59 protein-coding genes and 3 tRNA genes (2 of these 62 cut by a window edge) are annotated in these 57,671 nt (G+C 36.0%); 27 read left to right on the top strand and 35 right to left on the bottom strand.

The window, feature by feature from the left end; all coding sequences use genetic code 11:
- Together CRS_RS04155 and CRS_RS04150 are read right to left on the bottom strand one after the other, a co-directional pair.
- Window positions 1–286, bottom strand: the 5' portion of a protein-coding gene (locus CRS_RS04155) for a cupin domain-containing protein (protein WP_142722832.1). It extends 101 nt beyond the left edge of the window; the window shows 286 of its 387 coding nt (coding positions 1–286); it begins with the start codon at window positions 284–286; its stop codon lies beyond the left edge, outside the window.
- A gap of 38 nt (window positions 287–324) precedes the next feature.
- Entirely contained in the window at window positions 325–669 is a 345-nt protein-coding gene (locus CRS_RS04150) for a hypothetical protein (protein WP_142722831.1), read from the bottom strand.
- A gap of 169 nt (window positions 670–838) precedes the next feature.
- Here CRS_RS04150 and CRS_RS04145 point away from each other — a divergent pair, with 169 nt between their 5' ends.
- On the top strand, window positions 839–1,093 hold the full coding sequence (locus tag CRS_RS04145; protein WP_172617000.1) for a hypothetical protein: 255 nt from the start codon (window positions 839–841) through the stop codon (window positions 1,091–1,093).
- On the opposite strand, the gene CRS_RS04140 is transcribed toward CRS_RS04145, so the two are convergent.
- Window positions 1,090–2,109 (bottom strand): serine hydrolase, encoded by a 1,020-nt coding sequence (locus CRS_RS04140; RefSeq protein WP_142722829.1) that lies wholly within the window; start codon window positions 2,107–2,109, stop codon window positions 1,090–1,092. The two genes, CRS_RS04145 and CRS_RS04140, sit on opposite strands and share 4 nt — an antisense overlap.
- A gap of 193 nt (window positions 2,110–2,302) precedes the next feature.
- Between CRS_RS04140 and CRS_RS04135 the strand changes: the two genes are divergently transcribed.
- A complete protein-coding gene (locus tag CRS_RS04135) occupies window positions 2,303–2,968 on the top strand; it encodes a hypothetical protein (protein WP_228451172.1) in 666 nt (221 codons plus the stop codon).
- A 90-nt stretch (window positions 2,969–3,058) separates the two neighbouring features.
- Here the strand turns inward: CRS_RS04135 and CRS_RS04130 are convergent, their stop codons facing one another.
- The 4 genes from CRS_RS04130 to recQ all read right to left on the bottom strand — a co-directional run bounded on the left by CRS_RS04130 (window position 3,059) and on the right by recQ (window position 8,511).
- On the bottom strand, window positions 3,059–3,706 hold the full coding sequence (locus CRS_RS04130) for a hypothetical protein (protein ID WP_142722828.1): 648 nt from the start codon (window positions 3,704–3,706) through the stop codon (window positions 3,059–3,061).
- 63 nt (window positions 3,707–3,769) lie between these two features.
- The gene (locus CRS_RS04125) at window positions 3,770–4,897 is read right to left on the bottom strand and encodes an AraC family transcriptional regulator (RefSeq protein ID WP_142722827.1); all 1,128 of its coding nucleotides are present in this window, start codon (window positions 4,895–4,897) and stop codon (window positions 3,770–3,772) included.
- Between the two features lie 135 nt (window positions 4,898–5,032).
- Entirely contained in the window at window positions 5,033–6,112 is a 1,080-nt protein-coding gene (locus tag CRS_RS04120; protein ID WP_142722826.1) for a glycosyltransferase, read from the bottom strand.
- A 194-nt stretch (window positions 6,113–6,306) separates the two neighbouring features.
- Window positions 6,307–8,511 carry a DNA helicase RecQ gene (gene recQ, locus CRS_RS04115; protein ID WP_142722825.1) on the bottom strand — a complete coding sequence of 735 codons (2,205 nt, stop codon included), beginning with the start codon at window positions 8,509–8,511 and terminating at the stop codon, window positions 6,307–6,309.
- 158 nt (window positions 8,512–8,669) lie between these two features.
- On the opposite strand from recQ, the gene CRS_RS04110 reads away from it, so the two are divergent.
- From CRS_RS04110 to CRS_RS04090, 5 genes are all read left to right on the top strand, one after another.
- Window positions 8,670–9,629 (top strand): SIS domain-containing protein, encoded by a 960-nt coding sequence (locus CRS_RS04110; RefSeq protein WP_142722824.1) that lies wholly within the window; start codon window positions 8,670–8,672, stop codon window positions 9,627–9,629.
- A 69-nt stretch (window positions 9,630–9,698) separates the two neighbouring features.
- Entirely contained in the window at window positions 9,699–10,226 is a 528-nt protein-coding gene (locus CRS_RS04105; RefSeq protein ID WP_142722823.1) for a hypothetical protein, read from the top strand.
- A 67-nt stretch (window positions 10,227–10,293) separates the two neighbouring features.
- On the top strand, window positions 10,294–11,121 hold the full coding sequence (tatC, locus tag CRS_RS04100) for a twin-arginine translocase subunit TatC (RefSeq protein ID WP_172616999.1): 828 nt from the start codon (window positions 10,294–10,296) through the stop codon (window positions 11,119–11,121).
- Window positions 11,122–11,271: 150 nt separating this feature from the next.
- Window positions 11,272–12,903 carry a M1 family metallopeptidase gene (locus CRS_RS04095; RefSeq protein ID WP_142722822.1) on the top strand — a complete coding sequence of 544 codons (1,632 nt, stop codon included), beginning with the start codon at window positions 11,272–11,274 and terminating at the stop codon, window positions 12,901–12,903.
- 131 nt (window positions 12,904–13,034) lie between these two features.
- Window positions 13,035–14,891, top strand: a complete 1,857-nt coding sequence (locus CRS_RS04090; RefSeq protein ID WP_142722821.1) for a PDZ domain-containing protein — start codon at window positions 13,035–13,037, stop codon at window positions 14,889–14,891.
- A gap of 134 nt (window positions 14,892–15,025) precedes the next feature.
- Here CRS_RS04090 and CRS_RS04085 read toward each other — a convergent pair whose 3' ends face one another.
- The 4 genes from CRS_RS04085 to pepE all read right to left on the bottom strand — a co-directional run bounded on the left by CRS_RS04085 (window position 15,026) and on the right by pepE (window position 19,234).
- Complete coding sequence (locus tag CRS_RS04085; protein ID WP_142722820.1) at window positions 15,026–16,195, bottom strand: HAMP domain-containing sensor histidine kinase; 1,170 nt, start codon at window positions 16,193–16,195, stop codon at window positions 15,026–15,028.
- A gap of 7 nt (window positions 16,196–16,202) precedes the next feature.
- On the bottom strand, window positions 16,203–17,576 hold the full coding sequence (gene dacB / locus CRS_RS04080) for a D-alanyl-D-alanine carboxypeptidase/D-alanyl-D-alanine-endopeptidase (protein ID WP_142722819.1): 1,374 nt from the start codon (window positions 17,574–17,576) through the stop codon (window positions 16,203–16,205).
- A gap of 108 nt (window positions 17,577–17,684) precedes the next feature.
- A complete protein-coding gene (locus CRS_RS04075; protein ID WP_142722818.1) occupies window positions 17,685–18,536 on the bottom strand; it encodes a hypothetical protein in 852 nt (283 codons plus the stop codon).
- Between the two features lie 5 nt (window positions 18,537–18,541).
- Window positions 18,542–19,234 carry a dipeptidase PepE gene (gene pepE, locus CRS_RS04070; protein WP_142722817.1) on the bottom strand — a complete coding sequence of 231 codons (693 nt, stop codon included), beginning with the start codon at window positions 19,232–19,234 and terminating at the stop codon, window positions 18,542–18,544.
- A gap of 194 nt (window positions 19,235–19,428) precedes the next feature.
- On the opposite strand from pepE, the gene CRS_RS04065 reads away from it, so the two are divergent.
- Window positions 19,429–19,959 carry a hypothetical protein gene (locus tag CRS_RS04065; RefSeq protein ID WP_228451171.1) on the top strand — a complete coding sequence of 177 codons (531 nt, stop codon included), beginning with the start codon at window positions 19,429–19,431 and terminating at the stop codon, window positions 19,957–19,959.
- 84 nt (window positions 19,960–20,043) lie between these two features.
- Here CRS_RS04065 and CRS_RS04060 read toward each other — a convergent pair whose 3' ends face one another.
- Window positions 20,044–20,532, bottom strand: coding sequence for a YdeI/OmpD-associated family protein (locus CRS_RS04060; protein ID WP_142722815.1), 489 nt, complete (start codon window positions 20,530–20,532; stop codon window positions 20,044–20,046).
- A gap of 225 nt (window positions 20,533–20,757) precedes the next feature.
- Here CRS_RS04060 and fsa point away from each other — a divergent pair, with 225 nt between their 5' ends.
- On the top strand, window positions 20,758–21,411 hold the full coding sequence (gene fsa, locus CRS_RS04055) for a fructose-6-phosphate aldolase (RefSeq protein WP_089692379.1): 654 nt from the start codon (window positions 20,758–20,760) through the stop codon (window positions 21,409–21,411).
- Window positions 21,412–21,541: 130 nt separating this feature from the next.
- Entirely contained in the window at window positions 21,542–22,534 is a 993-nt protein-coding gene (locus tag CRS_RS04050; RefSeq protein ID WP_142722814.1) for a serine hydrolase, read from the top strand.
- Window positions 22,535–22,580: 46 nt separating this feature from the next.
- Here CRS_RS04050 and CRS_RS04045 read toward each other — a convergent pair whose 3' ends face one another.
- From CRS_RS04045 to CRS_RS04025, 5 genes are all read right to left on the bottom strand, one after another.
- Window positions 22,581–23,447 (bottom strand): GLPGLI family protein, encoded by an 867-nt coding sequence (locus CRS_RS04045; RefSeq protein ID WP_142722813.1) that lies wholly within the window; start codon window positions 23,445–23,447, stop codon window positions 22,581–22,583.
- Between the two features lie 22 nt (window positions 23,448–23,469).
- Window positions 23,470–24,036 (bottom strand): sugar O-acetyltransferase, encoded by a 567-nt coding sequence (locus tag CRS_RS04040; protein ID WP_142722812.1) that lies wholly within the window; start codon window positions 24,034–24,036, stop codon window positions 23,470–23,472.
- Between the two features lie 144 nt (window positions 24,037–24,180).
- Entirely contained in the window at window positions 24,181–25,083 is a 903-nt protein-coding gene (locus tag CRS_RS04035; protein ID WP_142722811.1) for a GLPGLI family protein, read from the bottom strand.
- A 56-nt stretch (window positions 25,084–25,139) separates the two neighbouring features.
- The gene (locus CRS_RS04030; protein ID WP_142722810.1) at window positions 25,140–27,023 is read right to left on the bottom strand and encodes a M56 family metallopeptidase; all 1,884 of its coding nucleotides are present in this window, start codon (window positions 27,021–27,023) and stop codon (window positions 25,140–25,142) included.
- Window positions 27,024–27,028: 5 nt separating this feature from the next.
- On the bottom strand, window positions 27,029–27,394 hold the full coding sequence (locus tag CRS_RS04025; protein ID WP_142722809.1) for a BlaI/MecI/CopY family transcriptional regulator: 366 nt from the start codon (window positions 27,392–27,394) through the stop codon (window positions 27,029–27,031).
- Window positions 27,395–27,729: 335 nt separating this feature from the next.
- Between CRS_RS04025 and CRS_RS04020 the strand changes: the two genes are divergently transcribed.
- Window positions 27,730–28,311 (top strand): hypothetical protein, encoded by a 582-nt coding sequence (locus CRS_RS04020; RefSeq protein WP_142722808.1) that lies wholly within the window; start codon window positions 27,730–27,732, stop codon window positions 28,309–28,311.
- A gap of 278 nt (window positions 28,312–28,589) precedes the next feature.
- Here CRS_RS04020 and CRS_RS04015 read toward each other — a convergent pair whose 3' ends face one another.
- Window positions 28,590–29,045, bottom strand: coding sequence for a GNAT family N-acetyltransferase (locus CRS_RS04015; protein WP_142722807.1), 456 nt, complete (start codon window positions 29,043–29,045; stop codon window positions 28,590–28,592).
- 187 nt (window positions 29,046–29,232) lie between these two features.
- On the opposite strand from CRS_RS04015, the gene CRS_RS04010 reads away from it, so the two are divergent.
- From CRS_RS04010 to CRS_RS03995, 4 genes are all read left to right on the top strand, one after another.
- The gene (locus CRS_RS04010; protein WP_172616998.1) at window positions 29,233–29,946 is read left to right on the top strand and encodes a 2OG-Fe(II) oxygenase; all 714 of its coding nucleotides are present in this window, start codon (window positions 29,233–29,235) and stop codon (window positions 29,944–29,946) included.
- 20 nt (window positions 29,947–29,966) lie between these two features.
- Window positions 29,967–30,218, top strand: coding sequence for an Ada metal-binding domain-containing protein (locus CRS_RS04005; protein ID WP_142722806.1), 252 nt, complete (start codon window positions 29,967–29,969; stop codon window positions 30,216–30,218).
- A gap of 124 nt (window positions 30,219–30,342) precedes the next feature.
- On the top strand, window positions 30,343–31,173 hold the full coding sequence (locus CRS_RS04000) for a GLPGLI family protein (protein ID WP_142722804.1): 831 nt from the start codon (window positions 30,343–30,345) through the stop codon (window positions 31,171–31,173).
- Window positions 31,174–31,203: 30 nt separating this feature from the next.
- Complete coding sequence (locus CRS_RS03995) at window positions 31,204–31,533, top strand: hypothetical protein (protein ID WP_142722802.1); 330 nt, start codon at window positions 31,204–31,206, stop codon at window positions 31,531–31,533.
- Between the two features lie 139 nt (window positions 31,534–31,672).
- Here the strand turns inward: CRS_RS03995 and CRS_RS03990 are convergent.
- The 3 genes from CRS_RS03990 to CRS_RS03980 all read right to left on the bottom strand — a co-directional run bounded on the left by CRS_RS03990 (window position 31,673) and on the right by CRS_RS03980 (window position 31,967).
- Window positions 31,673–31,745 (bottom strand) — tRNA-Met (locus CRS_RS03990).
- Window positions 31,746–31,783: 38 nt separating this feature from the next.
- Window positions 31,784–31,856 (bottom strand) — tRNA-Met (locus tag CRS_RS03985).
- 38 nt (window positions 31,857–31,894) lie between these two features.
- Window positions 31,895–31,967: transfer RNA gene (locus CRS_RS03980), tRNA-Met, on the bottom strand.
- 101 nt (window positions 31,968–32,068) lie between these two features.
- Between CRS_RS03980 and CRS_RS03975 the strand changes: the two genes are divergently transcribed.
- The 8 genes from CRS_RS03975 to CRS_RS03940 all read left to right on the top strand — a co-directional run bounded on the left by CRS_RS03975 (window position 32,069) and on the right by CRS_RS03940 (window position 39,097).
- Entirely contained in the window at window positions 32,069–32,680 is a 612-nt protein-coding gene (locus CRS_RS03975) for an L-threonylcarbamoyladenylate synthase (protein WP_142722801.1), read from the top strand.
- Window positions 32,681–32,711: 31 nt separating this feature from the next.
- The gene (locus tag CRS_RS03970; protein ID WP_142722800.1) at window positions 32,712–33,428 is read left to right on the top strand and encodes a CPBP family intramembrane glutamic endopeptidase; all 717 of its coding nucleotides are present in this window, start codon (window positions 32,712–32,714) and stop codon (window positions 33,426–33,428) included.
- A gap of 5 nt (window positions 33,429–33,433) precedes the next feature.
- Window positions 33,434–34,192, top strand: coding sequence for a peroxide stress protein YaaA (gene yaaA, locus CRS_RS03965; protein WP_142722799.1), 759 nt, complete (start codon window positions 33,434–33,436; stop codon window positions 34,190–34,192).
- Window positions 34,193–35,041: a peptide chain release factor N(5)-glutamine methyltransferase gene (gene prmC / locus CRS_RS03960; RefSeq protein ID WP_142722798.1), complete on the top strand. Its 849-nt coding sequence runs from the start codon at window positions 34,193–34,195 to the stop codon at window positions 35,039–35,041. It begins immediately after the preceding gene.
- A 28-nt stretch (window positions 35,042–35,069) separates the two neighbouring features.
- Window positions 35,070–36,092 carry a serine hydrolase gene (locus CRS_RS03955; protein WP_142722797.1) on the top strand — a complete coding sequence of 341 codons (1,023 nt, stop codon included), beginning with the start codon at window positions 35,070–35,072 and terminating at the stop codon, window positions 36,090–36,092.
- Window position 36,093: 1 nt separating this feature from the next.
- Complete coding sequence (locus CRS_RS03950; protein ID WP_142722796.1) at window positions 36,094–36,453, top strand: DUF4180 domain-containing protein; 360 nt, start codon at window positions 36,094–36,096, stop codon at window positions 36,451–36,453.
- A 521-nt stretch (window positions 36,454–36,974) separates the two neighbouring features.
- A complete protein-coding gene (locus CRS_RS03945) occupies window positions 36,975–37,547 on the top strand; it encodes a hypothetical protein (RefSeq protein WP_142722795.1) in 573 nt (190 codons plus the stop codon).
- A gap of 8 nt (window positions 37,548–37,555) precedes the next feature.
- On the top strand, window positions 37,556–39,097 hold the full coding sequence (locus tag CRS_RS03940; RefSeq protein ID WP_142722794.1) for a hypothetical protein: 1,542 nt from the start codon (window positions 37,556–37,558) through the stop codon (window positions 39,095–39,097).
- Between the two features lie 53 nt (window positions 39,098–39,150).
- Here the strand turns inward: CRS_RS03940 and CRS_RS03935 are convergent, their stop codons facing one another.
- The 8 genes from CRS_RS03935 to CRS_RS03900 all read right to left on the bottom strand — a co-directional run bounded on the left by CRS_RS03935 (window position 39,151) and on the right by CRS_RS03900 (window position 48,961).
- Window positions 39,151–40,119 (bottom strand): NAD-dependent epimerase/dehydratase family protein, encoded by a 969-nt coding sequence (locus CRS_RS03935; RefSeq protein ID WP_142722793.1) that lies wholly within the window; start codon window positions 40,117–40,119, stop codon window positions 39,151–39,153.
- Window positions 40,116–40,901: an SDR family oxidoreductase gene (locus CRS_RS03930; protein ID WP_142722792.1), complete on the bottom strand. Its 786-nt coding sequence runs from the start codon at window positions 40,899–40,901 to the stop codon at window positions 40,116–40,118. Before CRS_RS03930 ends, CRS_RS03935 begins: the two co-directional genes overlap by 4 nt.
- A gap of 158 nt (window positions 40,902–41,059) precedes the next feature.
- Window positions 41,060–42,148, bottom strand: a complete 1,089-nt coding sequence (locus tag CRS_RS03925; RefSeq protein WP_142722791.1) for an AraC family transcriptional regulator — start codon at window positions 42,146–42,148, stop codon at window positions 41,060–41,062.
- Between the two features lie 31 nt (window positions 42,149–42,179).
- Window positions 42,180–42,821 carry a rhomboid family intramembrane serine protease gene (locus CRS_RS03920; RefSeq protein WP_142722790.1) on the bottom strand — a complete coding sequence of 214 codons (642 nt, stop codon included), beginning with the start codon at window positions 42,819–42,821 and terminating at the stop codon, window positions 42,180–42,182.
- Between the two features lie 43 nt (window positions 42,822–42,864).
- Window positions 42,865–45,456: a DNA gyrase/topoisomerase IV subunit A gene (locus tag CRS_RS03915; RefSeq protein WP_142722789.1), complete on the bottom strand. Its 2,592-nt coding sequence runs from the start codon at window positions 45,454–45,456 to the stop codon at window positions 42,865–42,867.
- A gap of 6 nt (window positions 45,457–45,462) precedes the next feature.
- A complete protein-coding gene (locus CRS_RS03910; RefSeq protein WP_142722788.1) occupies window positions 45,463–45,939 on the bottom strand; it encodes a hypothetical protein in 477 nt (158 codons plus the stop codon).
- A 127-nt stretch (window positions 45,940–46,066) separates the two neighbouring features.
- Entirely contained in the window at window positions 46,067–47,953 is a 1,887-nt protein-coding gene (locus CRS_RS03905; RefSeq protein WP_142722787.1) for a DNA topoisomerase IV subunit B, read from the bottom strand.
- Window positions 47,954–48,421: 468 nt separating this feature from the next.
- Window positions 48,422–48,961, bottom strand: a complete 540-nt coding sequence (locus tag CRS_RS03900) for a DUF2867 domain-containing protein (protein ID WP_142722786.1) — start codon at window positions 48,959–48,961, stop codon at window positions 48,422–48,424.
- A gap of 225 nt (window positions 48,962–49,186) precedes the next feature.
- Here CRS_RS03900 and CRS_RS03895 point away from each other — a divergent pair, with 225 nt between their 5' ends.
- Together CRS_RS03895 and CRS_RS24335 are read left to right on the top strand one after the other, a co-directional pair.
- Window positions 49,187–50,335, top strand: coding sequence for a methionine aminotransferase (locus CRS_RS03895; RefSeq protein ID WP_142722784.1), 1,149 nt, complete (start codon window positions 49,187–49,189; stop codon window positions 50,333–50,335).
- A 161-nt stretch (window positions 50,336–50,496) separates the two neighbouring features.
- The gene (locus tag CRS_RS24335) at window positions 50,497–50,673 is read left to right on the top strand and encodes a ComC/BlpC family leader-containing pheromone/bacteriocin (protein ID WP_172616997.1); all 177 of its coding nucleotides are present in this window, start codon (window positions 50,497–50,499) and stop codon (window positions 50,671–50,673) included.
- A gap of 88 nt (window positions 50,674–50,761) precedes the next feature.
- Here the strand turns inward: CRS_RS24335 and CRS_RS03890 are convergent, their stop codons facing one another.
- Complete coding sequence (locus CRS_RS03890) at window positions 50,762–51,526, bottom strand: SDR family NAD(P)-dependent oxidoreductase (RefSeq protein ID WP_142722783.1); 765 nt, start codon at window positions 51,524–51,526, stop codon at window positions 50,762–50,764.
- A gap of 89 nt (window positions 51,527–51,615) precedes the next feature.
- Window positions 51,616–52,554: an AraC family transcriptional regulator gene (locus tag CRS_RS03885; protein ID WP_142722782.1), complete on the bottom strand. Its 939-nt coding sequence runs from the start codon at window positions 52,552–52,554 to the stop codon at window positions 51,616–51,618.
- 142 nt (window positions 52,555–52,696) lie between these two features.
- Here CRS_RS03885 and CRS_RS24330 point away from each other — a divergent pair, with 142 nt between their 5' ends.
- Window positions 52,697–52,855, top strand: a complete 159-nt coding sequence (locus tag CRS_RS24330; RefSeq protein ID WP_172616996.1) for a hypothetical protein — start codon at window positions 52,697–52,699, stop codon at window positions 52,853–52,855.
- 32 nt (window positions 52,856–52,887) lie between these two features.
- A complete protein-coding gene (locus CRS_RS03880; RefSeq protein ID WP_142722781.1) occupies window positions 52,888–53,142 on the top strand; it encodes a bacteriocin in 255 nt (84 codons plus the stop codon).
- A gap of 51 nt (window positions 53,143–53,193) precedes the next feature.
- On the opposite strand, the gene CRS_RS03875 is transcribed toward CRS_RS03880, so the two are convergent.
- From CRS_RS03875 to CRS_RS03860, 4 genes are all read right to left on the bottom strand, one after another.
- Entirely contained in the window at window positions 53,194–54,273 is a 1,080-nt protein-coding gene (locus CRS_RS03875) for a hypothetical protein (protein ID WP_142722780.1), read from the bottom strand.
- Window positions 54,274–54,356: 83 nt separating this feature from the next.
- Window positions 54,357–55,448, bottom strand: a complete 1,092-nt coding sequence (ychF, locus tag CRS_RS03870; RefSeq protein WP_142722779.1) for a redox-regulated ATPase YchF — start codon at window positions 55,446–55,448, stop codon at window positions 54,357–54,359.
- 180 nt (window positions 55,449–55,628) lie between these two features.
- Window positions 55,629–56,180, bottom strand: coding sequence for a ferritin (locus tag CRS_RS03865; RefSeq protein WP_142722778.1), 552 nt, complete (start codon window positions 56,178–56,180; stop codon window positions 55,629–55,631).
- Window positions 56,181–56,424: 244 nt separating this feature from the next.
- Window positions 56,425–57,671, bottom strand: the 3' portion of a protein-coding gene (locus CRS_RS03860) for a glycoside hydrolase family 10 protein (RefSeq protein WP_142722777.1). 367 nt of this gene lie beyond the right edge of the window; only the last 1,247 of its 1,614 coding nucleotides appear in the window; the start codon falls outside the window, past its right edge; the stop codon is at window positions 56,425–56,427.

The following is a 57,671-nucleotide window of genomic DNA, read 5'->3' as shown; positions in this document are numbered from 1 at the left end:
TCACATTCTTAGGTTCATAGAAAGCATTCCCTTTATGAAGCACTCTTTTTTCTTGCCCTTCTATCTGAAAAACAGCTTCGCCGGAATTTATTATTCCTAAAACGGGACAGAGATGCAGATGCTCGGGAGCTCCCTGTCCTGCAGCCATTGTTATTTCCTGAATCTCCGTGGATTTTACATTCTGATCAATAATAGTTTTCAGTAATTGTTTTCTGGAGATTGATTTCTGCTGAGCCATTATTATAATAGAACTCAGCATTAAAACAGTCATTATAAACGGCTTCATTGATAGGGTAATTAATTCATTATTAAACATTAACAATATTACACATTCAGCTTTCCTTGTCCAATTGTTCCTGTACTTTCAAAAAACGATCCTCCATATACGTACCATTCCAGGCTTTCAAGATATTCTACTGCATTTTCCGGGGTGATCTGTGACCGGTCTTTTTTAGAAACAATTCCTTTATACCATCTTCCTGATTTGGAATAATGTTCATATTCCACAAAATAATGAACCCAAATTCTCTGACACAGCTTGCACTGCTGAATCGTTACTTCTCCATATCTTCCGTTGGTATGATCGATACCCAATTCTGAACTTCTGAACTCAGTATAATTAAAATCAGGTTTTTCACACGCACATCCTATCTTAGGAATTGTTTTCATTTTATCATTCTTTTAAAAATATAAAAATAATAAAAACACTTTAATCTGCAATTACCGTCAATTGTATATACCGAAGTCATCTTGGCTTTTGCAAAAATTATATTTTTTATTTCAAATAAAAAAAGGGATTAGGAAATTAGAGTCGCTAAACCAAAAAATATCCCATCCCTTGTACCAAGTACTAAGCAAAGATACATTAGAATCCGAAACTGTTCCTTATATCCCCTTGGGAAAAAGAGGTTTTAAATCAAAAGTTCCTATTTGTGAGATTATTAACTGTATATTGTATAAACTTAAAACCGGTACTCAGTGGTATCTTCTACCTGTATTACAATTGTTCAGCCAGGAAACGGCTTTGAGAGGCGGTGAAGCGGTAGGTTATCACGGCAGAAAAAAACGCTTTTTGGATAATCCAGACTTCTAATTGTTCAATATTGAAATAATCGCTTGAGAAATTTCAAAAATCTTACCTTGATAGTTATTACTTAAAAGTATGATACTAAAACTATTCTTCATATTTGTAATCATTAGTGCTTCATAACTTCCCCCCCTTCCATCGTGTGAGTGTTCAAGCAATATTTTATTTTTAAATTTTGCTTCACCTAAAGCAGATTGTGTGTCTTCTTTATTGAAATGTTGACCTAATTCAAATAATGAATTTTTACTAATAATTTTGTTTGAATGAAGATTGTCTAAAAACTTTAATAAATCAGTTGTTGTTAAGAAAGTACCACCAACCAAAAAATCAGATTTATCCTCAATCAATTTATTATTGAAACCTTTAGCAATATTGTGATTTTCTTGAATAGGAGTTATTTCTGCCGAATTCATCTTCAAAGGTTTAAAAATATTTTGCTGGACATAGTCTTTGTAGCTCATTCCTCCAATCTTTTCAATAATAGATAGTCTGAGAAAAAAATTATTGTTATTATAATCATATTGAGTTCCCGGATCGAAATTTAGTGTGTCAATAGCTTTTAAATCCTCAAAAATATCCTCATTACTTTTAATTTTTTTCCAGTTTACATCAGGTAAACCACTGGTGTACTGTAATAAATCTCTTATAGAAACTTTATTTGACCATTCTGGCAGTTCCGGAAAAATTTTTGAAATTTTATCATTTAATGCCAGCTCTCCTTTTTCTATTAATTGCATCAGGGCAACTGCACTAAATTCTTTTGTAATCGACCCGATGTTGAATTTGTAATCACTGGTTAATTTTGTTGTTTTATTAGCATCAGCAAATCCAAATGAACAATTATAAATAATTTTATTATTTTTTGAAACAAGAACATTTCCATTGAACATTCCGTTATTGTGAAACCGATTCATTAAGCTGTCAATTCTTGCAGAATAATAATCTTTTGTTTGGGCTGAAAAGTTGCAGGACATAAAAAGAAATGCTGTTGCAATGAAAGTTAGTTTGAAAATATGTGTCATTAAAAAATTATTGTCGTTAAATGTTTTGTGGTTGTAAGTATTGCCAACCTGATTGTATCCGCTATTGAATTGTGTTTATCCTTAAAAATTCGCAGAATATCCTTTAAAAATATAAGCAATACTTTTTTGATATTATTAAATTTAAATATATTAATACTTTTTTGTATGTTATAAATTAATAAATGAAGTCATCTTGACTTTTGCAAAAATTATATTTTTTATTTCAAATAAAAAAAGGATTAGGAAATTAGAGTCGCTAAACCAAAAAAATATCCCATCCCTTGCACCAAGTACTAATCAAAGATACATTAGAATCCGAAATTGTTCCTTATATCCCTTTGGAAAAAAAGGTTTTAAATCAAAAGTTCCTATTTGTGAGATTATTAACTATATATTGTATAAACTTAAAACCAGTACTCAGTGGTACCCTCTACCTGAAAACGGATTGCCTTTAGCTATGTCTATATCGGTTTGCGGGAATCATAACGACCTGTTTAATATTGAAGAATATTTTGAGAAACTCACGAATTTTTTACGTAGGTCAGGTATTTCACTAGATAGTCTTTTGAATTTTGATTCGGGATTTGATGCTGAGAATTTGCGCTCAAAAGATTCACAATTGGGAATAATTGTTAATATTGCCCACAATAAAAGAAATTCTGGTATAGATAATGACCATTATTTTGATGAAGAACTTTATAAGAAGCGCTATACCATAGAAATAACAAATGCTTGGCTGGATAGCTTCAGGTCTATACTTAATAGATTTGATACAATACTAACAAGCTTGATCGGATTCAATTATTTAGCTTTTATTGTTATTGCTTGTAAAAAATTCATAAAAAGAAAATCAAGATGAGTTCACCAAGTGAAAAATACTACACACAGAGTTTTTATTCTAACCTTTATGTCTGATGATTTAATATTTTATCTTTTAATTACAATCCCATTATATTTTTTGTTTTTTCAGCCGGATATAAATTTTAATATTGAAAAAGATCATCATCAGGGTCATAAACAAAGACGGAAGGATTTGACTATAAGGTTTACAGTCCGGTAAAAGAGTTCCCACAAATGCAGATAAAAGAGCACCCAGCGCACTTATCATTTTACTGGAATGCTCATACCTCCAGAGATTACCATACCTGGATTCAGGAATCAAATACCGAAAGATATCATATAAAACCACCAGCAGCAAATAGCCTACCCCTGAATAAATGACGATCGGATTCCAATAGAATCCAATGGACCTGAGATAATATATAAATACAAAAGTAATGATTAATGCTCCCAGCATCACTAACATATCTTTGATATAGAAGCGGTTTGACTTTTCCTTTAATATTCTGAAACCTGAATAGGTATTGTAACCCGCCAAAACTGTAATCAGGAGAAGAAATAAGTTTCTTTTAAAGATAATGACACCGAAAGCTCCGGTAATTACAACAATCACCATGCAACAGATAAAAACATATCCGGATTGTATATGCAGCTTTGTTCCTTTTTCTTTTAACAGGATCAAAAATCCCAGAATCAATGCTATCGTTCCACTGATAACATGCAAAACAATATTGCTTAAATGAAGAGGTGTATCCATACTTTTTTGATGGCAAAAATCCCCTAAAGAAATGGTTCCGTCGTCCTAAATGATCGGTTAGGACTATTTTTTTGCGGATTCGGACTTCTTAAATTCCGATGGAGTCATTCCTGTTTCTTCTTTAAAGATTTTATTGAAAGTGGACTTGGAATTAAAACCTGATTCAAAAGCAATTCCCAGGATTGAGTATTTTTCAAATTCAGGATCTCTTAATTTTTTCCGGACTTCTTCAATCCTGTAAGCATTGACAAATCTGTAGAAATTGGTATTAAGTCCCTGGTTGATTGTCTGTGAAAGCTGATGGGTAGAAACCTCCATTAATAAAGATAATTTCTGAAGGCTTAACTCTTCATCTAGATAAGGCCTTTCTTTCTGCATGAATTCTAAAAGCTTTTGCGCACTTTCATCAGAATGCTTCTGAGTCTGAATATTTACTTTCTCTTCTTTGTCAGTAACAATGTTGATATCAAGTGTTCCCTGCTGATTAAAAACAATACTTTGCCTTAAGCTAAAGAATACAATACACAATAAATATCCGCTCTGTACAGCGGCAACAGTTTGGAAGATCCTTCCTCTGGGAATCAGGTCTGTTTTTGTTCCCAGAGCAATCATGAAGAAAACCCCAATAAAAAGTATAATTAAAGACACCATTATATACTTCAGCCAGTTAAGATTGATTCTTTCCAGAGCTGAGTAATATTCAGGAAGCATTTTCTGATATTTCCTTAAAGCCAGAAAACACAGCACAATATATACTACAGGAACTGCGGCCATCGGAAATGTTAAGAAATCCAGTATTTCGTTCGAATGGCTGTCCATAAAATAAGGAATGCTGTTCTTAAATCCTATCCGGCTGTAAAATGTCGAAATGCCTGTAAAAATACAACTGTAAACAATAAAGAATACCGAATGTCTGATTAAATAGTTTGGATGAAATGGGATATTAAAAGTGATCGAAATAACATACAAATAAAGCATTCCTGTACTAAGCACCGGAAGTGCAAAGCCGAAAGACTGAAATTGTTCAGGAAGAAAGGCCGGAAATAAATAGTACACCAGATTGGCCGTACAAACCAAGAGCCATATGATAAGGTAGTAATCAGAAGAACTATTTTTCTTTTTGGAAAGCAGCAATGCCATACACATCAATGCAACAATGATTCCCGAAAAAGAAAAATTTTCCAATATCATAAAGGGCAAAAATATTAAGTTATTGTTTTCATATATCGGACAACCCGCACAGTCTCATTGTAATTCCAGATAACCATTTTTTCATATTTAGCTTCAATATATCTGTTCTGCTTTAGCTGATCAAATATATTTATCTTATTTTATAAGGTCCAGTAGTACCTTTTCATATTTATCAAGAATAATATTCTTTGAAAATCTCGATTTAATTGAGTTTTTTATCGCATCTCTATTATAATTATTCTGAAGAATCTTCACAATCTGCTGAGCAAAACCATCATAGTTTTCAATGTGGGCAACCTCACCATTTATATGATGCTGAATGATTTCATTGATTCCTCCGGGACAGTTGTTGGCAAGGGAATAAGTTCCGCAGGCTCCTGCCTCCAGAAGAACATTGGGAAAACCTTCGTATCTCGAAGAAAGAACAAATAAATCAGCATATTTAAGATATTGGTAAGGATTATCCTGTCTGCCATGGAAGATCACTTTCTTCAGTCCTAAAAGTTCCTTTGTCTGAAGCAGAAGGTCTTTATCTTTTCCATCTCCCAGGATATGAAGCATAATATTTTCATTTTTCAGTCTTGAAAAGACCTTCAGTAAGTTATCAAATCCTTTTCTGGAAGATAAATTACCAATCGCAACTACATTTTTATAGTTGTATTTGAAACATTCAGGCTTTAAGGACAATGCCATTTTCTCCTCTATAAAATCAAAGTCTACAGGGTTGTTAATCTTGACAATTTTTTTCTTTTTAATGTTAAAATTATCAACAAGATCCTTCATCATATCATCACTTTGTGCAATGATTTTCTGATAATTATTGTAAAAATTGTAGAAAAATTTGATTTCTTTACGGGTGACGTGCTGGGTAACAACATTGGTTTCCCTTGCGATGAATTTCGTTCTTGGAAAAAGCTTTATGAATAATGATAAGTAGGCATTTACCTCACCAAAACCAGAGAAGACAATATCCGGTTTTCTCCTGTATATTTCACCTAAAATAGGCCTTAATGAATGTCTTATTCTTTCCGTATTGATATCGATAATTTCTACATCTTTTTTCAGGAAATTCAAATATCCGCCCTGTTTGCGTAAGAGCAAAATCTTGGGTTCAAACCGATCTCTGGAAAGATGATTTGCTATGGTGGTAACAATCCTTTCTGCGCCCCCGGTTTCTAAATCCGGCAGAATAAATATGACAGATATTTTTTTCATCCTATCAAAGTTACTAAAAAGTTTAGTTATCTTTCAAATATTGGAAGCCTGAAGATTGTCGTTTTGATGGTTATTAACAGAAATTAACGAAGCTTTAAAATGATGCTATTTTGAATCTCATCATTAAAAGTACAGATTATAATAAAATAAGCCCTTCATCTGAAGAGCTTATTTTATATTTCTAATTCTAAATCTTAGTTCGCGACATCACTGATGAATTTAATTCTCAGCATTCTCACTTCTTCATCAGAAAGTTCATCCCCGAATTCATCCAGCAGCACTTTCATACTGTCACTTTCAGATTCGTTCATGAATTCCATGAATCCGTCTACAATGTCTTCATCAAAATTATCTTCAATATAGTAATCGATGTTCAGCTTTGTTCCCTGATAAACGATCCTTTCCATTTCTTTCAGAAGTTCATCCATCGAAAGATTTTTAGCTCTTGCGATATCTTCAAGATCAATTTTCTTATCAGTGCTCTGGATAATAAAAACTTTGTGGCTGGATTTATTGGCCACCTGCTTCAATACCATATCCTGGGTACGTTCGATATTGTTATCTTCTACATACGTTTTGATATAATCTGCAAATTCTTTACCGTATTTTTTAGCCTTTCCTTCTCCTACTCCATAGATTTTGGTAATTTCATCTACTGTGATCGGATACTGAACCGTCATATCCTCCAGGCTCGGATCCATGAATACTGTGTATGGTGGAATTCCATGTTTTTTGGCCACTTTTTTTCTCAATTCCTTCAACAGATTGAAAAGATTCTGATCCAGACCTCCTCCAGCCTGCTGCTGCACCTGATCACTCTCTGCTTTTGCCTGAGTAAGATCAAATTCTCTGTCTTCAGCAATTAAGAAAACATCTTTAGATTTACCATTCAGGACACTTTTCCCTTTCTCGGTAATCTTTAAAACACCATAAGTTTCAATATCTTTCTGTAAAAAATTCTGAACAGTCGCCTGTCTTAAAATTGTTTTCCAGTAATTATCTTTTTCTTCTTTTCCAAATCCAAAATGAGAGCTTTGCTCAAGCTTATAGGATTTCGTCACTGCAGTTTCTTTGCCTGCGATAACAGAAATAAGATCTTTAGCTTTGAATTTCTCACCAGTATCGTTGATAAGCTCCAGCGCTTTTTTCAGATCGGCAGTTGCATCCTTCAATTTTGGAGGGTTGGAGGAGTTATCACACATTTTTGCTCCATCTCCATTCACAGGATCAAAACTTTCTCCAAAATAATACAGAATATACTGTCTCCTGCTCATTGAAGTTTCAGCATAGCCTACCACTTCATTCAAGAGCTGTAGTCCGATTTCTCTCTCAGAAACCGGTTTCTGTGCCAGGAATTTTTCCAGTTTTTCGATATCTTTCGGATCATAAAATGCCAGGCAGTGGCCTTCACCTCCATCTCTTCCTGCTCTTCCGGTTTCCTGGTAATAGCTTTCCAGTGATTTCGGGAAGTCATAGTGAATGACAAAACGTACATCCGGTTTATCAATTCCCATTCCGAAAGCGATCGTTGCCACAATTACATCCACCTCTTCCATCAGAAACTTATCCTGATTGGCCACCCTCACCTTCTGGTCAAGACCGGCATGGTAAGGAAGTGCATTGATTCCGTTGACCTGGAGAAGCTGGGCAAATTCCTCAACTTTTCTTCGGCTAAGGCAATATACTATTCCTGATTTTCCTTTATGCTGATTGATAAATCTAACGATTTCCTTATCTACGTTGACTTTCGGACGTACTTCGTAGTATAGATTAGGACGGTTGAAACTTTCTTTAAAGACCAGTGCATTAGTCATCCCTAAAGTCTTCTGGATATCATCCTGAACCTTAGGAGTAGCAGTAGCTGTCAAAGCGATTACCGGTACATTGGCAATCTTATCTATAATCTGTTTCAGATTCCTGTACTCCGGTCTGAAATCATGTCCCCATTCCGAAATACAGTGAGCCTCGTCAATAGCAAAGAAGGAAATTTTCACTTCTTTCAGAAAATCCAGGTAATCATCCTTGATTAATGATTCAGGAGCTACATAAAGAAGTTTGGTTTTACCGCTCTTGATATCGTCAAAAACCTGTTTGGTCTGTGTTTTGTTTAATGATGAATTCAGTACATGTGCTACTCCATCATCAGATGAAAGGCCGTTGACTGCATCTACCTGATTTTTCATCAATGCTATTAGGGGCGAAACGACAATTGCCGTACCTTCCGAAATAAGTGCCGGAAGCTGGTAACATAAAGATTTTCCGCCACCTGTTGGCATTAAAACAAATATATCCTTCCCACCTAATAGGTTGTCTATAATCTGTTCCTGCTGGCCCTTAAATGTAGAAAACCCAAAATACTTTTTCAATTCGCCTGATAAATTGGCTTTTTTTGCGCTCATCTAATTTTCTATTGCTAAATTTGCATCTCACCCAAAGTTATAAAAATTCTGCTTAAAATAAAAGCGAACGAATTTATAAAAAATAAAATTTATATTAAATATTCTTTTTAAAATATAACGTTTTTTAAGAACTTTTTTGTATACCTTATCATCGTAAAATGGATAGAACCAACATTATATCAATTGCAAAAAGCACTTTAGAAATAGAGATTTCCGAACTGGAAAAATTAAAAAACAGAATAGATGACCAGTTTGCCCGTGCAGTAGAGATCATTCATTCGGCAAAAGGAAAGCTTATCGTGGTAGGAATAGGAAAATCTGCCCACGTTGGCAATAAAATCGTAGCCACTTTAAACTCTACAGGTACCCCTTCTCAATTTTTGCATGCTTCCGAAGCTATTCATGGAGATCTTGGAGTGATCCAGAAGCAGGATGTAGTTTTATGCATCTCCAATTCCGGGAATTCTCCTGAAATTACCAATCTGGTTCCTTATCTGAAGGATTATTCTTCTGCTTTGATCGGAATGACCGGCAATAAGACCAGTAAGCTGGCTGAGTTTTCCGAAATTATTCTGGATACTCACGTTGATGTCGAAGCATGTCCGAATAAACTTGCCCCTACCAGCTCTACAACTATACAAATGGCGCTGGGGGATGCTCTTGCCGTAGCCCTGATGGAACTGAACGATTTCAAGGCCAACGATTTTGCCAAATTTCATCCTGGAGGAAGCTTAGGGAAGAACCTGACCTCTAAGGTTGAGCAGTTTCTTTCATCTCAAAAGCCTCAGGTTGCAGAAGATTCTCCGATAAGAGACGTGATTATTTCTATCAGTGCTTCCAGCCACGGAATTACAGTGGTAACTCATGAAGACCAGATTATCGGTGTGATCACAGATGGAGATCTGAGAAGAATGCTGATGAAAGGAGAAGATATCAGTAAGGTATTGGCTAAAGACATCATGTCTGCCCGCCCGAGAACCATTGAAAAAGATGCTCTTGCCAAAGAAGCGATGAAAATCCTGAAGGAAAATAATATCGGCCAGCTGGTTGTCACAGAAAACGGAAAATATTTCGGCATAATAGATCTGCATAAACTGTTAGACGAAGGGATAAACTAAAGTTTAAATTACAGATTTCAGATATCATACCTTCGGTTCAACGTTTTAATTAAGTGTTTTTAAGGTATTATGATGGTTATCCTTTATTTGCTGATCTTATTCCCTGTATTTTTGAAAAAATACCTTGACTATCAGGATTCACAGAGAAATAGAGTGTATCATGCGCCTTTGGAACCTGATCATAGTCATGAATATTCTCATCATGATAGAAATCTCTATTATGATCAAAAAAGCCAGGATTATTTTGATCTTGTTGTCCGATGCCTGATCTTCTGTACTTATGATGATAAAAAATTTAATTATGTAGCAGACTGTCTATCTCTGACAGATATCGGTAGTGATTTATGTATATTTTCCGACAGGGAAGAAATAGAATCGTTATTCAGAAATAAGTTCATCAGCGAATCGCTGAGACTGAAAATAGAAGATTTTAAAAAGGTTACCGATGAAGTGGATGAAGAAGAATGGTTTTTCGAATCATTGGATCTTAGCAACGATGAAAGGTGGAAAAAAATAAATATAGCTGCAGAAGACCTTTTAACAGAAATGAATATTAAAGAAAGAGATTTTGATTTTGCATTATATGTTCCTCGATAATTTTAGAATCCAACATCGATCATTTAACTAAATATTTCATAAATTTGCTCTCTAAAAATTTTATTCTGTGAGTGATGGTAAAGACATGTCCTTTCTTGGGCATATAGGAGAATTAAGAGGGCATCTGATCCGTTCGATTATTGCTATCATAATTGCGGCCTTTATAGTTGGTTTTAATATCAACTGGATTATGGACCATATCTTTTTTGGGCCTACCAGAAATGATTTCCCTACCTTCAGGGTTGTCAATCATTTTTCAAGAATGATTTTGGGGGAAGACAGTATTCACCTTCCAAAAGATTTCCCTGTCCGTGTACAGAGACTGTATCAGCAGTTTAATGTAATGATGGCTGTTTCTGTTTTTGGGGGAATGGTGGCGGCTTTTCCCTATATTGTATGGGAACTGTGGCGTTTTATCAGTCCTGCTTTACATCCGAGAGAGAAAAAGAATTCCATTTATATCATCAATGCAGTATGGATGCTTTTTATGACCGGAGTATTATGCGGTTATTTTTTAATCCTCCCGTTTGCCGTTAATTTCGGGGTTATTTTTAAAATCTCAGATATTATTGTTCCGCTTTATGACTTAAGTGATTACACCACCTTATTTTTACAGGTAGTGTTGGGTATGGGAGTTATTTTCCTTTTCCCGATTCTGATCTATTTCCTTACCAGCATCGGAATTCTTACCCCAAAGTTTATGAAAACATACCGTCGTCATGCTATTGTTTTGATTATGGTAGTGGCAGCAATCATTACACCGGCAGACGTTTTGAGTATGCTGATGGCGGCATTCCCACTGCTTATCTTATATGAATTCAGTATCATGATGTGTACTTTTACTTACAAGAAAGTACAGAAAAGTAACGGAACCCTTCCTGCAGTACAGGAGTAATTGACCGTACTTTTAGATATCACAATATACCACCGCCCGGCAATGACCGGGCTTTTTTATGTCTTCTTAAATTATGTATTTAATTTCATTTCAGTACGGGGCTGTTAATTTAATTTTATAATTTTGAAAAGATTATTAATTAAATTTTACATGAAAAAATTATCATATACCCTTTTATTTGCATCAGGATTGGTTTTCGGACAGTTCTTTGAGAAGGGTAAAGTTTTCACCAGGCAGGATACTTTAAAGGGCTCCAATACTGAATTCAGAAATTTTTGGGATGTCAAAAAATATGATCTTTCTGTAGAACCGGATTTTGAACAGAAAAGCATCAAAGGAAATAATACAATCAGTTTTGAAATTATAAAAGATGTTATCAATCCTGTTTTCCAGATCGATCTTCAGCAGCCTATGAAAGCTGATAAGGTAGAAGGAAGCTTTCCTATTGCCAATTATAAGCAGGATGGGGATTTTATTTTCATTACAACGAATAAAAAATTCAAAAAAGGTGAAAAATACACCATCAACGTAATCTATTCCGGAAAGCCAACCATTGCTAAAAACGCACCATGGGACGGAGGATGGGTATTCACTAAAGACGAAAAAGGAAATCCATGGATGACTGCTGCTGATGAGGGAATAGGAGCTTCCATATGGCTTCCTACCAAAGATATCTGGAGCGATGAACCAGATAATGGAGTCATCATGAAAATTATAACGCCTAATGATCTGGTAGGTGTGGGTAACGGCAGACTCACTGATAAAAAAACAACGGGCAGCAAAACCACTTATACCTGGGAAGTTAAAAATCCTATCAACGCCTACTCCATTATCCCGAGTATAGGGAAATATGTCAATTTCAAAGATGTATTTGAGGGTGAAAAAGGAAAACTGGACCTGGATTATTGGGTAATTGACTATAATCTGGACAAGGCAAAAAAACAGTTTCAACAGGTAAAACCTATGCTCTCTGCATTTGAATACTGGTTTGGTCCATATCCGTTTTATGAAGATTCATACAAACTTGTAGAATCTCCTCACCTTGGCATGGAACATCAGAGTAATGTAGCTTATGGAAACAAATATCAGAACGGCTATCTGGGCAGAGATCTTTCAGGGACAGGAGTAGGGCTAAACTGGGATTTCATTATTATTCATGAAAGCGGCCACGAATGGTTCGCCAATAATATTACGGCAAAAGACCAGGCAGATATGTGGATCCATGAGAGTTTCACCAATTATTCCGAGACTCTTTTCACGGAAAAATATATGGACAAAAAATCGGCTGACATCTATGTTCAGGGAATCAGGAAATTGATAGACAATGACATTCCTATTATTGGCCGGTACGGCGTAAGAAATGAAGGCAGCGGAGATATGTACCCGAAAGGAGCCAATATGCTTCATACTATAAGACAGGTGATCAATAATGATGAAAAATTCAGACAGATTCTAAGGGGCTTGAATAAAGATTTTTATCATCAGACGGTAACTACACAGCAGATTGAAAAATATATTTCTTCAAAATCAGGAATTGATTTTTCCACGGTTTTTGATCAGTATCTGAGAACGATAAAAATACCAACCCTGGAATATACTCAAAATGGCAATACATTAAAGTTCCGCTATACAGATGTGGTAAAAAATCTGAAATTACCCATCATTATCAATGGCGGCCAGACCATTAACCCTACAGAAGAATGGCAGACCGTAAAGCTCACAAAAGATACTCCGGTTGAGTTTAATCCCAACTATTATATCAATTATTACAATACTAAATAGAGAAAAAAGGCAGATTTGCATATCAGCAGATCTGCCTTTTTCTTTTTACTTAAAAATTTAAGAAAAGTTTAATACTTTTCCCGTAACAAAATGATAAAAAAAGCAACTATTTAACTATTAATGTAAACCTAATGAGAAAAACAGTACTTAGTCTCGGTATTTTTGCTGCTTTTTTGGCAAATGCCCAGTCTATTAAAACAACCATTGATCTGGTCAATGTAAAAGATGATAAAGTAGCCGTTACCATGGAATTTCCGAAAATGAAATCCGGGGATGTCAAATTCCATTTTCCCAAAACGGTTCCCGGCACTTATTCTGTAGACGACTATGGAAGATTCATCGAAGGAATTAAATTTTATGACAATAAAGGAAAAGAACTTACTTACACTAAAGTAAATGATAATACCTACTCACTGAAAAATGCACAGGGACTTTCCAAAATCTCCTATCTTGTGAATGACAGTTTTGATGAAGAAACGGATACTTCAAAACATAAAGCCGTATTTTCTCCGTCAGGAACTGATATTGAAGCAGGAAAAGTGTACATGATCAATACCCATGGGTTTATTGGGTATATTGAAAACATGCAGGATGTTCCCTATCAGCTGATTGTTCAGAAACCAACCGATTTTTACGGAACAACAGCATTGGTAGATCAGGATAAATCTGAATCCACAGATACCTATACCCTTGCCAATTACGCTAAGGTGACAGATTCTCCGCTAATGTATACCAAACCTGATTATATTACCTTCAATGCAGGAGGAATGGATCTTGTATTGGGTGTATATTCTCCGACAGGGAAATACAAAGCTGCAGACTTCAAAGATAATCTTGAAAAAATGGTTATTGCCCAGAAAAAATTCCTGGGAGATATGAACACAAATAAAAAGTATGCTATCATGCTTTACCTTTCCGGAGGGGACGGCCCTGCAGTGAAAGGTTTCGGAGCTCTGGAACACCATGAATCCACAAGTGTGGTACTGCCTGAGGCAATGCCGAAAGATGCTATTGATAACACCATAACAGACGTAGTTTCCCACGAATTCTTCCATACAGTAAATCCTCTGAAAACCCATTCTGAAGAGATTCACTATTTCAATTATGCAGATCCGAAAATGTCTCAGCATTTATGGATGTACGAGGGTGGAACGGAGTATTTCGCCAATCTGTTCCAGATCCAGGAAGGCCTGATCAATAAAGATCAGTTCCTTCAGCGAATTGGTGAGAAGATTGCCAACTCCAAGAGCTATGATGATTCAATGCCATTTACCGTAATGAGTAAAAATGTATTGGTAGAGCCTTATAAAGACCAGTACAGAAATGTATATGAGAAAGGAGCCCTTCTGGCAATGTGTCTGGATATTGAACTCAGAAAACTTTCCAACGGAGAAATGGGATACCGTGATATGATCAGAAAGCTGTCTCAAAGATTTGGAGAAAACAAACCATTCAAAGATGATAAGCTGATTGATGAACTGGTAACGGTAACCGGATATCCTCAGGTAAAAGACTTTTACAACAAATATATCGCAGGAAATCAGCCTACTCCTTATGCCCAGTATCTGAATATGGTGGGTGTGGATATTAAAAAGCAGGAAAGCCAGCCAATTTTCTGGTTTATCAAAGATCCGAACCAGACAGGTTTTGATGATAAAACCAATGCCTTTGCATTTGATGATCACTCTGCATTATCTCCTTTTGCAAAAAGTATAGGATTTAAAATCACGGATCAGGTACTAGCTTTAGATGGAAAAACAATAGACATCAAAAAAGTACAGGACTTTATCGGTTATACAAGAACGATCAAAGACGGACAGGAAGTAACGGTAACCATTCTGAGAGATAACGCCGGTAAGAAAGAAAAAATGACGCTGAAAGGAAAAGCTATTCTGGATAAAATGACTATGGAAACGCCTGTATTTAAAGCGAATCCGACTCCTGAAGAGCTGAAACTGCAGACCCAGTGGCTTACTGGTAAAAAATAAACAGAAAAGCGGGGAAATTTTTTCCCCGCTTTTTATTTTCTAAGATTGACATAAGACTAAGACTATCTGATGCAAATCTAACAGATTTTGAAAACCTGTTAGGTTTCCTGTTTATAAATACTTTTAGGTCAGCATCACTCCTCCTTTCTGATGGTTATTCTAAAAGTGCTTCCCTTTCCTATTTCCGTCTGGGAAATCTTGATATCCCCGTTATGGTATTCATGAATAACTCTTCTGGCCAGTGACAATCCTAACCCCCAACCTCTTTTTTTGGTAGAATAACCGGGATTAAAAGCATTCCGTGCCTGTTGTTTTGTCATTCCGCTTCCGTTATCTTTTACTTCGATCAGAATATTTTTGTTTCTTTCAAAAACAGACATGGTGATTGCTCCTTCTCCTTTCATGGCATCTACTGCATTTTTTACCAGATTTTCAATGACCCAGCTCATCAGAATTTTATTGTGAGGGACCATAACAGTATACGTTGGAAGGTTCAAAGTAAAATTGATTTTTCTGGAAATCCGTGTTTTTAAGTAATCATAATTTTCCTGGATAGTTTTATTGAAATTCCTGTCATTCAGCTCAGGAACAGATCCTATTTTGGAGAATCGTTCAGAAATGGTTCTGAGCCTTTCAATATCTTTTTCTATCTCATGTACTCCTTCCGAATCCGGATTATCCAGCTTCATAATTTCGATCCAGCCAATCATGGAAGATAAAGGCGTTCCGATCTGATGAGCTGTTTCTTTGGCCAACCCGGCCCACAGGTATCCCTCATCTGTCTTCTTGATCGTTCTGAAAAACCAGAATGAAAAACCGAAATACAATAAAATAAACAATCCTAAAATATAAGGTGAATAGCGAAGATTATTAAGCAGTCTTGAGTTGTCATAATAGACAAACTGGTTATTTCCATCCGGCACTTTGATCTCAATAGGATCATAATTCTTTTCCATATTCCGGATCAGGTCCTGAAGCTTTTCAGGATCTTTTATTGTGCTTTCCGGGATATTTCTGTAGTACCCGAGATCAAGAATCGGATTCTTATATTTATCTGTTACAATAAACGGAATCGTATTATTGATATTAAGAATATCCGGCAGCAGGTCCAGTACATCTGTATCAGGAGTCTTTACTTCCTGCTGTATCCTAATGGCTTTGGACAGGAGACTGATCCTTTTAATCTCCTCTTTTCTGAGAAAATTGATAAGTGATGTTGAAGCCACAATGATAGCAATAACCAAAGTAGTCATGACCACAAAAATGATCCAGTTGTTCAGCCTGGTGAGTATGGATTTTCTCAATGGTATTTTATTTTAAAACATTCAGAATTTTCTGCAGCTCCGTACTTCCACTTCCCTGATAGTTATTGATAATAATCGAAAATACGTATTTTTTTCCATCTTTTGCTGTATGATATCCTGCAAAAGATTTGGTATCCTTCATTGTTCCGCTTTTCATTTTCATTCCATTATCCTGAACCGGGAATCCATCATAATATGCATCAAACCAGGATTGTTTTTTAGCATATAAAAGTGCCTGTACTTCAGCTTTTGCAGCTACATAATTTTGTGGGGAAAGTCCGCTTCCATCTGCAAAGTTGATCATATTAGAACTGATTCCTTTTGATTTCCAGAATTCCCTGAGATAAGAAACTCCGCTTTTGAAGGCTGAATCTCCTTTTTTCTCTTTTCCTAAGGTCTTAATTAACGTTTCCCCATACAGATTGATGCTTTTTCTTAGAAACCAGTAAACAATTTTATCCAGAGTCGGTGACTGATATGTTAGGAGAATATTATTTTTAGCGGCTGCCAAAGCTTTCTTTCCTTCTATTTCAAGCTGTGAATTGGACACAGCCTTTCCTGAAAGTTCAATCCCTGATTCTTTCAGCCACTGTTTTACTTCTGCCGCCAGCTGTAAAGGCGGATTAGGAGTAGAACCGGAAACCGTTACTGTTTTTCCTGCCGGAAGTATCCCGTTAATCAGTGCAACATTCGAATGGGGAGCAGTAAAAATAAGACTTTGATCTGAATTTCCGCCCGTTTTCAGGTCATTGAGCCACTGTACTCCTTCCAAAGGATAAGAAAAACTTTTAAAATCGGTTCCGTTTATAGTGATGTCAAATTGGTTTTCTTTCCAGTTGATCCCCCATACTCCGGCACCATAGTAATTGCCCAGGTCGTCCCATGGCCAGCCTCCAGGAATCGTCTGATGATCAAAGTAAGAATCATCAATAATCAGATCACCGGATATTTTCTTTATCCCTGAGTTTTTAATGGCATCAATTAATTTCTTTTTAAAATTTTCGGGTTTATAGCCCTCATACCTCCAGCTTCCCAATGTGGGATCACCGTTGGAGCTGATGAAAAGGTTTCCGTTGAGTGTTCCTCCTGATATATTCCCGGAATAGCTTGAAGTGGTTGTATAAGTATAATTTTTTCCTAATGTTTCCAGAGCAGCACCCGCAGTAAAAATTTTTTGCGTAGAAGCCGTCGAAAGGCCTTTATTTCCCTGGTATTCATATATAAAATTACCATTTTCATCTGAAACATAAAATGATAAACTGGAAGAAGCTGCTCCTGAAGAATCCATAAGATCCCTTGTTACTTTGTCTAATTTCTGGGCAATATTCTGTGCGGTAACCATCTGTACAGAAAGTGTAAGTACAGCAAATGTTTTTTTCATTACATTGTTAATTTGGGTCTAAACGAATAGGGTTCAGAACAGTTCACTGTCATTATATTTGTTAATATCCTGAACCTTTTCGTATATCAAAATTCTAATCAAATATAGTTAAAATAAAAGCTTCTCATACTCCCTGAGATCATCGGAAGTAAAAAGAATCTGATGGCCAGGAGATTTTTCAAACGCCCGGTCATGCTTAAAATATTTTTCATAATCATCTTCATCTATGAAAATATCCATCTGGCATTCTTTGATATAGTTTGATTTGTCTTTGTAATTTTCAATAAAATATCCGGAATCTCTCCAGGGTTCATGATGACAGCGTAGACAATTGCTTTGATGCAATGCCTTATAACCGCATATTTCACAATCCTTCAAACTTTGAAATAATTCTGAAATTTTATGCCGTATATCTTCCGGGAAAAGTAAAAGTGCAATTTTTTTTAAAAGCAGATAATAATTCGGTTCCTGCCACGAAAAATAAAATCCGTCTTCCTGATTGGTATAAAGCCATAATCTCTGAAGGTCATATTCAACCTCAGCTTTAATGATATTTTTAATATTCAGAATGGTTTTATTATTCTTCCTGACATTCTGTCTGTTATCAATTTCAATAACCGGCTGCTGTTCCAGAAAATGGGCCAGACATAATGTTGTCTGCCATGAGCCTACCGTTCGCATTTTACCTTCACTTCCGCAGATCTCACAGGTTTTTACAGACAATTCTGAATATTTATCTTTAATGTTTTTAAGTTTATTATTCAGCGTTTCGTCTTCAGAATAAGTATAACATCTCAGCTCTCCGAATTTTTCTTTTCCAAAAACACGGTGCTCCATATTCCAGCCCGCAACGGCAAATTCGAACAGTAATTTCCGGATCAGCTCATTCCATCCGGTACTGTTTACTGAAAAATTGAGCAGATTACTCTCTATAAAAAGGCCGATCTCTTCTTTATTCATATGCATCAGAGTCTGCTGCCCGATTCTATTTCATAAGGCTCTTTTCCTTTCTCAAAAATCCTTGTCAGCTCACTTCCTTCTACGGTAATAGAATCGTTTATTCTTCTGATCCAGTTTCCTTCCCTGAGGCCTACCACTTTAATGTCATTTTGGGTAAGAAATTCCTTAATGCGTGTTTCTCTTGTCTCTCCATTATGCTTTAAATCCGGGTTAGGATCCAGGTAATGTGGATTAATATTGAAAGGAACCAGCCCCATACACTCAAAACTTGGCGGATATACGATGGGCATATCGTTCGTCGTTTTCATATTCTGACCTCCTATATTACTTCCTGCACTGCATCCAAGATAAGCTTTTCCACCTGATACATTGTTTTTAAGTACAGGCATCAGCCCTTCTTCGTGTAATGTTTTCACCAATAAAAAAGTATTCCCACCACCGGTAAAGTAACCCTTTGCCTGATTAATAGCTTCTTTTTTATTTTCGAACTCATGAAGTCCTTTTACTTTTATATTGATCGTTTCAAAGAAAGAGCGGGCTTTTGCAGTATAATCATCATGGGAAATCCCACCCGGCCGCGCAAAAGGAATAAACACGATTTCATCAATCCCTTTATATAATTGGATTAATTCTTCTCTGAGATATTCCAGATATTCTCCACCAAAAAGGGTGGATGTTGAAGCTAATATGATGTTCATATGACAAAATTATAGGTATTAATAAAAAATGGATGACAAAGATAGCCTCAAACAGCAACGAATCAAAAATTAAATTAAAAAAAACATCAATCCCGTTAATATTTTCTAAAAAAACTTAAAGCCTCTAAAATTTAAGCTTTTGTGGAATTATTATTGAACTTTAGATTATGAATTTAAAATATAAGATTATGAAAATGAGTAAAATTAATAGCCTATTCTTAGGTTTAATATTAGCGGGAAGTGTAGGTCTTGTAAATGCACAAACAACTCAACCGGAAACTTCGACTGCAACAAGCCAATCGACGAATCCAACTATTGAAGGCCTTAAAAAGCAGGTTGAGGCCAATCCAAAGGATACTGAATCCTTAGCAAAATTAGCAGCAGCTTATCAGGATGCTTCAGACTGGACCAATGCCATTGATACCTGGAAAAAGATTTCTGCTTTATTACCGGACTGGGCTCCGTCTTATTACAGTCAGGCTTATGCCTATCAGTCTGCTAAAGATGATGCCAATGCAAAACTTGCTTACGAAAAGTATATTGCAACAGTAAAACCTGAAGAAGTAGAGCAAAATAAGAAAAATCTGGCATACGCCTATTTCTATATTGCCTTTGCAGAACAGAAAACTGATCCTAACAAGGCAAAAGAGCATATTGCTAAATCTATTCAGTATGACCCTACCAACGAGGATGCTGTGAAGCTTAGCAAAGCTTTAAATTCATAAAGAAAATGCCGGAAAAATTTCCGGCATTTTTATTTAGTAATACTGTGCAGCTGTTTAAATTTACACTTCTACATTTCCGGTTACCTATTCAATCATCTTTCCAAAAAAATCTGTTTCACCATGGAGATGGCTGATGATTTTCTCAATATTCCTCCGGATCCCTGCTTCTGTTTTTAAATTATTAATATACCGTATAAGTTCATGTCTTCTTGAAGGGATCAGCTTTTCGAAATTCTTTGTCGCCAGACTGCTTTCTTTAATAGCTTTTTCCAATTGCGGATGAATGGAGATACTTCTGTCGGAGTTATCATATTCCAGAACTACTTCAATGACTTCTCCTATTCTTTTGGGAGAGTTTTTCAGCATGATGAGATTAATATATAGCCTCCACTCCCCAAGATATTTCATAAGGTTCTGTTTAAATTCCTTTCCATTCACGGTTCCTTTTACCGGAACAGGACTTTTATTTCTTCCGGATTTTTCAAAAATCGTATCCAGTATTTCCTCCGGAACAAATACAAACGGATTAATTCCTATGATTTCCAATGTGGCTGTGAAACGGTTGTTTTCCATAGATAGCAAATTTAAACTGATCAGGCTGGAAGCTAGAAGCTAGAAGCTAGAAGCTAGAAGCAAAGTTAACTGTTTGATTTAATATTAATAGATTTTTTTTCCTGCCCTCTCTGCTCTCAAACTCTCAGACTCCCAAACTCTCACCCCTGACCTCCGTAACTCAAAATTCATACTTCAGAACCCAATTAATTCCCTATCTTTGTATCAATAAATCTATTTATCAAAATGAAATTTTTTATTGACACAGCTAATTTAGAGCAAATTAAGGAAGCAAGAGATCTTGGAATTTTGGATGGGGTAACAACCAACCCTTCATTAATGGCAAAAGAAGGTATTCAGGGTGCTGAAGCGATCAGAAACCATTACAAAACGATCTGCGAACTTGTAGACGGAGATATTTCTGCTGAAGTTCTTTCTACAACGTATGAAGAAATGATCAAAGAAGGAGACGAATTGGCTGCTATTCACCCAAATATCGTTGTAAAAATTCCGATGATCAAAGACGGAATCAAAGCATTAAAATATTTTTCTGATAAAGGAATCAAAACCAACTGTACATTGATCTTCTCTCCAGGGCAGGCTCTTTTGGCAGCAAAAGCAGGAGCTACTTATGTTTCCCCATTCTTAGGAAGACTGGATGATATTTCTACAGACGGTCTGAACCTTATCCAGGAAATCAGATTAATTTTTGATAACTATATGTTCGAAACTGAAATCTTAGCAGCTTCTATCCGTCACTCAATGCATATTATTGACTGTGCTAAAATCGGAGCGGATGTTATTACATCTCCACTTCCTCCGATCTTGAGCTTATTGAAGCACCCATTGACAGACAGCGGACTGGCTCAGTTTATTGCAGATTCTCAGAAATTGGCATAATAGCTGATCCTTTGCTCAGATATAACAAAATCCCGGAACATTGTTCCGGGATTTTTTATCTTTATACAGATCTTATTATTTCCGGATTTAACTACCTGATTACATGTGAATCAAATAGTAAATAAAAGCCATGAGAAAAAATATTCTTCTGTTCGCATTACTCTGTTTTTCTTTTGTGTTCTCTCAAGACATTATCTTTTCAAAAGAAAAGCTTGAACAACTCAATCAATTTAACCTTGAACATAAAAGCCGGGCTTTTATTATTTTTCAGAATGGAGCAATCATTAATGAAAAATATTTCGGAACAAAAATTATTAACAAAATGCCTTTTGACGAAAATGCCAACTGGTATTGGGCTTCAGCCGGAAAATCCCTTACTGCAGTGTTGATCGGTATTGCCCAGCAGGAGGATTTATTAAGCATCAATGATCCGGTTTCAAAATATCTGGGAAGATGGACAGGAATGGATAAAAAGGATGAAGATAAGATCACCGTCAGAAACCTTCTCACTATGACTTCGGGACTTGATTATGTACAGGATCAGCAATGCGGGTCAGCCAGCTGTTTTGTGCTTAAAAATATTTCCGGGACTTTCTGGTATTATGATACCTCAGCGTATTCCCAACTGGCTAAAGTGATTGAAAAAGCGAGTCACAAAAGCATCGATCAGTATACTTATGAAAAGCTTTCAGGTGCAAAAATTTCAGGAAAATGGATCCCTTTTGAAAATGGACTTGTATTTTCAAGTAACGCAAAAAGCTTTTTACAATTTGGAAAACTGATCTTAAATAAAGGGAAACTTGACGGCAAAATGTATTACTCTTATGATGATTATTTTAAGCAGATGATAGATTCTTCGCAGGATCTTAATCCTTCTTACGGTTATTTATGGTGGCTTAATGGAAAAAATGTTATAAAAATTCCCGGAGTTGAACAACCCTTCAATCAGTCGCTCGTTCCTGATGCTCCGAAAGATATGTTTTGTGCACTGGGCAAAAACGGTCAAATCCTCGATGTTATTCCCAGCCAAAATCTTATCATCCTAAGAATGGGTGAAAACCCTAATGGTTACAGCAATATGATAAAATTTCACAGAGACCTTTGGGATCAGATTTTAAAATAAAATGTCTGAAATGAAATCCAGACATTTTATGATATCCTGTAAAATATCATTTCAGCAGGTCCAGTTCAAGAATATTGTTCTGCTTCTTAAGATCATTTTTCATCTTAAGTTCTTTTTCTTTTTTTCCTTTATCTTGAGTTACCAGTTTTCCGGAATCATCTATTTCCTGGATTTCAACTCCCTGTGCTAACATCTGTTTTTCACTTTTCATAGGATCTGCAAGATATTCTTTGAAGGCTTTTCGGTATTTTGCTTCAGTTACAGTAACAAGTGCATTGAATCTTTCTTTTTCTTTAGTGCTCTTCCACTCATATCCGGCTGGAAGTTTTTTAATTCCTTTTAATTCAAATGAATGGGTATGAGAAGCGTCTTCAATCTTTACAATCAACCCGGGAAGTCCTGAGAACTTATAAGGGCCATCCTGAATAGGAAGATCCGTAGTAAACCATGCAGTCCATTTTCTACCCGCAAAAGAACATACTGCTTTTTGGGCAGAAAAGCCTCCTGTTTTTTCTTTATCAGGAAGAATTTTCCAGTCCTGTTTTCTTTCATCCTGTACCATATATTCATCCGCTGACAAATTGTTAAAAAAACGTACCGAATAATCAGGATAGGTTTTTTCAACACTATGAACCACCTTACCTTTAAATTTTATACCGGAAAAGTTGATTTCTCCATTTCCTGCCTGCAGCTGCTTTTCCATAGATGCAGTCATCAGTGAATCAGACTCAAAAATATCTTTACTGTAAAACCTGGATCCTTTGGAAACAACATCCAGAAACATTATTTCAGTTTCGGGTTTGTCTTTAGCAGTTGAATCAATACTGTATCTATACTCATAAATAAATCTTTGATTCTGAGCATTGACTGCCAGAGTCAATAGCAGACTGAATGCAATAATTATTTTTTTCATAGATTATCAGTTGAAAAATTATTTAGTTTTCTTTTACTATTGCTTTAACAACCCTACACGGATTTCCCACAGCCACTACATTATCAGGAATATTTTTAGTAACAACACTTCCCGCCCCTATCACCGAGTTATTTCCAATAGAAATACCCGGTAGTACAACCACATTTCCTCCTAACCAGACATTATCACCTACTTTTATAGGATGTGCATACTCCAGTCCTTCATTTCTTTGTTTTGTATCCAATGGATGGCCTGCTGTATAAAAGCTGCAGTTAGGCCCGATAAAAACATTATCTCCGAACTCGACAGCAGCACAGTCTAAAATAACAAGATTATGATTGGCATAGAAGTTCTCTCCTACTTTTATATTATATCCGTAATCGCACCAGAAATTGGGTTCGATACAAATATTTTCCTGGACACTGCCCATAATCTGCTTGAGTAGTCTGTATCTGTTTTTTATATCTGAGTTTTTCAACCCATTATATTCCTGGCACAGATCTTTACATGCAATACGTTCCTGAATGAGCTCCTTATCGTAATTGGCATTATATAAAAGTCCGGCTGCACATTTTTCCTTTTCTGTCATGAGATATAACATTGATTATTGACTATTGAAAGATAAGAAATTTGCAACAATGATCTTAATTGATATTCATCATCTAAATCTTGAAAATAAAAAACAGAATAACAAATGTCTGCTATTCTGTTTACAGTAGAAAATATAATAATTTTAGTTCACCAGATCCGGTTCGATCGGATTATTATCTTTTTTAAGGGCTTCTTTAGTATTTTTTTCTATTTCCCTCAGTACCTGATTGGGATCTGAGATTTCTTTGCCGTCTCCCGTTCTCAGCTTAAAACTAAATTTGGTATTGCCATCACTATTCTTCATCAACATTTCTCTCATATTCTTTGCAGGATCATTTACATAAGCCTTCCATACTTTTTTGAACTGATCTTTTGTTACTTCCAGCTCTTTTCCGCCTATTCCCAGTACCTTTACATGATCAGGCACCTGCATTTCCGAGTCAGCGGCCGGAGTATTAATTGTTTTATTACCTATTATCGTCATTATGTGAGATCCGGTGGTGTCCTCAATTTTTACGATAAGGCCCGGAAGTCCATAAAAAACATAAGGGCCATCCTGAAAAGGAAGATCTGTTGTAAACCAGGCAATCCATTCTCTTCCTCCAAAGCTGGCAGTGGCTTTCTGAGCCTGGTACGCTCCTATTTTTTGTTTCTCAGGCAATATTTTCCATTCCGGTTTCTGATCTTCTTTTATTTTATACTTATCTGTAGAAATGCTTCTGAAGAGATAAGTTTTAAAATCCGGGTATTGCTTGGTTACTTTATAGGAAACCTGTCCCGGCCTCTCTCTTTTGTTGACACTGATATTTCCGCTGCCTGCTTTCAACTGTTTTTCAAGTTCGGCTTTTCCTATAGAATCGGCTACAAATTTATCACGGCTATAGTAACTTGATCCGTTTTTATCGATATCAAGCATCATCATTTCAGTCTTTACATCTGTTTTATTATTGGAATCCGGAATAAACTTATATTCATAAAAAAACCTGTTGACCTGTGCACTGGTCAGCACGCCCAGAAATATAAAAAATAGAATTTTGCTTTTCATAATGTATGATTAAAAAAGGCTTTGTCAATCTGAAACTGACAAAGCCTGATGGAACTTTATTTCTTTGTCTCAATTCTTATTTCTCCCTGTTTAAAATCTCCTTTTTTCTGAGTATTGACATTGACTCTTGATATATTATTGTTGTCTAATGAATTTACATCATCCCTGGAAGCTTCTTTCCCGTCAATATAGTACTTATATTTCACATCGTCATTACCACTTATTCTGAACTTTTTGACTCCATTCATGGCAATATTTCCGTTGCCATCCTTTTTAATGAAATCAGCATTCATTACAATTACATCAGGTGAGGCGTTGGTTACTTTAATAAAAGTACCATCTCTAAAGCTGATTGATCTTTTTTCTGCTTCCACACGGGCTTTTTCAACGTCTGTTCTTATTCTATCCGCATCAAACCTGATTTTATCTGCTTCAATTCTCGCTTTGTCTCCCTCTATTCTTGCTTTCTCTCCTTCCATTCTGGCTTTTGCTGCTTCTTTCATAGCATTTTTTGCTTCTGCCATTGCTTTACGTACTTCTTCTTTTTCTTTAGAACTAAGATCTTTATAGTAGACCGTATTATTGTTTTTAAAATAAACTACTTTCGGAGCTTTTGGAGCCTGAGGTTCAGCTGGTGCATTAGGTGCTGTGGGGGGAACGATGTGTTTTACAGCTCTTTCAGCTGCTCTTCCCGCTTTTTTAGCCGCTCTTTCTATTTTACGAAGTGCTTTCTTATCAAGAGGATCCATATTTTCAAGTTCCTTCATTTGATTTTTCCATTCAGCGGAATTGAAATATTCATCAACTTCAACTTTGGAAGCCATCTCTCCTATCTCTGATGCCAGGTTACTTATTTCTTCAATTTTATCACTGAAGGCATCACTTTCCGGATCCAATCCATCCAGCTCCTTCTCTTTTTCTTTTATCTTTTTTTCAAGCTCGGTCAATTTTGTATGATCTTCCGGTGATACAGATTTTAATCCTGTAATATTTCCCTGAACAGATTTTTCAGGTCTTACCGTATCTTTTTTGATTTCTGAAACTGCTTTTTTTATGGAAAGATTGGTTTCTTCAATTTCTCTGTTCTTTGCATTTACCAGATAAGCAAAAGCTACGGTAAATAACACCGGCAATGCAAGAATTCTTCGCGCATATCCGAACTTGGTTTTTGGTTTTTGTAACATTTTAAGTCTTTTTTTAAGGTTTGAACTTAGAAACGGACTGGCAGCAGGCAACTGTGTTCCGGAAAAGTGGCTTGCTAAAAGCATCTGCGCAAATGCTTTGGTGTCCGATTGCTGTACGGCTTTTTTATCAGCCAGGTACTCGTGGATGAGACTAATTTCTTTTTTGATGATATGAAAAAACGGATTGAACCAGAAAACAGAAGTAATAATCTCGATAAAAATCTTATCAAAGGAATGTTTCTGCTCAATATGTACCATCTCATGCTTTAAAATCTGTTTTCCTATATCAGAATGCAGGGTAATAGCATTCTTCCAGAAAAGATTCTTAAAGTATGAAAACGGGGCTTCGCTAAGATCTGTACGGTAAAAGTTGATCCCGTCAAAACTTTCTTTCTGAAACTCTTTTTTAAACTGCTGGATTTTGAAAATTCCATAGATCAGCTTCCCTAAAAAATAGAGAGAAACCAGTCCCAGAGCTGAAAAAATAAGGTTAAAATAAAGGTTACCATTGTCTATGTTTTTGTGTGTGTTAAAATTCTGAATCTTGTCAAGAAGCATATACATATCATTATTTACCTCTATCGTAAAATCGTCTACTCTGATGAGTGGCAGCAGCAGTGATATCACGATTGCAGCCAACAGATAAAATCTGTTATAATGATGGAATGTCTTGTCTTTTAAAGACAACTGATAGTACAAGAATGTTACACCCGAACATAAAATTGTTTTCCCAAAGTATAAAAGTATTGCTTCCATAGGTATTAGTCTTTCTTTTTGAGTTCATCCAATAACATCTCAAGGTCTTCTACCGTCATTTCATTTTTTTCTACCAGAAATGAAACGGCACTTTTGTAAGAGCCTTTAAAATAATTTTTCACAAGGCTTTTCATGGTCTTCCCGGAGTACTGTTCTTTTGAAACAAGTGGAAAATACTCATGTTGCCTTCCGTGTACACGATAGTCCACAAATTCTTTGTCTTTCAATACTTTTAAAATGGTAGAGACCGTATTGGTATGCGGTTTAGGATCCGGAAAAAGATCAAGAACATCCTTCAGGAATCCTTTTTCTATTTTCCATACATACTGCATTACCTGCTCTTCTGCTTTTGTTAAAGTCTGAATTTTCATATCCTGTTCATTTATCAATTATCGTGATATAAAGTCATCCAATTCTATATCACTAAGAAATTAGTTATACAAATGTAGAAATAAATTTGAATCAAACAACTATTTTTTTAGTGATAAACTCGCACAAAAATACAACACTCTGAAAATCAATAAAATAAAAATACATAAAATATATTAATTTTTTAAAGGAGAGAAAATATTAACTGTTTAATCCACAGAAAAAGAGTCATTTCAGGGATAAATTCTTAAAACTTGTTAAATTTTATTAAATAAAATTAAAATGAATTTGTTTTAACCGGGAAATTATATTTATTTTAGTGCTTTAAAAATTTCTCATGAAAAGATATAATTTATTGATTGTACTATTACTGCTTATTTTTAACGTTACTACAGCACAAAAGAAGGGTTCTCCTGCTGCTGATCTTAGCATACTAAAAGATACAAAATCAAAAATCGAAGCTACCGTTCCATTGGTTATCCAACATCTTCAGACGATTGCAACTAAAGAAGGAGATAATAATATTGTGAATAACGGAAAGATTGCTTTAGGTAAAGAATACGGCACTTTAGAATCTGAGTGGTTCTTATATAGAAACAATATGAAAAACTGTATCCTGAACAATTCCTCTAAAAAAGCTAAAAAATGTATGGAATACCATAACAATATGTTTAGAGGTACTATGATCAATTATAACAATTATATTACCAACCTTACAAGAAAGAACGGATACTTAGGCGTAGATGGTGATACTAAATTTGATTTTAAACCAGCTGATATCGCTACAAAATTAAACGAAGCTTACTTTAATGCCAATGATGCGGCAGGAAGAATGAAAGCTGATCAGAAAAGAGAATTTTTGGGACAGACCATGTCTGACGACAACAAGCTGGCTCCTTATGGCCAGCTGGCTCAATAAGATCTGGCGTTTTATAAAATAAAAAAAGAGAACTGTAATTACGGTTCTCTTTTTTGTTCGAAAAAGCAAAAAATCTCTGCCAGAAAAAGCAGTTTTGTGGTACTAATCATAAAACCCTTGGGGAAAAAGTAGAAAATTAGGCAGAGATTTTTTTGCATACACTCTACAGATCAACTGTCCTACCCATGATCTGTAAGAGCTTTACAAAAATAGGAGTAAGACCTTTATTGGCAGAAGAATGCCTGTAGAATTAAACGCTCACTACTGTAGAAGTAATACTACTTCCCCTGTTTCCACCAATGATAGTAATTATGCATTCCATCAAATTCGAATCCACAGCGTGGATATAATGTGTTTCCGATATTATTGGTCTTTTCTGTTTCAAGCATGAGTCCGCACGCTCCTGTTTCCTCGCACCATTGCTTGCTGCGATCAATCAATGCAACAGAAAGCCCTTTTCCTCTATAATCAGGATGAACAAACAAATCGCTTAACAGCCATTGTTTTTGCAGCTTAGTATAATGAAATAACTTATAAAGCTGAACAAATCCCACTGCTTTTCCATCTGTCACTGCAAGAAAAATATCAGATTCACTGTTCAAAAAGCGTTCTCTGAGAAAAACTTTTCCTTTTTCAACATCTGATTCCTGTCTGTAAAAAACACGGTAAAGATTGAATAATTCAGCTGTTTCATCAAGATCCTCAAGGCTTGCCTTTTTAATAATGTAATTCATTGTTATATATTTTTTATTAACAGCGCAAAAGTAGCCTTAACCATGACCACTCATATCATCCAGAATAATATTAAATCCATAGGCCAGACAGGTTTCTGATCTTTCTTATATCATACAATAAATACCGCATGTTTCGGATTGTATCGTCCTGAACAACTTCAGATTTTTGCAGAATAAAATGTAACCCGTGAAAAATATTGTTCATAAAATAAAAAATACAGACTGGCAAGACATTACAGAAACAATGCATCAAAACGGATATGCCCTCATTCCTGATCTGCTATCTGAAGATGAATGTGAAGCATTGAAGGCCAGCTATGACCATTCTGTTCTTTACCGCAAAACAGTAGTTATGGCCAGACATCGTTTCGGACTGGGAGAATATAAATATTTTACCTACCCATTACCTGAAATTATTCAAACCATCAGAACAACCATTTACCCTTATCTGGCTTCTATTGCCAATTCCTGGTTCAATGCCTTACATATTGATACTCAATTTCCTCTAGATCATCAGGAATTTTTACATCAGTGCCATGCTAACGGACAGCAGAAAGCCACTGTTTTAATTCTGAAATATGGAAAAAGCGGATTTAATACGCTGCATCAGGATTTATATGGAGAGATGTACTTTCCTATTCAAATTGTACTCATGCTCAGTGAACCTGAGAAAGATTTTACAGGTGGGGAATTTGTACTTACCCAACAGATTCCGCGGTCACAGTCAAAAGCTATTGTTTTAAAGCCTAAAAAGGGAGATGTCCTTATTTTCACTACTCAATTTAAACCGGAAAAAGGGACCAAAGGCTATTACAGAGTCAATATGAAACACGGTGTAAGTGAAATCAGAGAAGGAAACAGGTATGCGTTGGGAATTATTTTTCACGACGCTATAAGTTAATGGGCAGATTATCATCTACTATGATCCTACATTCCCACATATCACCTGAAAATTTAAGAAGTAAAATCCGCAGCATGGAAATATGTTTTGGAGGCAATAAAAAACTCAAGATTTACGGATTGTTAAACTGTAAATCAGGAAAAAGAATGAAAAAAGAAAACAGAATTTTCTTCACCAATGAAAAGGAAGCTTTGCAAAATAAATTCCGTCCTTGTGGCCACTGTATGAAAGAAGCGTATAAAAATTGGAAAAAGCACAATTACTGTAATTAAAAATCAAATTGATAATTTTTCAATATATATATCAAATGTCACCCTTGGCAGATAAGTTAACATAATAAAAAAATTATAAAAATCAGGTATTTTAAGTATATATAATATTAAAAAATTTGTATCATTGCACCATAATAACCATACCGACATCAACTTATTCATGATTAAGAAAGCTATATTCTCAATTGGATTTACTCTAAGCTTTATTTTACTTTCTGCTCAGACGGCAGCTAAACTGGAAGTTCGCTACAGTATGAAATTCATTCCCGACAGTACAAAAAAAAACAATGCTTCTTATGCCGAAGTAACTTTATTATGTAATGAAAACGAATCTCTTTACTATAGTCCTGATGCAAAAAAATATTATGACTATTTATATAAGAAAACAAGAGAAATGTCAGGAAATAAAATTGACTTAGGTTCTCTTCCAGCATATCCAAAAGTAAGAGGAAATGTTTATAGAAATGGAAGTACAATTACCGCAACACTGCCAGTAAGCAAATATAATTATTCATTTGAAGAACCCCAACTCAAATGGGAATTGTTGAAAGACACCAAAACAATTGATGGAATGAAATGTAATCTGGCTCAAACCACAACAGACACTGGCGACATTTTTTTTGCATGGTATACTCAGCAATATCCATTTTCAGAAGGCCCCTTCAGATTTAAAGGATTACCCGGTTTAATTATAAAATTGTATAATAAAAACAATACCATAGAAATCAATGCTTCTGAAATAAGACAGTCCTCCGAAATTATCGAACCTTTATCATTAGGACGCATCATAAAATTAAAATCGAAGGAGGAATTTTTAAAGGCACGTAAGACCTATTATGAAAATCCCAATATCAATTCATTAGGAGATGATATCATTATTAAAGATGATAGAGGAACAGACTATACCAAAAGAAGAAAGGATGAATTGAGCTCTCAGAATGTATTTTTAGACTAATAAAAACTTTTTTAATATAAATTTTTAACCATGAAAAAATTATTTTTATTTGGAGCATTATTAACTGCTTCATTAACATTTGCAAACACATTTGAAGTAAACAGCTTTGCCAGTAAAAAAGAAACTTTCACAAAAATTGAACAAATAACCAATGTTCAAAATGTTAGAGTTACTAAACTTTTTAAAGGGTATTACACTGTAGAGTTCGATTTACCTTGTGGAGGAGGCCATATGACAGTAACTTTTGCAAGTGAATTCCCTAATGAAGCTGGAAATCAAGGATTTATTGATGACTTAGCGAATGCTGTAAATAGCGGTGTATCACAAGGCTGTAAGTATAAAGCTGAATTCGGTTTATAATCTTATAGAAACGCCTTCGATTGAAGGCGTTTTTTATTTACTTTCCGCTATTTTCAAATATCAAATAGTAGATCACTCATAAAACAACAAACATAAAAAAATCGGTATAACAATAAGTCATACCGATTTCTCGTTTTAGTAGCGGGAACCGGACTCGAACCGATGACCTTCGGGTTATGAGCCCGACGAGCTACCTACTGCTCCATCCCGCGGTGTATTTTTAGAGTGCTTACCGAAAGCACTTGCTTAGTAGCGGGAACCGGACTCGAACCGATGACCTTCGGGTTATGAGCCCGACGAGCTACCTACTGCTCCATCCCGCGGTGTATTTTTTAGAGTGCCTACCGAAAGCACTACTTAGTAGCGGGAACCGGACTCGAACCGATGACCTTCGGGTTATGAGCCCGACGAGCTACCTACTGCTCCATCCCGCGATATTGGATTGCAAAGGTACGAATATTTTTTAAAAATCCTAATTTTTCTTTTAAATAAAGGACTTTTATGAAAACTATTTTATTATTTGTATCTTTGTTTTATGGCAAAAATATTAAAAATTTATCCGGACAACCCACAGGAAAATCTTGTGAATGAGGTTATTAAAACATTAAATAATGGCGGACTGATCATCTATCCTTCTGATACCATTTATGCTTTAGGCTGTAATATTTTTGACATCAAAGCCATGGAAAAACTGGCGCAGCTCAAAAAAACAAAGCTTGAGAAATCAAAATTCTCCATTATATGTAATGATCTAAGCCATCTTTCTGACTTTACAAGACCTATTGAAACTTCAGTTTTCAGGTTTCTGAAAAGTCATCTTCCAGGGCCCTTTACGTTCATTCTTGAAGCTAATAAAAGTCTGCCTTTAGCATATAAAGGTCATAAAACAATTGGTATCCGTGTTCCAGACCACCCGATTCCACAGCTGATTGTTGAAAAATTAGGACACCCTATTGCTTCCACTTCCATCAGAGACGATGACGAAATCATTGAATATTCTACCGATCCTGAACTTATTGCTGAAAAATATGATCACTTGGTAGATATTGTTATTGATTCAGGATATGGAGATAATGTAGCGTCAACTATTGTAGATCTTACCTCAGGAGAACCGGAAGTTATCCGTCAGGGAAAAGGTATTATTTAATTCTGATTAAGGTTCAGGCTTAAGCTTATATTTGAGAGATTGGATTATGGGGTTTATGGGGAAGTATTCTGTAGGAATTTTACTCACTTTTGTGCTTTTAGCTTCTGTGATGCTGTATGCTTTTCCTGCTGTCAGCATAATAACAGGAACAAAAGGAATTACCAGAGACAATTTTTTTCTCACCAGGGTTGCGATCTGGGGAGTTTTTCTTCTGATATTTCTATACAGTCTTTTTGTAGAAAAAGAGTCATTTTTATTAAAAAAAGAGAGCCCTTATCCCATAGCATTCTATATAAAAACAATCTTTTACTTATACCTCATCTGCTGTATTGGAGGAGCTGTTCTGAATGTGATGATACAGCTTTTGATTCAGGAAAAAGTAAGTGATAAACTTTTGGAACTTAACTTCATTTTTAAAAATGATTATTTTTTAATTATTTTTACATCCTTTACGGCAGGTACTGTAGAAGAATTTCTTATGCGTGGCTATATACAGCCCAGAATTGAACGAATTTACAACAGTCCGCTTGCGGGAATATTGGTATCGGCTATTCTGTTTGGGATCCTTCACAGTACTTATGGCACTATAAGCCAGGTGGTCATTCCTTTCTTTATTGGAGTTGCTTTTGCTATGTTTTATAAACTGTATTCCAATATTAAAATTCTGATCATCTGTCATTTTATGATTGACTTTATTTCCCTGATGGCCATGAATTTTATTGATATTAAACAATTATCTGTATTTTAAACATTATGAAAATTATAACATCCCCTGCAAAACTGATGAACGTAGAAAATTCAACAGACCTGTTGAGAACCACTACCCCGAAATTCATTGAAGATGCAGCCTATATACAAACTTATTTAAAAGAGAAGTCTCCAAAATATCTTTCCGAACTGATGGAAATATCAGCTAAACTGGCGGATGAAAACTGGGAAAGAAATCAAAAATGGAAATCCAAGCCTACTGCAAAAGAATCTGCTCCGGCCATGTTTGCTTTTACAGGAGAGGTTTACAGAGGGCTGGATGCCAAAACACTGGATAAAAATGCTGTAGATTACCTTCAGAAAAACTACAGAATCCTTTCCGGGCTTTACGGTTTACTGAAACCTTCGGATAAAGTAATGTTGTACAGGCTTGAAATGGGACGCCCTTTTGAATTTGAACAATACAAAAACCTTTATGAATTCTGGAGAGAAAAGATCACAGAACAGCTGAATTCCGAAATGAAAAAAGGAGAAATTCTTCTTCATCTTGCCAGCAATGAATACGGAAAAGTAGTTGACAGAAAAAAGCTGAACCACAAAGTGATTGATTTTGATTTTTACGAGTTGAAAGATGGAAAGTTAAAGACCATTGTGGTTTACACCAAACACGCAAGAGGCCTTGTGGTAAGATTCTGTGCAGAAACCAACGCCAAAACTCTGGAGGATGTAAAAGCCTTCAACTATGAAGGGTATAGAATTGATGAAGAGAAATCCACGGATACAAAACTGGTTTTTACAAGATAAATGACAATTTCAGCCTTTAAAAAATATTTCAAAGCAGAACTTTCCAGGCTTTATACAGAGTCGGAAAGTATGTTTTTATCGTCTTTGTTCATTCATCAGATAGTCGGTTTTGATAATTTTCAACAAAGAAGATCTGCCAATCAGGAACTTCTGACTGATGATGAAGAAAAACTTCGTCATCTTGTATCAGAACTCAAATCCGGAAAACCTTACCAGCAAATCCTGGGCGAAACAGAATTTTATGGAATGAAGTTTTTTGTGGATGAGAATGTATTGATCCCTCGTCCTGAAACGGAAGAACTATTGGAGATTGCTATCAGAGAGATCAGAAGTTCAGGGATTAAAGTTCAGGGATTAAAAATTTTAGACATTGGAACCGGGAGCGGGGTGATTCCTTTGGTTTTAAAAAAATACTTTCCGGAAGCCCATGTTTCATCTGTTGATTTTTCTGAAAAAGCCTTGAGTACTGCAAAAAAAAATGCAGAGCACCATCAGTTGGATATCAATTTCATCCATGCAGATTATCTCAATAATGAACTCACAGAAAACTATGATATCATCATTTCAAATCCTCCATACATCGGAATCGAAGAAGAGGTTGAAATTGCAGATTCAGTGAAAGAATTTGAACCTAAAATGGCTCTTTTCTCCCCTACTGCTGATGCTTTGATTTTTTACAGAAAAATTGCGGAAGACTCCAAAAAGCATCTGAAAGACGGAGGGTTGCTTTTTTTAGAAATCAATCAGAAACTGGGGTCCGAAACCCTGGAACTGTATCAGTATTTCTCTGATGCTCAATTATTGAAGGATTTATCTGAAAATGACCGGTTTATTTATGGGAGGAAATAAGTAATTTTGCTTCCATACACATAAACCTATGAAAACTCTGATATGGAATATTCTCACCGCTGTTTCACTGATTGTACAACTTGTATCCTGCAAACAGTATCCACAGGATGTTGTGAATAAATATTACAGTCAAGGAGAATTCAACGGTTCCGTTCTGATTGTGAAAAATGGTCAGATGGTATGTGATACTACTCTGGGATTCCGTAACATTGAAAAAGGGCTTAAAGCAGATAAAAATACTTCATTTTATATCGCATCGCTCAGTAAGTCATTTACGGCTATAGCAATTTTAATTTCAGAACAAAAGGGATTGTTGAAACTCGATGATAAAGCTTCTATGTTTGTTAACCTTCCTGAGTATGCTGAAAACGTTACGGTCAGACAGCTTTTACACCATACTTCCGGAATCAGAGACTATGAGAATTTGTTTTCGAAAAAGGGATTAACAAATCAGGATGTAATAAATTGGCTGTTTAATCTGAAAAATCTTGATTTCATTCCCGACAGTCAGTTTAAGTATAGCAACAGTGGATATATTATTCTTGCTCAGATTATCGAAAAGGTATCCGGGAAATCTTATCCGGATTTTATCCGTGAGCAGATTATCACTCCTCTAAAAATGAATAATACCTATGTGTATGAATCCAATACCGTTATTCAGAATAGAGCTTCAGGATATAATAAGCAGAAAAAACCTGATGATTATTCCATTCTGACAACCGGTGATGGTGGAATATACTCTACTCCTGAAGATCTTTATAAATTTGATCAGGCGTTACGAAACTATACTTTAATTAATAAAGAAAATACCATTATGATGTATTCTCCTTTTCAATTGACCAGCGGACAGACATCAAATTATGGGTTTGCGTGGTTCTTAGAGAATGAAAGTGGAGAGAAATCGGTTATGCATACAGGAGGACTGAATGGTTTCAAAGCTTTATTCTGGAGAGACCTGAAAAATAACAGCTGCATTATAGCTCTTACCAATCAGGGGGATGCATTTCCATTAGGTAATTTTTTACATGATATAAAAAAAACGATCCAATAAAATGATTATTCAATCTCACGAAATCAATAATACAAAAATTGCAGAAATTATATCTGATGATGTGATCATCCAGTCTGCACAGGATGGATTAGACCTGATGGGAAATATATATTATCAGGGATATGATAAAGTCATCCTTCATGAGAAAAATATTTCTCATGAGTTCTTTGATTTAAAAACAAAAATGGCTGGAGAAATTCTCCAGAAATTCTCAAACTATCGTATAGGTTTAGCCATTATAGGCAATTTCAGCAAATATGAAAGCAAGAGTATGAGAGATTTTATTTTTGAAAGTAATAAAACAAAACATGTGAATTTTGTTGAATCCCTGGAAGATGCTTTGGAAAAAATTTCTCAGTAATTACTTTGCGCTTCTTTTGTATCCCTCGAATAAACACTATTTTCTTTAATTCACCTTTCTATTTGCTATATTATACATATTAAAAAAATTTTATATATATTATTATATTGTCAAAATTTTAAATTAAAAAAATTAATTTAACTAATAAATAATGTTAAATTCAAAAACATCCTCGTAAAAACAGGATTTCCAGTGTTTTATTCATATATTTGCAGAAACACAAAGGATTATGAATTTCACTTACTTACTGGCATCTATTCACTATAACAGACAGCCTAACTCAATTTACTTTGACACTTTCAGATAAGACAGAGTGCTCTTTTTGAGGCATGCTTGTTATATCTGTCACTGGCTTTTGGACCTGAGAAACCATCATGCCGTTACAGCAGTACCATCATTATTCCAGTGAATTTCCGGAAATAATATTTCTCATTTGGCAGGAATGAAGCTGACTGGAAGTCATTTTAAAAAAACACAGCACAAAAAACATAAACACACAGATAAAAATTATTAAACTCATTATGATTAAAAAATTATTTCTACCAATTGTTTTGGTAAGTTCATTTTCATTTGCACAAGTAGGGATAAATACACCTACCCCTGATAACAGCGCAGCTCTTGATGTTTATAGTCAAAGTAAAGGAGTCCTGATACCAAGACTCACTACAGCCAAAAGAGATGCTATTTCCAATCCGGCCAACTCACTTCTTATCTATGATACTGATAAGAAATGCGTAAGCCAGAATATTGGAACCCCTGCCAAACCTGATTGGCTATGTATCAGTAGCAATGCTGTAAAAATGTTCTATATGCCAAGTGTCTCCTTCGATACTTCCACAACAGCTAATGGCCGGACTAAAGATCTGTATACTCTGTATAAAAATCAGTTTGGATCCCCAAAAGCAAAAAGTACCAGCGCTCCAGCCTCAATTCCGTTTTTCCCGTCAAGTAAAGATCTTTATTATTATGTAACGGATGCTGACCCCAATGTATTCAGTAATATTTCCATTTCTGATGACGGAGTAATGACATACGATGTGAAAGCAGCCGCTACAGACTGTTCTTTTATTAATATTGTTTTTGTGGTTAAATAATTTGAGTTATGATAAAAAGTACCTCAATCGTACAGTATAAAAGGTTTTTGTTTGTTCTTTCCTTATTTATTTTCAGCCGGAATGTTCACGCACAGAATGAACAGGGAACCGGATACCCGTATTTTGTCAATTTCACACAGGGATTGCAGCCTCAGGAAGCTTATAAAGTGGCTACCAGCGGTGTGCAGAATGACGCAACTTTTACTACGGACGGACTGAGATTAACCCGAAGTGTGAATAATATTTCAGGAGGTGTCATCCTGGCCGATAAAATATTCAAAAGTGATCAGGGAATCAAGTTTGAATTTGAATTTGCCATTTATGGTGGAAATACTAATGGTGGAGATGGAATCTCCATATTTTTAGTAGATGGATCTATTCCTAAACAACAGCTTAATCTTGGATACTTTGGCGGAGGATTAGGATATAGCTTTGTACGTGGTGGCGAATCCACAGAAGGACTGAGAGGTGCCTATCTGGGGATAGGGCTGGATGAATTCGGAAATTTTAAAACAAGCTTTAAACAGAGTGAAAGGGTTAGAAACGGAATCTTTGGTGTAACACTAGCAGATGGAAGGAGCAATGTTTCTTTAAGGGCTAAACGTGGAAATCAATATCTCTCTTCTGCCGAACCTGCCGGATACAACGGCTACCCATTACTGTATAGTATTGCCACCAATGCAGCGCCATCCAGCAGTAACAGATCTGCATATCTGGATACCGCAACAGGAAAATATGTAGGCATTAAAAACCCCACCCTTCAGCAATTCAGTATTGAAAGCGGCGGAACTACGATTCCCCAGAATGAAAATGATGCAAGGTTCCGTAAAGCATATGTGACATTGGTCCCCAATCCTGCCGGTGGTTACAATATAACCCTGGAAATACAGCATGGAACTGTGAAAGATAAAGTGATTGATAATTATTATTACCCAACATCTCTGAAATATACTGAGACTACTCTATCCAACACTACCGTGAGAACACTGGACACTTCGCCGCCTGCTACTTTCAGGATCGGTTTTGCGGCCTCTACCGGAGCGGCCAGAAATATACATCTATTAAAAAACTTAGGGGTTACAAGACCTTATGCAGCTGAGGTAACTGATGATCTGTTTGCAGGTTGTCCGGGGATAAAATCCACTTTTTCCCCTTTACTGAATGATGCAGCGTATTCTTCAGCAAACGGTCAGAATCCACCTGCACTTTCTTATAACAATCTTGATTTTAATTCATTCCGTTTTTTAGATAATAATGGAACGGTGATTCCGAATATAACAGGCGGTGTCTATACGAACAATCAAGGAACATGGACTTATTCCTACTCAACCGGAAAGCTTGCTTTCAAACCTGCAAACGGTTTTACCGGAGTGGCCCAGATACAATACGATATTAAAGGCGGTGGAAGAAATGGTACTGAAGCTCCTTACAATAAGGAAGAATACAGATCATTGCCCGCACTGATACAGGTTAATATTTCCAGTACAAACAACTGCAGCAAAGCCTGCGTGATATCCAATAAGAATGTTACTCAGAATATAACAAGATAAATTGATAAAACCAGCTGCTATCAGCTGGTTTTATCGTTCTTGCAGTATTGATACTACTTACCGTTTTTAATAAAATACCGGACAGCATCTTCGATTGCTTTATCAACAGGCTGGTACTGAACTTCAAGTTCTTCTACCGATTTCCGGTTATTATAATAATTACAGACCTGCAGTGCTTTCATATTGGCTGTACTGAGGCTGGTCTTTATTTTCAGCTTTCTCATGCCGTCACCCACCCATCCAAGTAAGTTTAGAATGATATTGGGAATGGGCATCATAATCGGTTTTTGGCGGGTAATTCTGTTTATCTTCTTAAAAAAATCCCTGTAGCTCATATTTTCATTAGCTAAAAGATATTTTTCACCATTTCTCCCTTTTTCAATGGCATTCAATATTCCGGTTGTAACATCTTCCACATGCACAAAATTCTTTCCTCCTTTCGGATAGAAAATCAGTTTCTTTTTCCAGGCCCGAAAGATAATTTTCCCTGAGCTTGGTTTGGTGTCATAAGCTCCGATCATAAAAGTTGGATTTACAATGATAACCTCAGTATTTTTTAAGTTTTTTAAAAGATAATCTTCAGCAGCCAGCTTACTTTGCGCATACCAGGAATGGGTGAAAGGATATATCTGTGGTGCTTTTTCACTTCCCCAGAATGCGGTATTTCCAAATCCTAAGGTATTGGCCGTGCTTACAAACACAAACTTCTGTACTCCTGCCAACTCCGCCTGATGATAAAGATTTACTGTTGTTTCATAATTTATCTTTTGGTAATCATTATAATTGATAAGATTCTGGCGCGTTTCTGCCGCAACATGAATAAAGCAGTCAATATCAGTAAGTAATGTTGAGATACCGGATGAAATGTCGGCTTCTATGAGCTTAAGATTTTCATTTTCTTCACCCGTCCATGTACTTTTCTTACGCACCAGAGCAGTAACAGAATAACCATTTTGTAATAATTTAATAATAAGATTAGTTCCCAGGAGCCCTGTTGCTCCGGTTATACACACATTTTTCATGCTTCAATTTCTCTTTTTATAGCCTGGGTCATCAATGGCAGTTTTATCCATATCGGTAAAATTTTCATTATCAGCCAGCTTATTGGGTTCACCATAATTACGGAATCTTTTTTAAACAATTGACGAATACAGTATGATGCAACTTTATCAGGGTTCAAAAGTGTAAGTCTCCCCATAAATCCCTGTTTTTCTATTCTTCTACAAACATCCGTATTGGTTTTCATAGCACCCGGATTGACAACGCTTACAAAAACATTGGTATGTTTCAATTCCTCATACAATCCTCTTGAAAATGAATGAATAAAAGTTTTGGAGGCAGGATATACTGTTTTGAAACCTATCGGAGAGAAAGCTGCCATGCTTGAAACGTTCAGAATATAGGCTTCCGGCTGCTTTAAAAGATTGGGGAGAAGCTGATGGGTAATCAAAGAAGTGGCCGCAACATTAACCTGCAAAATGGTATTAATATAGTCAGAAGATGCCTCTGTGAATTTTTTAGTCCCACCGAGTCCTGCATTGTTGATCAGGATATAGATATTAAAAGATCTGTTAAGCCACTCTGTCAGTTTCATGACATTCTCATGAATAGAAAGGTCGGTTTCATAATAACGGGCTTTTATTTCATACTCCTGCTCCAATACTTTGGAAAGCTCCCGGAGGTTCTGATCCGGAAGACTTACAAGAACAACATTAATTTTTTTCCTGGCCAGATGCTCTGCGAATGCTTTGCCAAGTCCCTGGCTTGCTCCTGTAACAACAGCATATGATTCTTTAGTATCCATAAATGTAAATTTTACGGTACAAAGCTATCATGAAAAACACCCTCAAATGTTCTGTATTATCTGAAAGAACTGATTTTCAATACAGAGAATGTATATATTTAAAAATTTGACAATCAAAATATTACAAATAAAAAAAGTAAAAAATTATAAACCGGAACTTATTTTTTGAACTCAGAAGGAGTCTGTCCTGTCATTTTTTTAAAGGTGGTATTAAATGAGGTTTTGGAGTTGAATCCGGACTCGTAAGCAATTCCAAGAATAGATAATTTACTGTTGGGTTCTTTCAGAAGTTTTTTGGCATACTCTACTCTGAACTCATTCACATACTGGAAGAAATTCTTTTCAAAACCTGTATTGATGACATACGACAAATGGTGGGTAGAAACTGAGAGCATCTCTGCCAGCTTAATCAGATTCAGTTCACTGTCAAGATAGGGTTTCTGTATTTCCATTATTTTTTCCAGTGATAATTTAATCTTCAGCAACTCTTCATCAGAAATCAGCTTTCTTTTTACTTCTTCAGCACCGTTATCTTCACTGATAGAGATAAGCTCCTCTCTCTGTTTTTCTTCTAACGGATAGATCTCTTCCTGCTTCAGAGAATAGTATCCTACACAATAAATAACCAATAAAAAAACGCTATTGATAAAGAAATTGAGTGATTTGGGATCATAAAAACGGTTGTAAATGATGTAGATAATGTTCACAATAAGCATTACCAGAATGATAAACTCCAGCCAGTTCAGATTGATGCCTTCCGTATTGGAAGAAAACTGCTGAATCTTCTTCTGGTGCTTTCTGATCGTAACATAAGAAAGAGCCGTATAAAAGAGTGCCTGAATCAGGATCAAAATAATGCTCAGAGATTCAAACGGTGCTTTATAACCCAGTCTGATCAATATAAGACAAAGCAGAAATGCTGCGGGAAGCAACAAAAATTTTACATCCGTGATTTTAAAAGTAAAGGAAGGATTTGTATAGAACAGTACACTGAAGTAGAAAACAATCGGTGTGAAAAACTGAATACATCTTACCCAAAAAAGGGAATGGAAGTCCACTGCTGAGCCTGTTACCAGAAACAGAACCTCATCCAGCCAGAAGGTAGACCACAAAAAAAGGAATATTCCGAACCAGAAATTGGCTTTACGGTTTACTTTTAAAGGATTGGCCAGCTTCAGCAGAGAAAGCAAAACCAATGAACCATAGATAAGTATCACGATGAAACTGTTTAACTCTGATGTGTTCATTGGTTTTGATATTTTATTTAAAAATAGTCTTTTATCCTATTCGCTTCCTTACAAAAATTTCATATCCTAAATAAATTAACGGAAGCGACATAATTCCTAAAAACACCATATTGTTCATCGCTTGCTGCGGATGCATTGCAATAGAATAAACAAGTCCGAAAAAAGCACCTCCAAGGTGTGCCGCATGGCCCAGGTTATCCCATTGTTTTGGATTCAGCATCATATAAACGGAGTATCCGAAATATAAAGTTCCAAATAGCCATCCCGGAAGGAAATTCACACTGATCTCATTCGGCGCCATTGCTATAGAAGCAAAAATAATTCCCGAAACAGCCCCTGAAGCCCCAATTGCTGAATACCAGGGTTGGTTTTTATAGATCTGCAGACTGAATAAATTCCCAAGGATCATGGATCCGAAATAAAGAATCAAAAATCCTGTTTCACCAAAGAAATTAATGACTACTTCCTGGAAAAAATACAGGGAAAGCATATTAAAAAACAAGTGCATAAAGTCGGCATGTAAAAATGCTGAACTGATAAGCCTTATATACTCTTTACGGTTAGCAATGGCCCCAACATTAAATTTATATTTTTCAAATAATGCTGTATTGTTAAACCCCATATAGCTAAAGATACATGTGGCTGCAATGATAATTAAAACAATTATATCCATCGTCTGTCTGTTTTTTATGTTATCTATGAAAAGGCATTATGCTCTATTCATTCTCATTACTTCCGTCCTCCTGAAACAGATCACCAATAATTCCACCGTCTTCATCTGGATCTCCTGCAGGTTCTGGATCTTCATAAACCTCCGGTTCTTCTTCCACGGGTTCTGGAACCGTAATATTGATTGCTTTTACTTTGAATTTGGTAAACTGGTTTCCAATGGCTTTTATTCCTTTTACCGCTATGAATTCATCAATATTTACAGTTTCCGGTTCGCGTTCTTTTCCTTTATCTTTTGCGAAAATAATTTCAGCAGTGGCATCGTTGGCAACAATCACATTTTCAATAAATGATTTAGGATGCTCAGAGGGCATGAAAGTCTGTACATTCACTGTATTTTCCAGTAAAAATCTCTTGATGAAGTAAATATCCTTTTCTCCATCGTAATAGATACAGGTAATCGGCTGTTCAGGTTTCCATTTTTCCAATACCAGATACTCATCATCAAAACGGTTGCCAAGATCAAATGAAACCAGCTTTACTTCGCCATTGGTGTTGATTGTAAGGATTTTGTCATCTCCTTTGAAACTTCCCAGCAGCGTACCTCTTGCATCTGCATTCAGCCTTCTTACAGTATCATCAAACCAGATCTTTCTTGGAGCGAGGGTAGAAACCCCTTCCTCTTTCATATCTACTTTCTTCACAGCATATTTTGTCACCAGATTTCCTTTGGAATCGCGCCCTTTGATGGCAAGATCAGAAAAGTTGATCTCCATTTTGTTCTTTCTGATTCTTGGATTAGGTTTTAAAAGTACGGTTACCGTTTCTGCTTCTCCATTAGGATTTGCCGAAAAATAAAGGGTTTCCGAACCTTTTTTATCTGAAGCTAAAGGATAATCTGTATTCCTGGTCACTCCTGTTACGGAGAAACGTTTCATATAATATGGCCCTTCTCTCCCTTCACGGTAGATCATATTATATACTGTTCTTTTATCGTTTTTCTTCCATACGGCAACATGCAGGATATCTTTTCCGATGAAGGTTTTGGCTTCCACTTTTACCACTTTCATACTTCCGTCTTTTCTGAATGTGATAATATCATCAATATCAGAACAGTCAAACAGATATTGATCTTTCTTCAGGGATGTACCAATGAAGCCTTCTTCAAAATTTGCATAGAATTTTTCGTTAGCTACAGCTACTTTTGTAGCATCAATGGTGTCAAAGATCCTAAGCTCAGTTTTTCTCTGCTTATCTTTTCCGTATTTTTTCTGAATATTTAAATAATAATCAATAGCATAGGCGATCAGATTGGCAAGGTTGTATTTCACCTGTTCTATTTTGCCTTCCAGAGCTGCAATATTTTCTTTAAATTTATCTAAATCAAATCTTGAAATTCTTTTGATTCTGATCTCGGTAAGTTTTAAGATATCATCTTCTGTAACCGCTCTTAAAAGATGTTTGGTGTGGGGTTTTAATCCGGCATCAATGGTCTTCAGTACCTCTTCCCAGGTTTTCACCTCTTCAATATCATGGTAGATTCTGTTCTCAATGAAAATTCTTTCCAATGAGGAGAAATGCCAGCTTTCCTGAAGTTCATGGAGTTCAATTTCCAGCTCTTTCTTAAGCAATGATACTGTATGATCCGTATTCATTTTCAGAATTTCAGAAACATTCATGAACATAGGTTTATCTCCTACAATCACACAGGCATTTGGAGAGATTGTCACCTGGCAATCGGTAAATGCATACAGTGCATCAATGGTCTTATCCGGAGAAACATCATTATGAATATGGATCAGAATTTCTACTTTATCTGAAGTATTGTCCTCAATCTTTTTAATTTTGATCTTTCCTTTCTCATTGGCTTTTAAAATAGAGTCAATAAGATCGGTTGTTGTTTTGGAGTAAGGAAGTTCAGAAATAACCAAAGTATGCTTATCCGTCTGGGTAATTTTTGCTCTGGCTCTTACTTTTCCGCCTCTATGTCCGTCATTATATTCTGAAACATCCAGATAGCCTGCTGTTAGGAAGTCCGGATACAGTTCAAATTTCTTACCTTTTAAATACGCTACAGATGCGTTGATGAGCTCATTGAAGTTATGCGGAAGAATTTTAGTGGACAGACCTACTCCGATACCTTCTACTCCTTGTGCAAGAAGCAGAGGGAATTTTACCGGCAGATCAACAGGTTCATTGTTTCTCCCGTCATAAGACTTTGTCCATTCTGTCGTTTTAGGATTAAAGACTACTTCCAGGGCAAAAGGAGTCAGCCTTGCTTCAATATATCTTGCCGCAGCAGCCGAGTCTCCGGTATAAATATTACCCCAGTTTCCCTGAGTATCTATCAACAGTTCTTTCTGCCCGATCTGTACCATGGCATCTGTAATGGAAGCATCTCCATGCGGATGATATTTCATGGTATTTCCCACGATATTGGCCACCTTATTGTAGCGGCCGTCTTCCAGTTCCCGCATAGAGTGCATAATTCTCCGCTGAACGGGTTTCAAACCGTCATATACCGAAGGGATAGCTCTATCCAAAATTACATAGGAAGCATAATCCAGAAACCAGTCTTTATACAAACCGGAAACTTTTTTCAAGCTTTCACCCTCATGCGAATATTCTTCTGTCGTCATCTGTTTTTAATCTTTTTTCTCCTTATTAGCTTTCACTACTTTATTCAGAGAGAGTTTTAAATCGTTTATTTCTTTTTTGCTCAGATAAGAAATCTGGTACTTAAGTATAGTGGAACCATTATTCTTACTTGAAACAGTAATGTATAATCTTTTGATAAATAAAATACTGATTATATCATATTTTATAAGCTTATATTTCGGAAACTCATCATGAAGAGGTTTGTCTAAAAAAGGAATGATATTCCTGTTCTTAAAGTTCAGCGCCTCACCATCACTGTCATATTCAAAAATCTGCCGCCCGCAAGTATAAAAGATAAGCAGCAACAGAAAAGGAACAATGATCAGCAAATAGCTTTCATTTCCTAACGCATTGAATCTGTACTCATTAGCAGCAAAAACAATGACTCCAAATACCATCATCATAAAAAGGATAGTACTTAGCGAGTTATAAATAGATACTTTATTACGGTTACTTAGTCTCATTGATTTTTTGGTTGTGTAAGTTTTATAATTCTTATAATTCTTACTTCATCCAAAATGTGTTTTTTATCAATATATCTGTTTTGTATTCACTAACAGAGCTCTGGTTCTAAGTTCTCCTATAAAATTCCTAGTTTTCTACTTCATTTAGAATTTCTTTTTTATCAATATCTGTATCATCTTCTACAACAAGGTTTTCAAGAATGAACGTCTGTCTGTCGGGTGTGTTTTTCCCCATATAAAACTCCAGAAGCTGATCTATGGTTTGGTCTTTCCCAACCACAACAGGCTCTAAGCGGATATCTTTTCCGATAAAATGTTTAAACTCATCCGGTGAAATCTCTCCAAGTCCTTTGAATCGTGTAATTTCAGGATTCTTCCCCAGCTCATTCAGTGCTTTTACCCTTTCTGCTTCTGTATAACAGTATCTTGTTTCTTTTTTATTCCTTACTCTGAACAGTGGAGTCTGAAGGATATAAAGGTGTCCGTTTTTAATGAGATCCGGAAAGAACTGCAGAAAGAAAGTAATCATCAGCAAGCGGATGTGCATCCCATCCACATCGGCATCAGTAGCGATAATTACCTGATTGTATCTCAGGTCTTCAAGACTTTCTTCAATATTCAAAGCGGCCTGGAGAAGGTTAAACTCTTCGTTTTCATAGACCACTTTCTTGGTAAGACCATAACAGTTCAGCGGTTTACCTTTCAGTGAAAATACGGCCTGCGTTTCGACATCCCTTGATTTTGTAATAGATCCGGATGCAGAATCTCCCTCGGTAATGAAAATCTGGGTATCTCCTTTCCTTTCGGCTTTCTGATCGTTATAATGCTGTCTGCAGTCACGAAGTTTTTTATTGTGAAGAGAGACCTTTTTTGCTCTTTCTCTTGCTAATTTCTGGATTCCGGAAAGTTCTTTTCTTTCTCTTTCGGAAATTAATATTTTTCTCTGGATCGCTTCTGCTATTTCCGGATTCTTGTGTAAGAAATTGTCCAGTTTGCTCTTTAGGAAATCTATAATAAATGTTCTTACAGTAGGCCCGTTAGGTCCCATATCATTGGATCCTAATTTTGTTTTGGTCTGGGATTCGAATACCGGCTCTTCTACGTTGATTGAAATCGCTGCAATAATCGATTTCCTGATATCAGAAGCATCAAAGCTTTTATTGAAAAATTCACGAACCGTTTTCACGTATGCCTCACGGAATGCATTAAGGTGCGTTCCACCCTGTGTTGTATTCTGTCCGTTCACAAAAGAGAAATAGGTCTCTGTCTGCGATTTGTCTGAATGGGTAATGGCCACCTCAATATCATCATCCTTCAGATGAACGATCGGATAAAGGATATCACTTTCCAGCTCCTCTTCTAAAAGGTCTTTAAGACCGTTTTCAGAATAATATGTTTCCCCGTTGAAAAGAATTTTTAGTCCCGGATTCAGATAAGCATAATTACGGAGCATTCTTTCGATATACTCTTTTCTGTACTTGAAATGAAGGAAGATTTCTCCATCAGGAATAAAGGAAATTTCAGTACCGTTTCTGTCTGAAGTCTCTTTCTCATCAAAATTTTCTTTGATCATTCCGCGGGAGAATTCAGCAGCTTTCATTTTCCCATCACGGAAAGAACGGACTCTGAAGTAGTCAGAAAGAGCATTTACGGCTTTGGTACCGACTCCGTTCAATCCTACAGATTTTTTAAACGCCTTACTATCGTATTTACCACCGGTATTCATTTTTGAAACGGCGTCAACGACTTTCCCCAATGGAATCCCACGCCCAAAGTCACGAATGGTAACTTTGCCGTCGTCCAGCTTTATTTCAATTCTTTTTCCGGCCCGCATCCTGAACTCATCAATAGAGTTATCAAGGATTTCTTTTAAAAGGATATAAATACCATCGTCAGCGGAAGAACCATCACCCAGCTTCCCGATATACATGCCGGGGCGCAGACGGATGTGTTCCTGCCAATCGAGGGTTCTGATATTATCTTCGGAATAGGTTGGATTTATTTCTTGTGACATATATGATTTCAGCAAACATACAAAAGTACAAAATTGTCCAAAATTATCCGAATTTTAAAAATCATTTTTTCCTAACTTTTATTGTACGGTGAGAAGAGCAGCTATAGAATTTTAAGCCTTTTAAATTTGCTGGTATACAAAAGCAGGTAAAATTTATTTTAATGATTAAAATTTTCACGAATATCTTTAAAATGAGGTTGTTTAAACTTTTAAATTCATTATTTCAGACACGAAAGTTTTTAAACACTTAAGTTTTTCATCACCAAGCCTTATCTGTAACACATCCCTTAAGTTTTGTGAAATTCTTTGACTTTCATCTTATGTGTGAATTTTTCTGCGGTATCATTTTAACTCTACTTAAGTAAACTCAAGTGTTTTAAAATGAATCCTTTTGTGACTTTTGTGGTTGGGTAAAATTTAAACAACTTTAATGAGAGAACTCTTACTTTCTCTTTTGAAGTAACTATTTTATTTTTTGCTTTCCAGCTGGCCAATCATATTTTTCAGCATAGCGGGTACAATCAGTTTATGAAAGGGTCGGACGGGCAGGAAATAGAGGATCCCCATCCAGTTATGAAACTTCACAGTAGTGGATATGGTAAGGAAATTTTTATCCGGATCTTTTTTATTCCTGTCAACTAAAAGAGAAACCCTGAAATTCAGATGCCTGTCATCTTCCCCCAGAATGATTTCATTACTGGTTTTATCAAATACCGTGAAAATTCCTGCGTGTTCTCCTATTTCACATTTAAAATCTTTCTCCGTTTGCTGTTTTTCTGTTTCAGAACCTGTCTTTAACCCGAATAATCCCACTACTTTATTTCTGAAAGCAAACATTTTCTTTCCCCATTTTGGTCCGCTTGTAAAGAAAGCTTTTCCGATTTCTGAAATATCGATATTCCGATGGGTATCTGTCAGCTCTCCTTTAAAGCTATCAATATAATCGAAATCTTTTTTTCCTGAGGATAAAATGGAGTTTTCAGGAAACGCTGTCTTCTTAATCTTCATCGTCATTGCTTTTATGATTATTTGTATAACAAATGTAAGGATCTTTCCACAATCCAAAAGAAAAATTCAAACAAATGTTTAATAATTTTTCATTCTTTGAATTAACATACTTCATCAAAGAAATTTTCCAATAGCAGCTCTGAACCGGCTGTTTTCTATTTTTTATTTCCATAAGTTCAAACGGTTTTAAATATTTCATTAAATTCGGTCAACAAAACTGTTTTTATGATACAACTTCCTTTATCAAAACTTTCCAATGTAGGAACTACTATTTTCAGCCAGATGACTCAGCTTGCCAATGAAAATGAAGCAATCAATCTATCCCAGGGCTTTCCGGATTTTATGCCCGATCCGGAATTATTGAATCACGTGGATCACTTTATTAAAAAAGGGTTCAATCAGTATGCGCCTCTTGGAGGAATGATTGGTCTGAAGGAAGAAATTGCGCGGAAAATAGAAAACAGCCATGAGGCAGTTTACCATCCGGATTCAGAAATAACCGTTACCGCAGGTGGAACTCAGGCTATTTTTACAGCTATCGCCTCTTTTGTTAAGAAAGATGATGAAGTGATTATTTTCGAACCGGCTTATGACTGTTACGAACCTACTGTAGAGCTTTTTGGAGGCATTGTAAGACGTTTTGAAATGAAAGCTCCGGATTATGAAATCGACTGGACTGCTGTAAAAAAACTTGTCAGCGAAAAAACCAGAATGATTATTCTTAACAACCCCAATAATCCTTCAGGAAAAATCCTGAAAGAAAATGATATACAAAAGCTTATTGAACTCGTAAAAGGAACTTCGATTCTTATTTTGAGTGATGAGGTGTATGAAAATATTGTTTTTGACGGAAAACAGCATTTAAGCATCTGCAAATATCCTGAGTTGAAAGAAAGAAGTCTTCTTGTAGCTTCTTTTGGAAAACTTTTCCATGTTACAGGCTGGAAAGTAGGTTACTGTGCGGCTCCTAAAAACTTAACGGATGAATTCAGGAAGGTTCATCAATTCAATGTATTCTGCGTAAATACCCCTATTCAGCTGGCGTTGGCTGAATACATGAAAAACGAAGAACATTATTCTCATCTGAATCAATTCTTTCAGGAAAAAAGAGATTTTCTGAGAAAAGGACTGGCAGGAACTTCGTTTGAACTGCTGGATTGTGAAGGCACCTATTTTCAGGCAGTAAAATATGATAAAATTTCTGATAAAAATGATTTTGATTTTGCTTCTGAACTTACTATTAATCACAAGGTAGCCAGCGTTCCTTTTTCTTCTTTTTATAAAAACAAGCTGAATGAAAATGTGATCAGGCTATGTTTCGCCAAGAAGAAAGAAACGTTAGAAAAGGCTATAGAAAACCTATCAAAGATCTAATATAAAAATACTTCACGGTGAACCGTATTGTAATATTTTAATAGCGAATTTATCATTCTGTGCAAAAACTGAGGGCTTCCGGACGCAGTTGATGATTCATTTATATTAAATTCTTTCTCACGAATAAAAATTAAAAAAGAATAAATCAAAAAAACGATCTCATGAAAAACAAAAAATTAAACAAAGGAAAAAAATTGGACCGGAATGCATTACATACAATCAATGGAGGCTCTGGCAGTGTTAGATGTACAAATTCTTCCGGATATTGCGTATACACCGGACCAGGCTGTGCAGAGCAGGAATGCCAGCTCCCTGAACCTCTTGATCCTGTAGGATAATACTAGAACATATCTATACCAATTCAAAATCGGCCGGCTCATTTTGAGCCGGCCGATCCTATTTTCGCTAAGTTCTTTTGGAAAATATTTATAAAAACATTCCCCCGGAAACTTCGATTCTTTGCCCATTGATCCATCCTGCATCTTCTGTGCACAGGAAGGCTACGACTCCACCGATATCATCAGGAAGACCGACTCTGCCCAGGGCTGTAGCACCAGCTACCATGGCATTAATCTCTTCATTATCTCTCACTCTTCCACCTCCAAAATCAGTTTCAATAGCCCCCGGAGCCACAACATTGGCTTTGATCTTTCTTGCGCCCAGCTCTTTAGCCATATATTTCGTCAGCATTTCTACTCCCGCTTTTATTGATCCGTAAACAGAAGAACCCGGCGTTGCAAATCTTGCTAATCCTGAAGAGACATTAATAATTCCTCCTCCATCATTAATAAATGGCAAAAGCTTTTGAGTGAGAAAAAAGACTCCTTTAAAGTGAATATCTACTACATCATCCAGCTGTTCTTCCGTCACTTCCGTAATCGGTGAATATAAAGCTGTTCCCGCATTATTGACAAGATAATCAATATGAGTACTTCCTGTGTTTTCCTGTAAATGGCTGGTAACATCCTTTACAAAAGCATCGAAACTTTTTATGTCTTTGGTATCAAGCTGAAACGCGACAGCATTTCGCCCCAATGATTGTATTTCATTGACTACAGCTTCTGCTTCTTCTTTGTTACTTCTGTACGTAATAATAACATCTAATCCTTTCTGAGCAATTTTAAGTGCTGAGTTTTTTCCCAATCCACGGTTTCCTCCGGTTACCAGTGCAATATTTGTTTTTGTGTTCATTGTATTTTGATTATTTTGATGATACAAAGTTGGGATATTTTCGAACTGAAGTGTTTGCTTGAATCAATCTGAAATTTGCAAAATTCAAATCAGGACCGAAATTCCAATGGAGTAAAGGTTGTTTTTCTTTTAAAGAAATTAGAAAAATGGGCAATTTCTTCAAATCCCAGGGCATAAGATATTTCCGAAACATTCCATCTCGTCTGTTTTAAAAGTATTTTAGCTTCCTGAACGATGCGGTCGGAAATCAGTTCAGTAGTTGTCTTTCCAGTGCTTTCTTTTAATCTTTTATTCAGATAATTCACGTGAACCGCAAGCCTGTCTGCGTAATCCTTAGCCGTTTTCAATTGCAGCCTCTGTTCCCAGGATTCAATAGGAAACTGCCTTTCCAACAACTCTATAAATAAAGAAACAACCCTCAAGGAAGCCTCATTGGATGCTGATATTTTGGATGCTGGCTGCAATTTTTGCCCATAATGAATCAATTCCAGTACATAATTTCTGATCAGATCATATTTAAACACATAATCGGAGTCAATTTCTTTTTTTATTTTTTCAAAAAGAGTCTCAATCTCTTTTGCGAGTTCATCATCAATTTCAAAAACAGGTACTCCTCCGGGCTGAAAAATAGGAAGATCTTCCAGATTGTAGTACGATTTATCTTTAATAAAAAAGTCTTCTGTAAAAACACAGAAACTCCCTGACTGATTGGGATCTTCAGGGATCCAATGATAAGGAACTTTAGGCGTTGCAAACAATAAGGCATTCTTTTTTATAGAAATTACTTTATCTGCATACTCTGCCCTGTTTCTACCTTTTATAAAGCTTATTTTATAATATTTTCTTCTGTTATAAGGCATTTCAGAAGTAGCTTTTGCTCTTTCGAGTGTCTGGGCAATATCGAAAACATTAAAGTGCCCTATGTCTTTATGAAGCCCCTTGGGAAAAATACTGTCAAGATCTTTACCCAGTTTGGCAGCCATCTCTTTGTAAAAATCTTCCAGTGAAGTGTGTGCTATTTTTTCCATATCAGATGATTTGTAAAATTCAAATATACGAAGTTATACCTATTAAAAATTTCCAATTAAAACATGTTTTTTCCATATATCGTGATATACTTCATTTATTTTTCTTACATTCGTTAAAACTAACCTATTAAAAATCAAATCAATGAAAAATCAAATCAATCAAATCGGAAAGAAATTAAACAAAAAACAATTAAGAGTAATTACCGGCGGAAAGGAAATGTGCCTGCTTCCTGATCTTACCTGTAAGAGAATTTCTTTTGCCTGCGCAGAGATACAATGCCAACCTGGAATTGAATTGTAAGACCTAAAAAACTAAACCATAAAAACTAATTAATGAAAAATCAACATTTAAAAAATGGAAAAAAACTCAATAAAAAAGAGTTAAAGACAATTAAAGGAGGAGTAATGATATGTACTCATAGTGGTGGTGGATGCGCACAAATTCATCCTTCATGTTATGAGCGGCAATGTCGCCCCGGTGTAACAATGGAATGCATGCCAGGAAACGGACCAATGGTATGTTCTGTTATTTCATTTAATTGCGTAGAGCCACCATGCTGGCCAAATTTAGAACCAGCAATGTCATAATATAATGAAACCGCTTTCCTGTTAGGAAGCGGTTTTTTTATTGTTAAATGACTAAATAACAGTACCTCCGATATTCTTTAGCATCCATTTTCCTTTTACATATTCTGCCTCATACTCATTTGTAAAACTGCTTCCTGATTCATGAATATAAAATGTATCAGGATCCTTATCGCTTCTCTGAATCCTCGAAATACCCTGATCTGTTATATCTGTCATTCTTGTGTAATAGGTTTGTCTGTTTTTATTTTCCGGAATGAACAAAACCCTAAGTTCGGGATTAATCCCTTGAAAATAATTACAATCAGTTTTATAAACCTGAAATGTATAATGCAGTCTTTTCATATCCGCAGTTCCATAGTCCGGCAGCAAAAGTTCGTAAAGCTGTGTGAACTTATTGTTTTCAGATCTGAACATAGGATTCATATCTTCAAAATCATTGATCCCATCGCCATCTGTATCCTTATTTTCCGGATTAAGACCAAAACTTCTTTCAAAAATGTCATTATATCCATCATCGTCAGAATCCTTCATCAAATCCTTCAGATTTATCTTAAACATTTTTCCGTCTTCCATTGCTGAATAATCATCATAGCCGGGAAGTCCCTCAACTTTTATGATTTTCACAAGACTTCCTTCCAACTGAAGAAATCCATCTTTTATAATAGGATTTTCCTGAACTTCATTTATATAGTAATGGCTGAAACTCAGTCCAAGAAAATAAGCTTCAGGTATATCATGTTCGATTTTGAGTAACCAAAATCCCAATCTGTTCCGTCCCAAGCCATACATTATACCAGCTGTCTGCTGTGACGAATAAAGCATAAACTGATCTGAAAACTTTTCACTGAACACTTTGAAATCATTCTCCAGTCTTTTTTCCATTTTTACATATCTCTCAGATCCTTCGTGAGTATAGGAACCGATGCTGTCTTTCTTAAAGCTTCTGTATTTTTTAAGACTGATGATTTTCAGATAATCAGGCTTTTCATTTAATATTTGTTCTACTGTAAATGGCTTTTGTTCCTTATAACTTTCAAACACCTGGTCTCTGCGGTTTACAAAACAGTTTTCTTCTGCCGATTTTGCGCATGAGAAAAATAGAATAAGGCTTGCGAAATAAAAGATTTTCATGGTTAAATTTTAATACACCAATGCAAAAAACGCTCCCAAATACATGGAAGCGCTTTTCTTTATAACTAACTTTAATACTTTTCTTATACATTGAATCTAAAGTGCATGATGTCACCATCCTGTACGATATATTCTTTACCTTCAACAGAAAGTTTTCCGGCTTCTTTTACTTTTACTTCCGACCCGTAATTGATATAATCGTTATACTTGATCACTTCGGCACGGATAAATCCTTTTTCGAAGTCTGTATGAATAACTCCCGCTGCCTGTGGAGCAGTCCATCCCTGTCCGATAGTCCATGCTCTTACTTCTTTCACTCCGGCAGTAAAATACGTCTGAAGTTTTAAAAGATCATAAGCTTTTCTGATCAAACGGTTAACTCCCGGTTCTGTAAGCCCTAATTCTTCAAGGAAGATTTCTCTTTCTTCAAACGTTTCAAGTTCATTGATATCCGCTTCAATCTGTGCCGCTAATACAACTACTTCTGCCCCTTCATTCTGAGCCATTTCTTCGATCTTACCAATCCACTCATTTCCGTTTTTGATGGAGTTTTCATCTACATTACAAACGTAAAGTACCGGCTTATTGGTCAATAACTGAACTTCTCCGATAATTGATTTTGTAAGATCATCTACAGCAAATTCTCTTGCATTTTTACCATCCTCAAGGAATTTCTGTAAATTCTGAAGTGTTTCGTAAGTAAGGATATCTTCTTTCTTACCGGATTTAATGAATTTTTTAGCTTTCTCAACTGCTTTTCCTACGGTTTCAAGGTCTTTCAGCTGCAGCTCAATATCAATAATTTCTTTATCTCTTAACGGATCTACTGAACCTTCTACGTGAACAATGTTTCCATTATCAAAACATCTCAAAACGTGAATGATCGCTTCACACTCGCGGATATTGGCTAAGAACTGGTTCCCCAATCCTTCTCCTTTGCTGGCTCCTTTCACAAGACCTGCAATATCAACAATTTCAACTACAGCCGGCAAAACTCTCTCAGGTTTTACGATTTTCTCCAGTTCAAACAATCTCTGGTCCGGTACAGAAACCGTTCCAAGGTTCGGTTCAATAGTACAGAAAGGATAGTTTGCTGATTGAGCTTTAGCATTGCTCAGACAGTTAAAAAGAGTTGATTTACCCACATTCGGTAAGCCTACGATTCCACATTTCATATTGTAAAATTCAAAGTTTAAGGTTTAGGAGCAAGTCAAGGTTTCTACAACTTTAAACATTGAACTCTGAACCTTGAATTACGAGTGTGCAAAGATAGTGATTTTTGGGTGAGTTTCATAATAAAAAAATCTGTCGGTATTCCGACAGATTTTGAAAAGGCTGGATTTCACCGAATCGTCTTATGGATTATCTCCTGTAGCTTCCTGAGCCAACGGAACATCATTCGGTGCTTCCTGTAAAGTTTTATCTAAAGTAAATAAAGATTCATCTGTGGCTCTGTCACCACCTGCAATTTTCAGTTTATCAATAAGATTCTGAGCTAATGTTTCCTCTTCAATCTGCTCCTGTACAAACCATTGCATAAAATTCCATGTTGCCCAGTCTTTTTCTTCCATAGAAAGATCTACAATTCTGTAAATAGCGGTTGTATTGTCAACTTCATGTTTAAAAACCCCGTCAAAACAAGCGGTGAGATTTTCAGGATCTGCCGGAGGAGCCGGAATAGCTTCTACTTTTGGTTTTCCTCCTCTGTTTAAAATATATTCCATGAATTTGATTGAATGATTTCTTTCTTCCTGAGCATGGCGGTAAAGGAAATTGGCAATTCCCTGATATCCTTTATCATCAGCCCAAATTCCATAAGATAAAAAAACGTGTGATGCATGAATTTCCTTGTTCATCTGATCACTCAGTGCTTTTTCCATGTTGTCGGAAAGTCTTTTAGTATTCATAATGTTATATTTTGGTGATTATGGGATTACTCATGCAAAAACAGTTCCGATAAGGTTATTATTTTATATTAAAATTTACAAACCACTTTAAAACACAATTGATTTTCAGTAATTTAAATTAATAATTTATAGTTATTCTAAAATAAAAACCAGCTCTTTTCCAGAACTGGTTTTTAAATTTATTATTGAAATTGACTCACCAAAAGGTTCGCAATGACATATTGGGTAGCAGGTCATAGCCCAACTATTTAATTCTTCTGGCTGTATAATCACTTTCGTTTCCTAACCTGTCGATGGCTTTAATAGCTACAGCATTCAGTTTTTTACCGTCTCTGAATTTAGGAATATCTTTTGAAAGGGTGTCCAGCGTTAAAATTTCCGTCTGCCATACTCCGTTATATTGTGTGAAGAGTACCCAAAGGAAAACTTCAGCAGCATTTTTTGTACTCCAGCCTGTCTGGGCAAAACTTCCGTTATCTGCAATAAACAATGTGGGAGCTTGTAATGGAACAGCTTTTATCCACGGTGATTTCGGTATTAATGCTTTTTCACTGTAAGGACCGCTTTTCAAAGCAGGAAGCATGTTGGGATTCTTGGTCAATCCTGCAATGCTCCAGTGAATTTCTCCCGCATCATTTTTCAGGATATTTCTTGAAATGGCAATCTGGTTTTTGATTTCTGTCGGGCGATCTGACACTTTGATCTCAACAGTATTCAGACCGGGCCATAAGTGGCGGTTCATGGTATTTTCAGACTGCCACCAGCTTAACAGGGCTTCAAAGCTTTGCCCTTTGGAATCAATCGGCCAATACAGCTGTGGGGAAAAATAATCTACCCAGCCTTTATTTAACCATAATTTAGCATCGGCATAGAGCTCATCGTATTGGGATGAACCTACAATTCCTGCAGGATATCCGGGTTTCCAGATTCCGAACGGGCTGATCCCGAACCTTACATTATTCTTTTCTGCGTGAATTTCCTTATAGATACGTTCTACAAATTTATTAACGTTATCTCTTCTCCAGTCTGCTCTGGACAAAGTACCTCCACTGCTTACATAAGCATTCCAGGTTGCATTGTCAGGAAAATCCGCACCTTTATTATAAGCTGCATACGGATAGAAATAATCATCGAAATGAATGGCATCAATATCATATCTTTTGACAATATCCTTTACAATATTTGATACATGTCCCTGTGTTTTCGGATTGGCCGGATCAAACCAATACATTCCGTTCTTTAACCGGACCACAATATCGGACAGCTTATTCACCATTGACTGGCTGCTGACTGCTCCTCCATTGGTGTGGTGTGCCCGGTATGGATTTAACCAGACATGCAGCTCTAACCCTCTTTTGTGAGCTTCTTCAATCCAAAACTGAAGCGGGTCATAGTTGGGAGAAGGTGCAGTTCCTGTTTCTCCGGTCAGGAAATAAGACCATGGTTCGATATTGCTTGTATAGAGAGCGTCCGCTGAAGGTCTGATCTGGA

Origin of the sequence: Chryseobacterium sp. ON_d1, assembly GCF_006829085.1 — a bacterium.
Taxonomy (GTDB): domain Bacteria; phylum Bacteroidota; class Bacteroidia; order Flavobacteriales; family Weeksellaceae; genus Chryseobacterium.
The sequence above is the reverse complement of the archived record's forward strand: the minus strand, read 5'-3'. Positions and strand labels throughout refer to the sequence as shown.

What these genes read in the sequence shown, in the direction of transcription:
- CRS_RS03995 (WP_142722802.1), top strand. Translation starts at nt 31,204, where the DNA reads ATGAAAAAATTATTTTTATTTGGAGCATTATTAACTGCTTCATTAACA.
- prmC (WP_142722798.1), top strand. Translation starts at nt 34,193, where the DNA reads ATGACAATTTCAGCCTTTAAAAAATATTTCAAAGCAGAACTTTCCAGG.
- CRS_RS04050 (WP_142722814.1), top strand. Translation starts at nt 21,542, where the DNA reads ATGAGAAAAAATATTCTTCTGTTCGCATTACTCTGTTTTTCTTTTGTG.
- CRS_RS03890 (WP_142722783.1), bottom strand. Translation starts at nt 51,526, where the DNA reads ATGAACACAAAAACAAATATTGCACTGGTAACCGGAGGAAACCGTGGA.
- CRS_RS04015 (WP_142722807.1), bottom strand. Translation starts at nt 29,045, where the DNA reads ATGAATTACATTATTAAAAAGGCAAGCCTTGAGGATCTTGATGAAACA.
- CRS_RS03865 (WP_142722778.1), bottom strand. Translation starts at nt 56,180, where the DNA reads ATGAATACTAAAAGACTTTCCGACAACATGGAAAAAGCACTGAGTGAT.
- CRS_RS04120 (WP_142722826.1), bottom strand. Translation starts at nt 6,112, where the DNA reads ATGAAAAAAATATCTGTCATATTTATTCTGCCGGATTTAGAAACCGGG.
- CRS_RS03950 (WP_142722796.1), top strand. Translation starts at nt 36,094, where the DNA reads ATGATTATTCAATCTCACGAAATCAATAATACAAAAATTGCAGAAATT.
- CRS_RS03910 (WP_142722788.1), bottom strand. Translation starts at nt 45,939, where the DNA reads ATGAGACTAAGTAACCGTAATAAAGTATCTATTTATAACTCGCTAAGT.
- CRS_RS04105 (WP_142722823.1), top strand. Translation starts at nt 9,699, where the DNA reads ATGATGGTTATCCTTTATTTGCTGATCTTATTCCCTGTATTTTTGAAA.
- CRS_RS03885 (WP_142722782.1), bottom strand. Translation starts at nt 52,554, where the DNA reads ATGGAAAAAATAGCACACACTTCACTGGAAGATTTTTACAAAGAGATG.
- dacB (WP_142722819.1), bottom strand. Translation starts at nt 17,576, where the DNA reads ATGAAAAAAACATTTGCTGTACTTACACTTTCTGTACAGATGGTTACC.
- CRS_RS03940 (WP_142722794.1), top strand. Translation starts at nt 37,556, where the DNA reads ATGATAAAAAGTACCTCAATCGTACAGTATAAAAGGTTTTTGTTTGTT.
- CRS_RS03900 (WP_142722786.1), bottom strand. Translation starts at nt 48,961, where the DNA reads ATGAAGATTAAGAAGACAGCGTTTCCTGAAAACTCCATTTTATCCTCA.
- CRS_RS03945 (WP_142722795.1), top strand. Translation starts at nt 36,975, where the DNA reads ATGATTAAAAAATTATTTCTACCAATTGTTTTGGTAAGTTCATTTTCA.
- CRS_RS04035 (WP_142722811.1), bottom strand. Translation starts at nt 25,083, where the DNA reads ATGAAAAGCAAAATTCTATTTTTTATATTTCTGGGCGTGCTGACCAGT.
- CRS_RS04130 (WP_142722828.1), bottom strand. Translation starts at nt 3,706, where the DNA reads ATGGATACACCTCTTCATTTAAGCAATATTGTTTTGCATGTTATCAGT.
- CRS_RS03915 (WP_142722789.1), bottom strand. Translation starts at nt 45,456, where the DNA reads ATGACGACAGAAGAATATTCGCATGAGGGTGAAAGCTTGAAAAAAGTT.
- CRS_RS04075 (WP_142722818.1), bottom strand. Translation starts at nt 18,536, where the DNA reads ATGAATAAAGAAGAGATCGGCCTTTTTATAGAGAGTAATCTGCTCAAT.
- CRS_RS04025 (WP_142722809.1), bottom strand. Translation starts at nt 27,394, where the DNA reads ATGAAAATTCAGACTTTAACAAAAGCAGAAGAGCAGGTAATGCAGTAT.
- CRS_RS03955 (WP_142722797.1), top strand. Translation starts at nt 35,070, where the DNA reads ATGAAAACTCTGATATGGAATATTCTCACCGCTGTTTCACTGATTGTA.
- CRS_RS04125 (WP_142722827.1), bottom strand. Translation starts at nt 4,897, where the DNA reads ATGATATTGGAAAATTTTTCTTTTTCGGGAATCATTGTTGCATTGATG.
- CRS_RS04005 (WP_142722806.1), top strand. Translation starts at nt 29,967, where the DNA reads ATGATCCTACATTCCCACATATCACCTGAAAATTTAAGAAGTAAAATC.
- pepE (WP_142722817.1), bottom strand. Translation starts at nt 19,234, where the DNA reads ATGAACATCATATTAGCTTCAACATCCACCCTTTTTGGTGGAGAATAT.
- CRS_RS04040 (WP_142722812.1), bottom strand. Translation starts at nt 24,036, where the DNA reads ATGACAGAAAAGGAAAAATGTGCAGCCGGACTTTTATATAATGCCAAT.
- CRS_RS04110 (WP_142722824.1), top strand. Translation starts at nt 8,670, where the DNA reads ATGGATAGAACCAACATTATATCAATTGCAAAAAGCACTTTAGAAATA.
- CRS_RS04060 (WP_142722815.1), bottom strand. Translation starts at nt 20,532, where the DNA reads ATGGAAAACAACCGTTTCACAGCCACATTGGAAATCATAGGAATTAAT.
- CRS_RS04140 (WP_142722829.1), bottom strand. Translation starts at nt 2,109, where the DNA reads ATGACACATATTTTCAAACTAACTTTCATTGCAACAGCATTTCTTTTT.
- ychF (WP_142722779.1), bottom strand. Translation starts at nt 55,448, where the DNA reads ATGAAATGTGGAATCGTAGGCTTACCGAATGTGGGTAAATCAACTCTT.
- CRS_RS04030 (WP_142722810.1), bottom strand. Translation starts at nt 27,023, where the DNA reads ATGGAAGCAATACTTTTATACTTTGGGAAAACAATTTTATGTTCGGGT.
- CRS_RS03920 (WP_142722790.1), bottom strand. Translation starts at nt 42,821, where the DNA reads ATGGATATAATTGTTTTAATTATCATTGCAGCCACATGTATCTTTAGC.
- CRS_RS04090 (WP_142722821.1), top strand. Translation starts at nt 13,035, where the DNA reads ATGAGAAAAACAGTACTTAGTCTCGGTATTTTTGCTGCTTTTTTGGCA.
- CRS_RS03975 (WP_142722801.1), top strand. Translation starts at nt 32,069, where the DNA reads ATGGCAAAAATATTAAAAATTTATCCGGACAACCCACAGGAAAATCTT.
- CRS_RS03905 (WP_142722787.1), bottom strand. Translation starts at nt 47,953, where the DNA reads ATGTCACAAGAAATAAATCCAACCTATTCCGAAGATAATATCAGAACC.
- CRS_RS24330 (WP_172616996.1), top strand. Translation starts at nt 52,697, where the DNA reads ATGAAAAATCAAATCAATCAAATCGGAAAGAAATTAAACAAAAAACAA.
- CRS_RS03895 (WP_142722784.1), top strand. Translation starts at nt 49,187, where the DNA reads ATGATACAACTTCCTTTATCAAAACTTTCCAATGTAGGAACTACTATT.
- CRS_RS04045 (WP_142722813.1), bottom strand. Translation starts at nt 23,447, where the DNA reads ATGAAAAAAATAATTATTGCATTCAGTCTGCTATTGACTCTGGCAGTC.
- CRS_RS04065 (WP_228451171.1), top strand. Translation starts at nt 19,429, where the DNA reads ATGAGTAAAATTAATAGCCTATTCTTAGGTTTAATATTAGCGGGAAGT.
- CRS_RS03935 (WP_142722793.1), bottom strand. Translation starts at nt 40,119, where the DNA reads ATGAAAAATGTGTGTATAACCGGAGCAACAGGGCTCCTGGGAACTAAT.
- CRS_RS03925 (WP_142722791.1), bottom strand. Translation starts at nt 42,148, where the DNA reads ATGAACACATCAGAGTTAAACAGTTTCATCGTGATACTTATCTATGGT.
- CRS_RS04150 (WP_142722831.1), bottom strand. Translation starts at nt 669, where the DNA reads ATGAAAACAATTCCTAAGATAGGATGTGCGTGTGAAAAACCTGATTTT.
- CRS_RS03930 (WP_142722792.1), bottom strand. Translation starts at nt 40,901, where the DNA reads ATGGATACTAAAGAATCATATGCTGTTGTTACAGGAGCAAGCCAGGGA.
- CRS_RS04095 (WP_142722822.1), top strand. Translation starts at nt 11,272, where the DNA reads ATGAAAAAATTATCATATACCCTTTTATTTGCATCAGGATTGGTTTTC.
- yaaA (WP_142722799.1), top strand. Translation starts at nt 33,434, where the DNA reads ATGAAAATTATAACATCCCCTGCAAAACTGATGAACGTAGAAAATTCA.
- CRS_RS24335 (WP_172616997.1), top strand. Translation starts at nt 50,497, where the DNA reads ATGAAAAACAAAAAATTAAACAAAGGAAAAAAATTGGACCGGAATGCA.
- CRS_RS03880 (WP_142722781.1), top strand. Translation starts at nt 52,888, where the DNA reads ATGAAAAATCAACATTTAAAAAATGGAAAAAAACTCAATAAAAAAGAG.
- CRS_RS04020 (WP_142722808.1), top strand. Translation starts at nt 27,730, where the DNA reads ATGAAAAGATATAATTTATTGATTGTACTATTACTGCTTATTTTTAAC.
- recQ (WP_142722825.1), bottom strand. Translation starts at nt 8,511, where the DNA reads ATGAGCGCAAAAAAAGCCAATTTATCAGGCGAATTGAAAAAGTATTTT.
- fsa (WP_089692379.1), top strand. Translation starts at nt 20,758, where the DNA reads ATGAAATTTTTTATTGACACAGCTAATTTAGAGCAAATTAAGGAAGCA.
- CRS_RS03875 (WP_142722780.1), bottom strand. Translation starts at nt 54,273, where the DNA reads ATGAAAATCTTTTATTTCGCAAGCCTTATTCTATTTTTCTCATGCGCA.